This is a genomic window from Nannocystis sp. RBIL2 (genome assembly GCF_026626745.1).
In the GTDB taxonomy this organism is placed as follows: Bacteria; Myxococcota_A; Polyangia; order Nannocystales; family Nannocystaceae; genus Nannocystis.
Window position 1 is genome coordinate 1 of record NZ_JAPNJW010000002.1, and the last position, 56,744, is coordinate 56,744.

50 protein-coding genes are annotated in these 56,744 nt (G+C 71.9%); 23 read left to right on the plus strand and 27 right to left on the minus strand.

What is annotated here, in order from left to right; translation table 11 throughout:
• On the minus strand, nt 1–1,450 hold a 1,450-nt coding region (locus OV090_RS25235; protein ID WP_267707159.1), incomplete at its 3' end, for a hypothetical protein.
• Between the two features lie 185 nt (nt 1,451–1,635).
• Here OV090_RS25235 and OV090_RS25240 point away from each other — a divergent pair.
• From OV090_RS25240 to OV090_RS25260, 5 genes are all read left to right on the plus strand, one after another.
• Nucleotides 1,636–1,926 carry a hypothetical protein gene (locus tag OV090_RS25240; RefSeq protein ID WP_267707160.1) on the plus strand — a complete coding sequence of 97 codons (291 nt, stop codon included), beginning with the start codon at nt 1,636–1,638 and terminating at the stop codon, nt 1,924–1,926.
• Nucleotides 1,841–3,265: a hypothetical protein gene (locus OV090_RS25245; RefSeq protein WP_267707161.1), complete on the plus strand. Its 1,425-nt coding sequence runs from the start codon at nt 1,841–1,843 to the stop codon at nt 3,263–3,265. The genes OV090_RS25240 and OV090_RS25245 overlap by 86 nt, the downstream gene beginning before the upstream one ends.
• 1,004 nt (nt 3,266–4,269) lie before the next feature.
• Nucleotides 4,270–5,049 carry a VOC family protein gene (locus OV090_RS25250; protein ID WP_267707162.1) on the plus strand — a complete coding sequence of 260 codons (780 nt, stop codon included), beginning with the start codon at nt 4,270–4,272 and terminating at the stop codon, nt 5,047–5,049.
• A gap of 301 nt (nt 5,050–5,350) precedes the next feature.
• Complete coding sequence (locus OV090_RS25255; RefSeq protein WP_267707163.1) at nt 5,351–6,181, plus strand: ankyrin repeat domain-containing protein; 831 nt, start codon at nt 5,351–5,353, stop codon at nt 6,179–6,181.
• A gap of 368 nt (nt 6,182–6,549) precedes the next feature.
• Nucleotides 6,550–6,879, plus strand: coding sequence for a thrombospondin type 3 repeat-containing protein (locus tag OV090_RS25260; RefSeq protein ID WP_267707164.1), 330 nt, complete (start codon nt 6,550–6,552; stop codon nt 6,877–6,879).
• A 215-nt stretch (nt 6,880–7,094) separates the two neighbouring features.
• On the opposite strand, the gene OV090_RS25265 is transcribed toward OV090_RS25260, so the two are convergent.
• On the minus strand, nt 7,095–7,361 hold the full coding sequence (locus tag OV090_RS25265) for a hypothetical protein (RefSeq protein ID WP_267707165.1): 267 nt from the start codon (nt 7,359–7,361) through the stop codon (nt 7,095–7,097).
• 183 nt (nt 7,362–7,544) lie between these two features.
• Complete coding sequence (locus OV090_RS25270; protein WP_267707166.1) at nt 7,545–8,204, minus strand: hypothetical protein; 660 nt, start codon at nt 8,202–8,204, stop codon at nt 7,545–7,547.
• Between the two features lie 656 nt (nt 8,205–8,860).
• Here OV090_RS25270 and OV090_RS25275 point away from each other — a divergent pair.
• The 3 genes from OV090_RS25275 to OV090_RS25285 all read left to right on the plus strand — a co-directional run bounded on the left by OV090_RS25275 (nt 8,861) and on the right by OV090_RS25285 (nt 12,059).
• Nucleotides 8,861–9,961, plus strand: coding sequence for an MYXO-CTERM sorting domain-containing protein (locus OV090_RS25275; protein ID WP_267707167.1), 1,101 nt, complete (start codon nt 8,861–8,863; stop codon nt 9,959–9,961).
• Between the two features lie 447 nt (nt 9,962–10,408).
• On the plus strand, nt 10,409–10,795 hold the full coding sequence (locus tag OV090_RS25280; RefSeq protein ID WP_267707168.1) for a YciI family protein: 387 nt from the start codon (nt 10,409–10,411) through the stop codon (nt 10,793–10,795).
• Between the two features lies 1 nt (nt 10,796).
• Nucleotides 10,797–12,059, plus strand: a complete 1,263-nt coding sequence (locus tag OV090_RS25285) for a DUF6596 domain-containing protein (RefSeq protein ID WP_267707169.1) — start codon at nt 10,797–10,799, stop codon at nt 12,057–12,059.
• Between the two features lie 202 nt (nt 12,060–12,261).
• On the opposite strand, the gene OV090_RS50890 is transcribed toward OV090_RS25285, so the two are convergent.
• The 6 genes from OV090_RS50890 to OV090_RS25315 all read right to left on the minus strand — a co-directional run bounded on the left by OV090_RS50890 (nt 12,262) and on the right by OV090_RS25315 (nt 19,233).
• On the minus strand, nt 12,262–13,098 hold the full coding sequence (locus OV090_RS50890; protein WP_267707170.1) for an STAS domain-containing protein: 837 nt from the start codon (nt 13,096–13,098) through the stop codon (nt 12,262–12,264).
• Between the two features lie 164 nt (nt 13,099–13,262).
• Entirely contained in the window at nt 13,263–15,362 is a 2,100-nt protein-coding gene (locus tag OV090_RS25295) for a hypothetical protein (RefSeq protein WP_267707171.1), read from the minus strand.
• 601 nt (nt 15,363–15,963) lie between these two features.
• Nucleotides 15,964–17,490 (minus strand): hypothetical protein, encoded by a 1,527-nt coding sequence (locus OV090_RS25300; RefSeq protein WP_267707172.1) that lies wholly within the window; start codon nt 17,488–17,490, stop codon nt 15,964–15,966.
• Nucleotides 17,491–17,718: 228 nt separating this feature from the next.
• Nucleotides 17,719–18,519, minus strand: a complete 801-nt coding sequence (locus OV090_RS25305) for an alpha/beta hydrolase (protein ID WP_267707173.1) — start codon at nt 18,517–18,519, stop codon at nt 17,719–17,721.
• Nucleotides 18,520–18,601: 82 nt separating this feature from the next.
• A complete protein-coding gene (locus OV090_RS25310; protein WP_267707174.1) occupies nt 18,602–18,925 on the minus strand; it encodes a hypothetical protein in 324 nt (107 codons plus the stop codon).
• Nucleotides 18,892–19,233 carry an ATP-binding cassette domain-containing protein gene (locus OV090_RS25315; RefSeq protein WP_267707175.1) on the minus strand — a complete coding sequence of 114 codons (342 nt, stop codon included), beginning with the start codon at nt 19,231–19,233 and terminating at the stop codon, nt 18,892–18,894. The genes OV090_RS25310 and OV090_RS25315 overlap by 34 nt, the downstream gene beginning before the upstream one ends.
• A gap of 805 nt (nt 19,234–20,038) precedes the next feature.
• Here OV090_RS25315 and OV090_RS25320 point away from each other — a divergent pair.
• Nucleotides 20,039–20,224 (plus strand): hypothetical protein, encoded by a 186-nt coding sequence (locus OV090_RS25320; protein WP_267707176.1) that lies wholly within the window; start codon nt 20,039–20,041, stop codon nt 20,222–20,224.
• A 22-nt stretch (nt 20,225–20,246) separates the two neighbouring features.
• Here the strand turns inward: OV090_RS25320 and OV090_RS25325 are convergent, their stop codons facing one another.
• Nucleotides 20,247–22,562: a fused MFS/spermidine synthase gene (locus OV090_RS25325; RefSeq protein ID WP_267707177.1), complete on the minus strand. Its 2,316-nt coding sequence runs from the start codon at nt 22,560–22,562 to the stop codon at nt 20,247–20,249.
• Between the two features lie 195 nt (nt 22,563–22,757).
• Between OV090_RS25325 and OV090_RS25330 the strand changes: the two genes are divergently transcribed.
• The 4 genes from OV090_RS25330 (at nt 22,758) to OV090_RS25345 (ending at nt 26,455) form a co-directional block, all read left to right on the plus strand.
• Nucleotides 22,758–23,963: a hypothetical protein gene (locus OV090_RS25330; RefSeq protein WP_267707178.1), complete on the plus strand. Its 1,206-nt coding sequence runs from the start codon at nt 22,758–22,760 to the stop codon at nt 23,961–23,963.
• Between the two features lie 246 nt (nt 23,964–24,209).
• On the plus strand, nt 24,210–24,836 hold the full coding sequence (locus OV090_RS25335) for a phospholipase D family protein (protein WP_267707179.1): 627 nt from the start codon (nt 24,210–24,212) through the stop codon (nt 24,834–24,836).
• 114 nt (nt 24,837–24,950) lie between these two features.
• Entirely contained in the window at nt 24,951–25,817 is an 867-nt protein-coding gene (locus tag OV090_RS25340) for a HEAT repeat domain-containing protein (RefSeq protein WP_267707180.1), read from the plus strand.
• 29 nt (nt 25,818–25,846) lie between these two features.
• Nucleotides 25,847–26,455 (plus strand): DUF6151 family protein, encoded by a 609-nt coding sequence (locus OV090_RS25345; protein ID WP_267707181.1) that lies wholly within the window; start codon nt 25,847–25,849, stop codon nt 26,453–26,455.
• A gap of 93 nt (nt 26,456–26,548) precedes the next feature.
• Here OV090_RS25345 and OV090_RS25350 read toward each other — a convergent pair whose 3' ends face one another.
• The 3 genes from OV090_RS25350 to OV090_RS25360 all read right to left on the minus strand — a co-directional run bounded on the left by OV090_RS25350 (nt 26,549) and on the right by OV090_RS25360 (nt 31,818).
• Complete coding sequence (locus OV090_RS25350; RefSeq protein WP_267707182.1) at nt 26,549–27,346, minus strand: hypothetical protein; 798 nt, start codon at nt 27,344–27,346, stop codon at nt 26,549–26,551.
• Nucleotides 27,330–29,876 carry a serine/threonine-protein kinase gene (locus OV090_RS25355; RefSeq protein WP_267707183.1) on the minus strand — a complete coding sequence of 849 codons (2,547 nt, stop codon included), beginning with the start codon at nt 29,874–29,876 and terminating at the stop codon, nt 27,330–27,332. Before OV090_RS25355 ends, OV090_RS25350 begins: the two co-directional genes overlap by 17 nt.
• A 241-nt stretch (nt 29,877–30,117) precedes the next feature.
• Nucleotides 30,118–31,818: a C45 family peptidase gene (locus OV090_RS25360; RefSeq protein ID WP_267707184.1), complete on the minus strand. Its 1,701-nt coding sequence runs from the start codon at nt 31,816–31,818 to the stop codon at nt 30,118–30,120.
• 58 nt (nt 31,819–31,876) lie between these two features.
• On the opposite strand from OV090_RS25360, the gene OV090_RS25365 reads away from it, so the two are divergent.
• Nucleotides 31,877–32,563: a glutaredoxin domain-containing protein gene (locus OV090_RS25365; protein WP_267707185.1), complete on the plus strand. Its 687-nt coding sequence runs from the start codon at nt 31,877–31,879 to the stop codon at nt 32,561–32,563.
• A 249-nt stretch (nt 32,564–32,812) separates the two neighbouring features.
• On the plus strand, nt 32,813–34,381 hold the full coding sequence (locus OV090_RS25370; protein WP_267707186.1) for a peptidoglycan recognition family protein: 1,569 nt from the start codon (nt 32,813–32,815) through the stop codon (nt 34,379–34,381).
• Nucleotides 34,382–34,610: 229 nt separating this feature from the next.
• Here OV090_RS25370 and OV090_RS25375 read toward each other — a convergent pair whose 3' ends face one another.
• The 4 genes from OV090_RS25375 to OV090_RS25390 all read right to left on the minus strand — a co-directional run bounded on the left by OV090_RS25375 (nt 34,611) and on the right by OV090_RS25390 (nt 40,385).
• Entirely contained in the window at nt 34,611–35,891 is a 1,281-nt protein-coding gene (locus tag OV090_RS25375; protein WP_267707187.1) for a cytochrome c biogenesis protein CcdA, read from the minus strand.
• A 122-nt stretch (nt 35,892–36,013) separates the two neighbouring features.
• On the minus strand, nt 36,014–37,900 hold the full coding sequence (locus tag OV090_RS25380; protein ID WP_267707188.1) for a hypothetical protein: 1,887 nt from the start codon (nt 37,898–37,900) through the stop codon (nt 36,014–36,016).
• A 70-nt stretch (nt 37,901–37,970) separates the two neighbouring features.
• Complete coding sequence (locus tag OV090_RS25385; protein WP_267707189.1) at nt 37,971–38,597, minus strand: ABC transporter substrate-binding protein; 627 nt, start codon at nt 38,595–38,597, stop codon at nt 37,971–37,973.
• Nucleotides 38,598–38,666: 69 nt separating this feature from the next.
• Nucleotides 38,667–40,385: a TolC family protein gene (locus OV090_RS25390; protein WP_267707190.1), complete on the minus strand. Its 1,719-nt coding sequence runs from the start codon at nt 40,383–40,385 to the stop codon at nt 38,667–38,669.
• Between the two features lie 122 nt (nt 40,386–40,507).
• Here OV090_RS25390 and OV090_RS25395 point away from each other — a divergent pair, with 122 nt between their 5' ends.
• Nucleotides 40,508–41,416 carry a hypothetical protein gene (locus OV090_RS25395; protein WP_267707191.1) on the plus strand — a complete coding sequence of 303 codons (909 nt, stop codon included), beginning with the start codon at nt 40,508–40,510 and terminating at the stop codon, nt 41,414–41,416.
• Nucleotides 41,417–41,561: 145 nt separating this feature from the next.
• Here OV090_RS25395 and OV090_RS25400 read toward each other — a convergent pair whose 3' ends face one another.
• The 3 genes from OV090_RS25400 to OV090_RS25410 all read right to left on the minus strand — a co-directional run bounded on the left by OV090_RS25400 (nt 41,562) and on the right by OV090_RS25410 (nt 44,339).
• Nucleotides 41,562–41,753, minus strand: coding sequence for a toxin-antitoxin system HicB family antitoxin (locus OV090_RS25400; RefSeq protein ID WP_267707192.1), 192 nt, complete (start codon nt 41,751–41,753; stop codon nt 41,562–41,564).
• A gap of 6 nt (nt 41,754–41,759) precedes the next feature.
• On the minus strand, nt 41,760–42,632 hold the full coding sequence (locus OV090_RS25405) for an SPFH domain-containing protein (protein ID WP_267707193.1): 873 nt from the start codon (nt 42,630–42,632) through the stop codon (nt 41,760–41,762).
• Nucleotides 42,633–42,980: 348 nt separating this feature from the next.
• Complete coding sequence (locus OV090_RS25410; protein ID WP_267707194.1) at nt 42,981–44,339, minus strand: ATP-binding protein; 1,359 nt, start codon at nt 44,337–44,339, stop codon at nt 42,981–42,983.
• Nucleotides 44,340–44,699: 360 nt separating this feature from the next.
• Between OV090_RS25410 and trpB the strand changes: the two genes are divergently transcribed.
• The gene (gene trpB, locus OV090_RS25415) at nt 44,700–46,061 is read left to right on the plus strand and encodes a tryptophan synthase subunit beta (RefSeq protein ID WP_267707195.1); all 1,362 of its coding nucleotides are present in this window, start codon (nt 44,700–44,702) and stop codon (nt 46,059–46,061) included.
• A complete protein-coding gene (trpA, locus tag OV090_RS25420) occupies nt 46,058–46,855 on the plus strand; it encodes a tryptophan synthase subunit alpha (RefSeq protein WP_267707196.1) in 798 nt (265 codons plus the stop codon). Before trpB ends, trpA begins: the two co-directional genes overlap by 4 nt.
• Before the next feature lie 92 nt (nt 46,856–46,947).
• Here trpA and OV090_RS25425 read toward each other — a convergent pair whose 3' ends face one another.
• Nucleotides 46,948–47,547: a hypothetical protein gene (locus tag OV090_RS25425; RefSeq protein WP_267707197.1), complete on the minus strand. Its 600-nt coding sequence runs from the start codon at nt 47,545–47,547 to the stop codon at nt 46,948–46,950.
• 12 nt (nt 47,548–47,559) lie between these two features.
• A complete protein-coding gene (rlmJ, locus tag OV090_RS25430; RefSeq protein WP_267707198.1) occupies nt 47,560–48,432 on the minus strand; it encodes a 23S rRNA (adenine(2030)-N(6))-methyltransferase RlmJ in 873 nt (290 codons plus the stop codon).
• A 116-nt stretch (nt 48,433–48,548) separates the two neighbouring features.
• On the opposite strand from rlmJ, the gene OV090_RS25435 reads away from it, so the two are divergent.
• The 3 genes from OV090_RS25435 to OV090_RS50895 are packed head-to-tail and all read left to right on the plus strand — an operon-like array spanning nt 48,549 to nt 50,806.
• Nucleotides 48,549–49,484, plus strand: coding sequence for a YihY/virulence factor BrkB family protein (locus tag OV090_RS25435; RefSeq protein ID WP_267707199.1), 936 nt, complete (start codon nt 48,549–48,551; stop codon nt 49,482–49,484).
• 37 nt (nt 49,485–49,521) lie between these two features.
• On the plus strand, nt 49,522–49,971 hold the full coding sequence (locus OV090_RS25440; RefSeq protein WP_267707200.1) for a hypothetical protein: 450 nt from the start codon (nt 49,522–49,524) through the stop codon (nt 49,969–49,971).
• Nucleotides 49,964–50,806 carry an HTTM domain-containing protein gene (locus tag OV090_RS50895; RefSeq protein ID WP_267707201.1) on the plus strand — a complete coding sequence of 281 codons (843 nt, stop codon included), beginning with the start codon at nt 49,964–49,966 and terminating at the stop codon, nt 50,804–50,806. The genes OV090_RS25440 and OV090_RS50895 overlap by 8 nt, the downstream gene beginning before the upstream one ends.
• 53 nt (nt 50,807–50,859) lie before the next feature.
• Here the strand turns inward: OV090_RS50895 and OV090_RS25450 are convergent, their stop codons facing one another.
• Genes OV090_RS25450 through OV090_RS25460 form a run of 3 tightly spaced genes read right to left on the minus strand, consistent with a single transcriptional unit; the run spans nt 50,860 to nt 52,605 of the window.
• A complete protein-coding gene (locus tag OV090_RS25450) occupies nt 50,860–51,276 on the minus strand; it encodes a hypothetical protein (RefSeq protein ID WP_267707202.1) in 417 nt (138 codons plus the stop codon).
• Entirely contained in the window at nt 51,254–51,802 is a 549-nt protein-coding gene (locus OV090_RS25455; protein ID WP_267707203.1) for a sigma-70 family RNA polymerase sigma factor, read from the minus strand. Before OV090_RS25455 ends, OV090_RS25450 begins: the two co-directional genes overlap by 23 nt.
• A complete protein-coding gene (locus tag OV090_RS25460; RefSeq protein ID WP_267707204.1) occupies nt 51,799–52,605 on the minus strand; it encodes a hypothetical protein in 807 nt (268 codons plus the stop codon). Before OV090_RS25460 ends, OV090_RS25455 begins: the two co-directional genes overlap by 4 nt.
• Nucleotides 52,606–52,775: 170 nt before the next feature.
• Here OV090_RS25460 and OV090_RS25465 point away from each other — a divergent pair, with 170 nt between their 5' ends.
• Nucleotides 52,776–53,288, plus strand: coding sequence for an NUDIX hydrolase (locus tag OV090_RS25465; protein ID WP_267707205.1), 513 nt, complete (start codon nt 52,776–52,778; stop codon nt 53,286–53,288).
• 165 nt (nt 53,289–53,453) lie between these two features.
• Here the strand turns inward: OV090_RS25465 and OV090_RS25470 are convergent, their stop codons facing one another.
• Nucleotides 53,454–54,782: a hemolysin family protein gene (locus OV090_RS25470; RefSeq protein WP_267707206.1), complete on the minus strand. Its 1,329-nt coding sequence runs from the start codon at nt 54,780–54,782 to the stop codon at nt 53,454–53,456.
• A gap of 236 nt (nt 54,783–55,018) precedes the next feature.
• Here OV090_RS25470 and OV090_RS25475 point away from each other — a divergent pair, with 236 nt between their 5' ends.
• Entirely contained in the window at nt 55,019–55,837 is an 819-nt protein-coding gene (locus OV090_RS25475; RefSeq protein ID WP_267707207.1) for a ribulose phosphate epimerase, read from the plus strand.
• Here OV090_RS25475 and OV090_RS25480 read toward each other — a convergent pair.
• A complete protein-coding gene (locus tag OV090_RS25480) occupies nt 55,827–56,672 on the minus strand; it encodes an arylamine N-acetyltransferase (protein ID WP_267707208.1) in 846 nt (281 codons plus the stop codon). The two genes, OV090_RS25475 and OV090_RS25480, sit on opposite strands and share 11 nt — an antisense overlap.
• Between the last annotated feature and the right edge of the window lie 72 nt (nt 56,673–56,744).

Below are 56,744 nucleotides of genomic sequence, written 5' to 3' on the forward strand. Positions count from 1 at the left end.
CGTCGAGGTGGACGTGGGCGCCGTCGCCGTCGCCGCGCAGCTCGATGACCTGGTCGGCGCGGTGCTGGGTGAGGAGCGCGGTGAGGTCGACGCCGAGCTTGTGGAGGTTGGCGAGGTGGCGGTTCTCCTCGTCGTGGCGGGCGCGCTCGTCGGCGAGGGCGCGCTCCTGGTCGAGGCGCCGCTGGGCCCGCTGGAAGTCGCTGCGGGCGCTGTCGGCCTCGAGCTCGGCGGCCCGCCGCGACTTCTGCAGCGCGAGGGCGTGGGCCTGCTCGGCGGCGCCGTCGGCCCGCTGACGCTCGCCGCGGACGAGCTGGCGCTCGAGCTTGAAGTCCTCGAGCTCCTGGGCCTGCTGTTGCGTGGCGCGCTCGAGCTGCAGGCGGGTGCGCGACTCGATCGCCTGGTCGAGCATCTGCTGCAGGGAGGGCGGGGCGTCGAAGCCGCGGTAGACGACCTTGCCGATCCGGTAGCCGCACTGGGCGGCGCGCGCGGTCAGCTGGCGGTAGGTGGCGAGGTCGCCGAGCTGGTCGGTGTGGAGCTTGAACGAGGCGAGGTCGTTGCGGCCGAGGAAGTCGACGACGTCGCTGGTGGCGGCGTTGACGAAGTCGCCGATCGGGTCGTGGGTGGTGGCGAGCATGAGCTCGATGTCGACGAGCTCGAAGAAGATCATGAGCCGCACCGTGATGACGGCGTCGTCGGCGGTCCGCACGTCCTCGACGTCGTGGTACATCTGGTCGGGCATCAGCCACAGCTTCTGGAACACCAGGGCGTTCGGCACCTTGCGATAGCCGGCGCCGGTCGAGCCGTGCCACGAGAAGGTGTGCAGCCATTCGCCTGGCTGGGCGACGAACACTGCCGGGCCCTGCAGGACGCGGCGCGTGACCTCGCCGCTGTCGGTGCGGGCGTAGATGACGACGGCCTCCTTGGCGGCGAGCTGTAGGCCCTCCTCGCGGGTGATGGAGAGGTGCTTGCGCGGATCGAGCCAGACGTGAGCCGGGCCGACGAGGTGCTCCTGGCGGCCGTCGCGGTAGCGCACGACCAGGAACTCGCCGGGGTGGGCGACGTAGTGGTCCATGCGCCGGAAGGTGCGGCCGAAGGTCGAGACGCGCTTGGGCCCGACGAGCTCCTCCATCGTGCCGTCCTTGTGGATCATCAGGACGTGCTCGCCGTCTTCGATGGTGTACGAGAACATGCCGGGTCTCCTGGTCGGACGGGTGTGATCGCGGCCGTCGTCGGCGGGCCGCGCGGGACGGACGAGCCGGGCGTCCATCAGTCGCTGGTGCAGCGGCTCGGCGGCCGAAGCGTCGTCGGCGAGGCTCTGGGTCGGCAGGACGGACTGCGCGGCGCTGCTCATGCGCATGCGCATGCCGGCCAGGTTCGGGGGCGGCGCAGCGGCCTCCTGCAGCGCTCCGGCCTGCTTGTTGTAGACGTAGCGCTTGGGCTCGTTGTCCACGGCGCGGCGGACGATAGCATCGATGCCCGGGCTGCTGACGGCCGAAATCGCGCGATTCGCAGTCGCCGGCGACAACGCATGCCACGCGGGTGCACGGGTCGGTTGCACGCGCGCGCGGCCGCGGGACGGCGCGAGGTCGCCACGCGAAAGCGGTGGACGCGAGGGCGGCCGCGAGCCAGTCTGACGTGAACTCCGTCGTCGATGACCGCCGCAGCCTCACGCATCGCATCCTGCTTGTCGTCGGCCTCGCGCGGGTTGATGCGGTGCGCGGGGGTGGTGGCGCTCACGAGCTGCTTCTACAACCCGTCGGGATCGATGCAGACGGATGGCGAGGCGACGACGGCGAGCGCGACGACGACGGGAGCGTCGTTGTCCGGCGAGGTGACGACCGTGGAGCCGACGAGCGTGGCGCCGACGAGCGCGGGGCCGACGAGCAGCGAGCCGACGAGCACGGCGACGACCACCTCCACGAGTGATACGACGAGCACGAGCGACACTGAGCCGCCGGGTCACTGGCCGGAGGACCCGAATTCATGCGACCCGCGCCATCCGGACGATCCGGCGTGCGGGGAGCTGTACTGCGTGGCGGTCGATACGTGCAACTGGTGCACCGCGTTCGCGGGAGACACCACGTGCAGCGACGTCGATACGGCGACTCCGGTGTGCGATCCGGAGTCGGGCAAGTGCGTGGAGTGTACGGCGGAGGAGGCGTCGGCCTGCGCGGGCGAGACGCCCGTGTGTGACTCCGAGAGCGGGACTTGCGTGGGCTGCAGCGAGCACGCGCAGTGCCCGAACACTGCGTGCGACATCGAGACCGGGGCGTGTTTCCCCGACGAGCCAGGCGCGATCGTCTTCGTCGAGAACAAGCCGGGCGGCTGCGGGGTCGCGCCCGCGGGCACGGAGGAGGATCCGTTCTGCAGCCTGGCCGAGGCGGCAGAGGTGCTGCAAGAGAGCCAGCCGACGACGATCAAGGTGAAGCCCGGGATCCCGCAGATGACGCCGCTGGCGCTGCCGATCGGCGACTTCGTGGTGGCAGTGCGGGCGGCGGGCGAGCAGGTGCCCGAGCTCGAGGGCAGCGCGAACGCGGCGCCGATGATCGACGTGAACAGCGAAAATCGCGTGTACCTGTGGCGGCTCAAATTCCATCGCTCGGGCGCCGATTCGCTGATCCGCTGCGCGCCGCAGCTGCAGGGGCTGCCGGGCACGCTGCATGTGCACGATGTCCGGCTGTTCGGCGACGGGAGCGCAGCAATGGGCTTGCAGTCGGACGATTGCGCGGTCCGGGTCGCGCGGTCCCGGGTGTGGCTGTGCAGCGGCGGCGGGATCAAGGCGACGAGCGGGTCGCTGCGGATCGAGAGCAGCTCGTTCGTGGACAACGGGGCGCCGACTGCGACGTTCGGGGCGCTCAGCCTCGCCAGCCTCCAGGAGGTGGTGATCCGTTATTCGTCGTTCGTCGATCACGCGCCGACGATCACGTCGTCGACGCTCCATTGCGGGGGGCCGCCGCCGCCCGGGGGGGTTCAGCTGCGCAATTCGGTGGTCCTGAACCTGGATCCGCTGGAGTCACCCGACTGCCTCGGCTGGCTCGAGGCGACGACGAGCGTGATCGTGGAGGCGTCGTCCGGCAACGAGCTGGCGATCCACAAGGAGGCGGCGCTGGACCCACTGGAGGACGGCGTCTATCCGTCCAAGGTCGCCGGCGACTTGGCCGGCCTGGCGATGTGGGGCGAGGGCGATCCACGGCTCGATGTCGACCTGACGCCGATCCCGGTCGAGGCGCCGAGCTACGCGGGCTGCGACCAACCGCAGGGCTGAGGCGAGCGCGGCACGCTCGTGTCGGCGGCCGGCAAATCAATTGCGGCAGGGTGCGTGACTCCGGTCATCCGCCGTCCGTGACGGAGATTTCGAAATGCGGGGAAGGCCGCAATTGATCGGGAGGCGGCGGTCACCTGTCTCGTGAACCCTCTCGGTAGAGAGGCCGGAGCGAGCCGTGGATTATCGTTGCGAGCGCGTCTTCTTGGTCGGTCCGTGTATCCGTATCGAAGGCCATGACGAGGTGCCGGAAGCCGAGGCTGCGCCGAACATCGCCCCCGGGACAGTACGGGCGATCCCCAGGGAGCGATGACGAAAAGGTTTTGAAGCGAACGCGAATCCGCCGGTGGTCGGCGGTGGGGCGATTGAGCGAGCGTTGCCCGACACTCGCACGTCCCACGTGTGGCGCGGTCCAGGACCGTCTTGCCCGAGACGGTCCTGGGCCGCGGCGCCCGTTTGTCGGTCTTCTATAATTTGTTGGAAAGGCGAATGCCATGCCCGTGCACCGTGGCCGACCTGGGTCGCGGCGCACGCTGGCGAATCGTGGTAGTCGGCGGGTACTCGGTCGCGATCAATGGCGGCATGCCGCCGAATCTGCGAAAGTGCGGGGCGCATCTGCGTCGGCGGATGACTGCCAGCGCGGCGAGGGGTGGGGCCGCCGAGGCACCTGGGCGCGATCGCGCCGAGATGCTCGTGGGTCCTCGGATGTGGAGTAGTATTCGTCGCGGCAGCGCTTGCGGGGGAGGCCGTACGGTGGTCTTGCGCCCGGCATTGGGGCCAATTGGGGGAATGAACGGCGTTCTGGCGATCGGCGGCCGGGCTGGTCGGGAGGGAGCGGGCGATTTTGGTCGGGGGGATCTCGGAGCTGGCGAGGCGCGAATTTGTCTTGACGAATCACGCTTGCTTTTTGCAAGTTTAAGAGGCCGGGCGCGACGAGCACAAGCGCGCGCCAGTTCCCGGCAGCCCTCGCGGCTTCGTGGCGCGCTCGATCCCCAGGAGTGACGACCATGACCCCCCGAACCGAATACAGCGATGGGGCCCCTTGCTGGGCCGATCTGATCACCCCCGACCGTGACGGCGCGGCGCGCTTTTATGGTGGGTTGTTCGACTGGACCTTCGATCCGCCCCATCCGGGCTTCAACGGTTATGCGATGGTCCGCCGCAATGGCCAGAGCGTGGCCGGGGTGATGCAGATCGCGCCGGGCAGCGGGATGCAAGTGGGGTGGAACATGCACTTCAGCGCGGCGGACGTCGCGGCGACGGTGCGCAAGATCGCCGCGGCCGGGGGCAGGATCGCGTTCGAGCCCCATCCGGTGGCGTCACTCGGCGTGATGATGTTCGCGACCGATCCGACCGGGGCGTTCTTCGGGGTGTGGCAGCCGGGCGAGCACCGCGGCGCCGAATGGGCCTACCGGCCGGGCGGCATGTGCTGGCATGAGCTGTACACCCGCGACGGCGCGCGGGCGGACGCGTTCTACCGCGCGGTCTTCGAGTACGCGCAGACGACGATCGCCAACGACAAGCAGGTCGACTACTCCCGCTACAGCCGCGACGGGCGGCCGCTGTGCGGGAGGTTGCAGATGACGGGGGCGTGGGGCGAGGTGCCGTCGCACTGGTTGACGTACTTCGCGGTCGAGGACATCGAGACGTCGCTGGCCAGGGTGCGCGCGCTCGACGGGCGGACGATCCACGGGCCGTACGCGACGCCGCTCGGGCCGAGCGCGCTGGTCGGCGATCCATACGGCGCGATGTTCGGGCTGACGCAGGTGACGGGCTCGTACGTGTGAGGCGCGGGCGCGGCGACGGCGGTTCCGATTCGCTCGGGGTCGTCGTCGGCGAGACCGGCGACGGGCTCGAATCGCGGGTGCAGCTCGACCTGGCCGTGGCGTGCAGGCCACAAGGCGCGTCCGTGCAGCGGGCTCCGGAGCCGCGAGCGCGGTCCTGGTTTTCGCGGTTATGGCGGGTCCTGGGCTCTCGAACGACGTTCGGCGAGCGAGGCGGGGCGCGGCGGCGCTTGAACTTTCGCCGATCGATTCCATAGACCCTGCGAACGGACGTCGACGATTGCGCGTCCGGGAGGGCTCGCCGATGCAGGACGCGGACAGCACCCAGACAGACAGATTCCGCGAGGCGGTGGGGGCGATCGACGGCGGGGATCTCGATCGGCTCGCGGCGCTGCTCGACGCCGATCCGGGGCTGGTCGCGGTGCGCTGTCGCGTGGGCGAATGCTACGAGACGGGGTATTTCGCGGGGGCGACGCTGCTGCACCACGTGGCGGGCAACCCCGATCGCGGGCCGCTGCCGGACAACATCGCCGCGTGTACGTGGCTGCTGCTCGATCGCGGCAGCGCGGCGTGGGCGGCCCAGGCGACGCTCGAGCTGGTGCTGACCAGCCGGCGCGCGTCCGAGTCCGGCGCGGCGCCGGCGTTGATCGATCTGCTGCTCGCGGGCGGGGCCCGGCTCGACCTCGCCGATCCCGACCTGCTGTCGAAGCCGCTGCTGAACGTCGCGCCGGCGACCGCGGAAGAGCTGGTGGGCCGGGGCGCGCGGATCGATGTGCGGCATGCGGCGGCGCTCGGGCGCATCGATACGCTGACTCGGCTGCTCAGCCCGGAGATCGACCGGGAGGTGCTGGCGGAGGCGCTGGCCTATGCGTGCATCCGCGAGCAATTCCTGGCGGCGGCGCTGCTGCTCGGCTGCGGGGCAGAAGGAGACCGACTGGTGCGCCCGGGCGGGCAGCCGCCGCGTACGCCGCTGCACGAGGCGGCCTGGCGCGGGCACGTGGGGGTGGTCGAACGTTTGCTGGCCCACGGGGCCGATCCGGAGGTGCGAGACGGGCGCTGGGGCGGGACGGCGGCCGACTGGGCGGAGCACGGCGGCCACCCGGAGCTGGCCCGTCGGCTGAGGCGGGCTTCGTGAAGGCCGATCACCGAGCTGGTTTGCAGCGGCAGGTCGGAGCGCGGCTCGAAGAGCGGAGATGTAGAGAAGGACATGTTCTGTTGAACATGGTCGATTGAATATGTTTTTTGGAGCATGTCCTTGAGACCATGGGGTCGCGGCATGCAGCTGCGGTGGTGACGAGAGGGTGATGGGCCAGGGGACGCTCGCGGCGAGGGGCCGGCGGCGGGTCGCGTGGACGCGGGGTCTGCGGGAGGGCCCGGGTCGGAGCGGGATCGGTCGGCTCGGCCGCGTCGACGGCTCCTCCGGGAGTGTCCGAGGGCGGCGCGGGCCGATCGGGGGCGCATGCGCTCGCGCGCTCGCGTGGCGAGTGCTAACCTCGCATCCTCATGGCTCGCGCCGTCAGTCTCCTGTTGCCCGTCCTGCTTCTCGGATGCGCCCAGTCGGGTGCCACGCAGGCGCCGCCGGTGTCGCTCGACGCGACGAGCGGGCCGGTGTCGCGGCCGAAGCCGGTCACTGCGCCGAGCGACCGCGACGGGGATCGTGTGCCGGATGCCGCCGACGCCTGTCCGGATCAGGCCGGCGGGCCGCGCGACGGCTGCCCGGTGGTCGACCGCGACGGGGACGGGATCTCCGACCGCTTCGACAAGTGCCCCGACGTGCCCGAAGTCCGCGACGGCCGGGCCGACGGCGACGGCTGCCCGGCGCAGAGCCAGTGAGTCGCGGCCGGTCGCGGCGAGCGGCGAGCGCGGGCGGGTTGCTCGGCAGGGTGTGTGGCTGTCTTGAAGGACAGGCCGTATTTGCGATCGCCCGCACCCGGCGGAGACCGACGCGCGCGAGGCCGCCGGCAGTGATTCAGAGCGAGTGACGAACCGCTGGCCCGAGGGCCAGCTCCGGCGCACAGCGCCCGGCGGCCGGCTCGCGCGCGACGAGGTCAGTCGGCGCGGTCGGAGTCGGCGGCCGCGCTGTCGCAGGAGGGGTTGTCGTCGACGTCCCACTCGCCGTCGTCGGCGCTCTGCTCGCAAGTCCGCGACCCGTCGCAGCCGCCGCCGCACGGGAAGCCGTCCGGCTCGTCATGCAGCTCGCCGGCTTCGAGCCAGCGACGGGTCGGGCCGTCATCCGACGGGTGCTCGGCCAGACAACAACCACCCGCGAGCGCGGCGCTCGCCAGGATCCACGTCGACCATCCTTCGCGCTGCATTCACACGTCTCCCTACGTCCTCCCAGGATGCAGGGCCCGTCGAGCTCCACCAGTCAAGTCGGTATCAATTCACCCCGCGAGCGCGGTGGTCGCGGCGCCGGCTCGCGGCGCCGGTGGCGGCCCGATGGTGCGTGATGTCCTGAGCGACATGTCCGAAGGGTCGGGCGGCGGACCGCGGGACTCTCACGCAGCGAGGCGAGGGGCGGCCATCGAGGGCATGAGGGCGGTGAAGATCTGGGCGAAGGCGGCGAACACCCGGTCGACCAGGGCGACGGCCTCGGCGCGCTCGGCCTCGTCGAAGCGGATGGCGTTGAGCTCGCGGTCGACGTGCTCGTCGTGGAGCTCGTGGTCGTCCTCGACGGCGAGGTGGCGGCCGTCGAAGTACTGCAGGCGACCGACGAAGCCCGAGGCGCGGACGTGGGCGGCGAAGCGGGTGAAGCCGACGGAGGCGGCGGCCTCGAGGGCGTCGACGAGGACGACGCGCAGGCGATCGTCGGACAGGCGGAAGACCTCGGCGGCGATCGCCAGGGCGCCCGCGCGGGCGTCGGCGAACTCCGGCGCGAACAGCTCGTCGAGGGTGACGGGGGCGCCGAAGATCTCGAGCAGGTCGGCGTGAAACCACTGCTCGTGGCGAAAGACAGGCCGCGGGCGAAGGCGAGGGCGTGCCGTAGCTCGCTCGTCGGCCGCAGGAGGGCGAAGAAAGGGTGGCGCGCGAACTGGTCGGCGCGGTGCTTCAGGTGCGAGCGGACGTGTTGCATGGGAGGACTCAGGGAAAGCAGTGGGACGGAGCTTGATCGTCGTCGGGCCTTCGAGGTTGCTGCGCCGGCGCGGCGAGGGGATCACAGGGAAATGCGTGGCGCATGCGATGCGGCCGCGCAACCCGTGGAGCGCCGGAGGCGACATCTGGCGGGAGGTGGCACGCCGCGCCCGTCGTGTGCGGCAAGGGGCGACGTCTGCGGCTCAGGGTCGCTTGTGCGGGCCGCGAGCAGACTGCGACGAAGCCGAGACGGAGCTGCCTCGAGGAGCGCTGGAGTCGGGCTCCGCGGGTTGGCTGTGTCCCGAAGGACATGTCGGTGGGAGTCAGGACTTCGTGCTCGGTCTCGCGGTGACGGGGCTTTCGAGGAGCGCCCGGAGGAGGGCCCGTGCGGTTCGGCAGGGCGGCGTGAGAGCGTGCGCCCTGCGAAGAGTGTCCCGAAGGCCATGTCGGGGAAGTCGTGACTTCGGACCTCGCGGTGGCGCGGCCTTCGCCGTGTGGCTCGCCAGGGGGAGCGCGAGCATGCATATGTCCGAAGCGACATGTGATAGGAAAATAGAGCGGCTTACGATCGACCGGGCGCGGCGTACCGGCATGAGGTGGCTGTCCTGGGCGGTGCGGGGATGCGCGGCGTGAGCGTCGGGGCCGGACACGGGCGCCATGCCTCATGCGCCGTGGGCGAGGCGAAGTCGCCGGGAATCGCAGGGGAACCGGGTCGGCACGGAAGATGGAAGAAGAGGGACGCATGGTTGCAATCCACGCCCTTACCCGTATCGCCGAGGGCGCCGTGCTGGCCGGCACGTGCGCCCTCGCTTTTTTTGTGCCCCGCATCGCCGACGCCTGTGGCGCGTCGCTGCCCGAGCTGCGCGAGAGCGTGCCGGCCGACGGCGATACGTATCCCGCCAACGCGGCGCTGCTGTTCTGGGGCGAGGCCATCTCGGTCGACAAGGTGACGGTGACGGTCGACGGTGAGCCGGCGGCGCTGGTGGCGTTCGACGGGGGGCTGGCCCCGCTGATGGTGCAGGTCGAGCCGGAGCCGCTGCCGGGCCAGAAGGTGGTGGTGGCGGGCGAGTTCTGCGCCGAGGGGGACAATTGCGCGGCGTCGATCACCTTCACCGCCGGCGAGCCCGACTTCGTCGCGCCGGCGCCGATCGTCGAGGCGTCGTTCTTCGCGGTGTTCGAGCACGCGCCGTTCTCGTACTCGAACGGCTGCACGCAGTTCGAGGCCGCGCAGGCGATGTACGTCCACCTCGAGCAGGCGGCGCCGGCGGCCGGCGAGGCGCTGGTGCTGTTTCAGGTGACGTGGAAGCCGGGCGAGGAGGTCGACGCGAACTCGATCCGCCTGACCGCACGCGGGGTAACTCCGACGACGATCGAATCGGTCGCTCTGCCTGCCGAGCATTTCGGCAGCGCGGACGTGCGGACCGATGTGTGCCTCGAGGTGGTGGCCCGCGACGCGGCCGGCAACGAGGCGCCCCCGTTCGAGCTGTGCCCGCCGTGCTTCATGCGCAGCGACGACACGCCGCTGCCCTCGGCGTCGACCGCACCGCCCGAGCCGGTGTGGACCGAGGCCGACGCGGTGCCGGGCAGCGCCTGCGCCCTGGCGACGGAGACGTCCGGCGAGGAGTCGACGAGCGGCGAGGAGCCGACGGGCGGCGAGGCGCCGACGAGCGGGGCGACCGGCGAGACCGGCGAGACCGGCCCGCAGGAGGAGACCAGCGACAGCGCGACCGGCGGCGAAGACGGGCCCGAGAAGGGCTGCGCGTGCGACAGCGACGGCGCGGGCGGGCCAGGCTCGCTGCTGCTGCTGGCGCTCGGGCTGGTCGGCGTGCGCCGACGCCGGTGACGGGGCAGGGGCGCGCGTGGCGGGCACGGGCGTCCGTGGCGCATGCGTGATGGCACATGTCCGTCGGGGCATGTGCGAATGGCCAGGATGCGGAGCCGGCGGCCTTTCATGAATGGCTTAAAGGACATGCTCGATTGCGCATGTCTGAAAGGGCATGTTCGAATGGCCAGGCTTAGTGAGCTGGCGGCTCGCAGGTCGTGAACGACCGAAGGGGCATGTTCGCGAGCGCATGTCCGTCGGTGCGGAGGGCCCGGCGGGAGCCGGCGATGGTTTCCGGGGCTGACGTGTGGGAATGGGCCCGCAGGCGGCGCGGGCGGCTGCCTGGCACCGGCCCGCGGGAATTTTTTCGGTTATCGTCGTGGCGATGTCGAGAACCCTTCGTCGGCTTCGACGGATCGGTGCAGGCGCACCGAACCGCGGGGCGCCCCAACCGAGAGGGAACCGCCCATGAAGTACATGATGATGATGAACACGCCGGCCGGGCCGTATCAGGTCGAGGGCTGGACGCAACAGGACTTCCGCGCGCACATCGCGTTCATGAAGGACTTCGCCGTCCGGCTGCGCGAGTCGGGCGAGCTGGTGGCCGCCGAGGGGCTCGCCGGGCCCGACCAGGCCAAGCTGGTGCGCGCCGGCAAGGACGGCCAGCCGATCACCGACGGGGTGTTCCCGGAGTCCAAGGAGTTCCTGGCGGGCTACTGGATCGTCGACGTCGACAGCCCCGAGCGCGCCTATCAGCTGGCGGCGCAGGCTTCCGCGGCGCCGGGGCCCGGCGGGGCGCCGCTCAACCTGGCGATCGAGGTGCGGCAGGTGATGTCCGCGCCGTCCCTCGACTGACGTGACGGCGTCGCAGTCGGAAGTCCGCCCCGAGCGACTGCTGCGCGACCTGGCGCCGCAGGTGCTCGGCGCGGTCGTCCGGCGCCACCGCGACTTCGCGGCCGCGGAGGACGCGGTGCAGGAGGCGCTGATCGCAGCGGCGCGCCAGTGGCCGCAGGAGGGCGTGCCGGCCAACCCGCGCGGCTGGCTGATCCACGTGGCGTCGCGGCGGTTGACCGACCAGGTGCGCAGCGAGTCGGCCCGCCGCCGGCGCGAGGAGCTGGTGGTCAGTCTGGTGCCGCCGGAGCTGCAGCTGGCGCTGGCGGCCGACGAGGAGGCGGGCGAGCAGGACGACACCCTGATCCTGCTGTTCATGTGCTGTCATCCGGCGCTGACGAGCTCGTCGGCGATCGCGTTGACGCTGCGCGCCGTGGGCGGGTTGACGACCGGCGAGATCGCGCGAGCGTTCCTGGTGCCCGAGGCGACGATGGGCCAGCGGATCAGCCGGGCCAAGCAGAGCATCAAGACGTCGGGGGTGCCGTTCCGCCTGCCGACGGCGGAGGAGCGGGCGCAGCGGCTGACGGCGGCGCTGCATGTGCTGTACTTGATCTTCAACGAGGGCTACACGAGCAGCTCGGGGCCGGCGCTGCAGCGCGGCGATCTGGCCGACGAGGCGATCCGCATGACGCGGCTGGTGCACGCGCAGCTGCCCGAAGACGGCGAGGTGGCGGGGCTGCTGGCGCTGATGCTGCTGACCGACGCCCGCCGGGCGGCCCGCAGCGGGCCCGCCGGCGAGCTGATCCCGCTCGACGAGCAGGACCGCAGCCTGTGGGATCGGGCGGCCATCGCCGAGGGGGTGGCGCTGATCTCGGCGACCTTGCCCCGGGGACAGGTCGGCCCGTACCAGCTGCAGGCGGCGATCTCGGCGCTGCACGACGAGGCGCCGCGGGCCGAGGACACCGACTGGCCGCAGATCCTGGCGCTGTACGGGGTGCTGCAGCAGCTGGCCGACAACCCGATGGTGCGCCTCAACCACGCGATCGCTACGGCGATGGTCCACGGGCCGGCTGCCGGTCTGGGGCTGCTGGCGGGCCTCGACGGCGACGCGCGGCTGACCGGCAATCACCGCCTCGAGGCGGTGCGCGCCCACCTGCTCGAGCGCGCCGGGGAGGTGGAGGCGGCGATCGCCGGCTACCGCCGCGCGGCCGGGCGCACTGCGAGCACGCCGGAGCGGGACTATCTGCTGGGCCGCGCGGCCCGGCTGGGCGAACGCCGCGGGGCGTGAGCAGAGCACGAGCGGGTAAAGAACGTCACGTGATTCGCTCGCCTCGAGGCGATGTATGGTGAATGTCCCTGGGGACATGTGATTGTATTCGTGAACTGCCACGAAGCGCGGGCGGGCAGATGTCGCGGGGCGCGGAGGTCATGGCTGTCCGAAGAGACAGTCATGGCGCCGCTGCATTACATGTCCCGAAGGACGGGCGCCATCACGCGTCGACGATCTGCTTGCCGAGCAGCGCCAGGGCGTGGGCGAGGCCGTCGGCGAGGTCGCCGAGGACGGGGATATTTTGGTCGATGGGGATGCCGAGCGCCGCGAGGGCCAGGGCGACCTCCGGCCGCATGCCGACCAGCAGCGCGCGCGCGCCGAGCAGGCCGACGGCCCGGGAGGCGCCGATGAGGGGGCCGGCCATCCCGATGTCCATCTGCGGGACGCCGGACAGGTCGAACAGGACGACGCGCGAGCGGTGACGCACCACTGCGGCCAGGACGGCGGTGGTCACGGCCTCGACGCGCTCGCGATCGAAGTAGCCGATCAGCGGGCACACGAGGACACCGGGGTGGAGCGGCAGCACCTGGGTCGAGAGCGCCAGGATCTCGGCGGCCTGGGTGCGGATCAGCTCCTCGCGGGCGACGAGGTAGGCGTCGGCGAGCGCGGCCACGCCGGCGTAGGCGATCTTGCCGCGCATGCGCTCCCAGAACAGCATCGGGTCGGGGTCGGCGGCGAAGTCGGCGGCGAACGCCTCGGACACGACCTCGAAGCCGAAGTGCATGCCGGCGGTGATCTCGGTGACCGAGACGCCCATCGAGGCCCGCTGGACGCCGAGCGCGGAGAGGATGGCGGGGTAGGCCTGCGGGACGTCGCGCTCGAGGTCGGCGGCGACGGCCTCGAACACGCGCTTCACCGAGGCCTGCATCGCCGCGAGCGGGAAGGCGCGGTAAAACGGCAGGTCGGCGGCCCGGACCCGCTCGCACGACTCGAGCACGAGCGCGTCGAGCCGCCGGCGGTAGTACTCGATCGCGCGCTCGGCTGCCGTCGGCTCCACGGCCTCCAGGATGCCTCACCCGAGGGAAGACCGTAAACAAGCCGCGAACGCGGCGCGACGCGGCCGCCGGCCAGGGGCCGCCGGAGGTGACATCACCCCGACGCGCGAGTTTGCACGGTCCGTCGGGGCGGACGCTGTCGACATTCGCGAATGTCGGGTCCCAATCAATGGGCGGCCTGGTGGGCGCCGAAGTTGCTGGGCCCGGCGAGCACGCGGCCGTCGAGATCGACGAAGTGACCGCCGGGCAGATCGGCGAGGGTGAGGCCGAGGTCCTCGAGCGCGGCCCCCCCGCCGGCGAGCGCGGGCGACTCGCCGCAGGTCGGCGCGAGGGCCTCGTCGAGGCACAGGGCGGCCGGGTCATTGGTCGTGAGGTTGGGCTCCAGGGTCCAGCTGGCAGTGTCGGCGTCGCCGGCAGCGAACTCCCACGATTGCTCGGCGCTGCCGACCAGCAGGTTGCTGGCGTAGTGCATCTCGCTGAGCTTGGCCCCGGCGGCGCAGTTGCCGGGGGCGCTGTTCATGTTGATCCGCAGGCCCACTGCGTTGGGGGCGCCGACGCTGTTGGCGAACAGCCAGTAGCGCGGGGCGTCGGCCTGGCCGGCGTGGAGGTAGAAGCCGGCGTCGCTGTGGACGAACACGTTGCCGTACATCTTGGTGTCGCCGCCGGTGCAGCCGACCTGGAGGTCGACGCCGACGCCGCCGATGAAGCGGTTGTTGTAGAGGGCGCCGCTGTTGCCCGGGTTCCATTGCAAGGAGGAGCGCTGGTTGGGCTCGTTCGCGCCGCCCGAGCCGGTGACGACGTTGTCGTGGACCTCGAGGCCGCTGCGGCACGAGCCGAATTGCATGCCGTCCCAGCCGGCGTTCTCGACCCGGTTGCGGTAGACCTTGGCTTCCTCGATCGGGTAGGGCGCCGGCTGCTGCTCGATGCTGTCGGTGTAGTACCCGACGTAGAAGCCCTCGGCGAGGACGTCGTGGACGTAGTTGTGGTGGAGCCGCAGGCCCTCGAAGGTCCAGTTGCTGGCGTTGAACTCGTCGCTGCCGCCGTTCCAGACGCGAAAGCCGCTGTCGGGGCCGTCGGCGATCTCGACGCCGAAGATCTCGATGGCGGTCGAGCCGGTGTTGGTATTGCTGCCCTGCGAGTAATTGCGGACGAACACCGCCTGGCCGCCGGTGCCGGTGTTGGTCAGGGTGAAGCCGTACTCGACGTCGTCGGCGCCCTTGCCGTCGATGATGACGTGCTGACAATTGATGAGGTGCATCAGCCAGCTGACGTCGTCGTTGCGGACGGCCCCCTCGTTGATGATGTGGATCGGCGCCTCGGCGGTGCCCTGGAAGTTGAAGAAGGCGAAGTCGCTGTTGGCCTGGCCGGAGATCCGCACGAGGTCGCCGGGCTGGACCTTGACGCCGGCGATCTCGCCGTTCTGGAAGTAGGAGGCCTCGCTGATGTCGGCGGTGTGGACGGTGCGGCCGGCGTCGCTGCGCGGGGGGACGCAGGTGACGAGGCGCCGCTCGAAGAAGGTGCTCTGGACCTGGCCGTCGGTGACCGTGGCGCGCACGTCGTAGTCGCGGCGGCCGTCGGGGCAGGTGAAGACGTACTCGGCGGTGTCGGCGGTGGCGATCTCGCTGCCGTCGTCAGCGGCGAGCACGACCCACTGCACGCCGGTCAGGGTGATGTCGCTTTCGATCTTGAGGGTGGTCTCGCTGTCGCTCGGCTCGGCGTCGTCGGCGGGGACGCGCACGATCTCGCGGCTGGCGCTGATGCTGGCCGGCAGGAGGCCCTCGGGCAGCAGCTCGAAGGTGGCGGTGCAGCTCGCGGTGGTCTCGAGGACGAGCTCGATCTGGGGCTCGGTGCCGCTGCAGTCGCCCGACCAACCGGCGAAGCGGTTGCCGGCCGCTGCCTCGGCGCCGAGCGAGAAGGTGCCTGCGGGCACGTCGTAGGCGCATGCGGCCTCGGTGCAGGTCTCGCCGAGCGGTTCGACGACCACGCGGCCGTCGCCGACGATGTTGATGACGAGGTTGCCGTCGCCGCCCTCGGTGGTCGGTCCGACGCTGGTCTCGGTCGGGTCGCCCATGGTCGGCACCAGGGTGGCCTCGCTGGTCACGGTCGGCCCGCTGGGGTCGCTCATGGTGGCGGTGCCGTCGGTGCCTTCGGTGCCGTCAGTGGCGGTGCCGTCGGTGGCGGTGCCTTCGGTGGTGGTGCCGTCAGAGGCCGGACACGCGGCATTCAGGAGGAGAGTCGCAAGCGCAGGCGCGTAGATAAGCCGCATCGGCCGATTGTACCCGCGGGGCACGGCTGCGCGGACGTCGACGCTGGATTTGTGGTTGGGGGCGGGCGCAGACATACCGGCCTCCGCGGATCGGGTCGTATTGGTCGGGGCCGGCCCGGTTCCGCACGTACGGGCATGGAGACGCGTGTTCGCGGCGTCCGTCGGCTCCGGGGACGGGGCGCGAAGCTCCGAGCGGCGGAGCGCGGCCCGGGCCCGCCGGAGGGGGTGTCCTTGCGGACAGATCGGCGCGGATCGACGGCCCGCGGCCCGCGAGGGCGGGGCGACGAGCGCTCGCGGGCAGGAGCTCCGCGACCGAGCGGGTCGGGCGGCGCTCGCTCGCAGCTGCGGGCGTGTGACGAGCAGACTATGATGATATGTCCTTCAGGACATGCGACTGTCGTCGCATTCACGGACCGCGCATCTTGGCGTCCTTGGCCCGGGTGTCGACCTGGCGGCCGAGGTTCACGTTCCGGCGCTTGCGCAGGCGGCCTCGTCGGCCACGGCCTGCGAGGTCGTCGCGCGCGGAGCGACGCGAGCTCGGACAGGATCCGCGCGTCGTCGTCGGAGAAGACGACGCGCGGCGCGTGGCCGGCCTGGAGGCTCAGAACGCCATCGGCAGGTCCCACGATTGCAGCGGCAGGTCGCTCAGGTACTTGACCGGCGTGTACCACAGCTTGCCGCTCGGGCTGACTGCGACGCGGCCGACGCCGGGCATGGTCTGGAACGGCTCGACCTCGCCGGTGAACGGGGCGATCCGGACCACCTCGAGGTTGGCGAGGCCGGCGTAGACGTGGCCGGTGAAGGCGTCGTGGGCCAGGCTGGTGACGTCGGACATGAGGTCGACGACGAACTCGGCCTGCTGGGTCTGGGCGTTGAAGCGGTAGAGCGTGCCGCCGTCGAGCGCGACCAGCATGTGCACGGGGCTGATGGGGGCGCTGGCGGTGACGCGGGCGTCGAAGGTGAAGACCACGCCCTGGGTGGCGGCGTCGAGGTCGGCGTCGTTGTACTCGCCGTTCATCGTGCTGTTGCCGACGTACAGCACGCGGTCCTCGCCCCACGCGAGGCCATGCGGGCCGGCGTCGGCGGCGTTGCTGCCGAACGGGCCGTCACCCTGGGTGACCTGGGCGACGATGACGATCGGGAGCGGGCTCATCATGTTGGCCTCGTCGAGCCGGGCGACGCCCTGCGGCGGGTCGGCCTGGCAGCCGCACGCCTGGCAGCAGGTGTAGGTGATGGCGACCTCGCCGAGGCCCTCGACCGGGGTCGGCGGGCTCGGCTCGGCGGCGACCGGCAGGGCCTCGGTGAGCTGCGGGATCGTCAGCCGACGCAGCACCTTGACCTCGCCCATGTTGAGGTTGGCGACGCCTGTCCATTGGGTCAGCTCGCCGTCGGGCTTGAGGCGCCGCACGTAGTCGGGGCCGCTGCGCAGCGTCACCATCCAGGCGTTGCAGTCGTCGGCGAAGTCGATGCCGCCGATCTCGGTCGAGAACGGGCCGTTGAGCAGCTCGGCGGTCGGCTCCTGGCACTCGACCACGCGCTCGCAGCCGCACAGGGTGCCCCAGCAGTGGCCGTCGTCGGTGCAGGCGACGTCGGAGCAGGGCGCGACCGGGACGCAGGCGCCGACGCCGTCGCAGGTGCTACCTGGCCCGCAGGACAGGTCGGCGCAGGCGGTCTCGGTGCCGGCGAGGGTGCAGGGATCTGCGGCTGCGTGGCACTCGCCGCTGATGACGTCGCACACCTGTCCCTGAGGACAGGCGTCCTGGCCCTGGCCCTGGCACGAGGTGACGCACTCGCCGTCGACGCACTGTTGATTGGGTTGATCGCAGGCGCCGCAGCCGGGCGCGGTGGTGCTCGAGGTCTGGGCCGGCTCGGTGGTGCCGGTGGTGCCGGTGGTGGTGGTGGGCTCGGAGGCGGTGGTGCCGGTGGTCGGGACGGCGGTGTCGCTGTCGCTGCCGGTGCCGGTGTCGGGCTCGCCGGTGGTCCCCGGCGTGGCGCCGGTGGTCATGGTCGTGGTGGCGGTGGCCGGCGCAGTGGTGACCTCGGTGGCGGTGGCGCGGCCGTCGTCGCCGCAGGCGCCGAGCACGAGGCAGGCCGCCGCGAGCTGCGGCAGCGGAGTCGCAAACTTCATCTAAAATCCCTCCGAACCCGGGCATGGTAGCCGCGGGCGCCGACCTCGAGGCAAGCGCGCGAGTGAGGCGAGGGCGGTGCGCGGATCGCCGCGCACGGGCGCGCGGATGCGCGAGCGATCGGGACATCCGGTGATGCGGAGGACGCCCACGTCGTAGGCGGGGCTCGGCCGGCCAGCGGGCGCGCGTGGTGACGAGGCGGGGGCGCCCGCAGGCGGAGACCGTCGCGGTCAGGACATCGACTCGATCAGGCGGAGGAACGCGCGGTGATGCGTGAGCGGCAGCATGTGTCCGGCGCCGGGGACGGTGATCGGCTCGGTCTGCGGGAGGGTGGTGGCGAGCCGCTCGGCGACTGCGCGCGGGGCCGCGGGGCCGTCGTCGCCGGTGACGAGGCGGATCGGACAGGTGATTCGGGCCAGGTCGGCGGCGGCGAAGGGGGCGCCGAAGACCGCGGGGCCGCCGATGAAGTGGCGCTCGCGGGCGCCGGCGACGATGGCGAGCCGATCGGCCTCGGGCAAGAAGTCCCACAGCTCGGGGTCGCTCCAGAAGTCGAGGAAGCGGCGGGTGGCGGCTGCAGGATCGCCGGCCAGGACGAGGGCGCGGCACTCGGCCTCGACGGCCTGCACGGGCGCGAGCGCGGGGTCATCGGCCGCCAGGAGGCCGAAGGCGACCGGCTCGACGAGCACGAGGTCACGCACCCGCGCGGGGGCGGTCGCGGCCAGGCTCAGGGCCAGGACTGCGCCGTAGGAGTGGCCGACGACGCGGGCGGGGCCGCCGAGGACGTCGAGGAGGGCGAGCAGGACCGCGACCTGGCGCTCGAGCAAGGTCTCGGGGGTCATGTCCTCGGGGCAAGGCGTGTGGCCGTGGCCGTAGAGGTCGGGCGCGGCGACGGACCAGCGCGGGGCGAGGGCGGCGAGGGCCCGCTCCCACTGCACGCCGCTGCTGGCGCCGGCGTGCAGCAAGAGCAGGGCGGGGCCGCTGCCGGCGTGGCGGTAGGAGGTGACGGCGCGGTCGGCGTGGAGGTGCGGCACGGGCGGGCTCGGAGATGAACGATGGGACAGGTTCGAGAAGACAGGTCCGATGGGGCATGTGCGGACGGACAGGTCGCTCGGGTCAGGCGGTGACGGGGCGGCCGAGCTCGAGCACGCGGGCGCCGCCGAGGGCGGCGATGTCCTCGGGGTCGTGGGCGGACAGGACCAGGCCGACGCCGCGGGCGCGGGCGGCCACGAGGGCGGCGATCAGGGCCCCGCGGGCCTCGCGGTCGAGGCCGGCGAACGGCTCGTCGAGGACGTAGAGGGCGCCGTCGCCGAGGGTGAGCGCGGCGGCGACGAGGCGCTTGCGCATGCCGAGGCTGTAGGTGGTGGCGAGGTGGTCGATGGCCGGGCCGAGGTCGGCGAGGGCGATCACGCGCTCGCGGCCGAGCGGCTCGCGGAACACGCTGCGTAGAACTCGACGAGCTCGCGGCCGGTGAGGCCCTGCGGGACCTCGACCTCCTGCGGGAGGTAGCGCAGGGCGGCGCGCGCGGCCAGCGGGGCGCCGCGCAGGTCGTGACCGCCGAGGACGACGCGGCCCGCGTCGGGGATCACGCCGCCGGTGAGGCAGCCGATCAGGGTCGACTTGCCGGCGCCGTTGGGGCCGACGAGCACGAGGACCTCGCCGGCGTCGAGGTCGAGGTCGAGCTGGTCGAACAGACAGGTCGTGCCGTAGCGCTTGGTCAGGCCGCGGGCGACGAGGGGGGCGGTCATGCGCGGCAGTGTAGCGCCGCGGACGGCGCCGTGGGGACCGACGACGGCGGGGCGAGCGCGACGGCGGGCGAACGCGGGCGGTCCGGGGGACTTCGCTGCGGAGCGGCCGACGGCGCTGCGGCGGGGTGCGCGAGGCCGCGTGCCGTCGCGGCGAATGACGGCAGGAGCGGGCCGCCGCGGGTCATGGCAATGATCACTGCGCGGTCACTGTAATCGGGGGCACAGGTGTCGGTGCGTCTCGACAATGTGCATACGATGGCGGTCTGGCGCGCCCAGGCGGGGCCTTCGTCGCAGGCGGTGGGCCGGGTGTGGCGCGGCGCAACGTTCGGGCGATTGCCCGGGGCGGGCCTCACCGCATACTTCCGACGGCGCCCCGCGCGGATCGCTGAGCGGCCGTAGCGCGGGGGTCGGGAGGTGATCCAGGTTGCTCGATCGTATCGGCACAGTCGCGACGAGCCGATGCGGGTCCGGTCGAGGATGGCCGCGGACGACAATGCGGCGCAGCAGCGACGCGCCGGGTCCGAGCCGACGTCCCGGGCATGAAGCCGCGGGCGTCGGCGAGGCGCCGGCCGGCGAGAGGCCGCGGCCGGGCTGCTGCGAGTCGCCGCGCTGTGGGCCGCAGCAAGATCCACGATTGCCTCGCTCCTCCGTGGCCCCACAATTGGCGCGACGGTGCGGCACGTGGGCGTGTCGCGGGCCGCCGGAAACGAGGAATGCGATGTTATGGAATCAGATCGGAAGTCTCGTCGGGAGCCTGGCGTTAGCGATCCCTTTTGTACAGCCCTGTAATCCAGACACCGGGCCGGTGATCGACCCCGAGGGGCTGCCCGTCGGCGAGCAGCCCTGTTGCGAGGTGTCGCAGGCGCCCGCGTGCGACGATCCGGACGTCGTCGAGTGCGTGTGCGAGCGCGACGCGTATTGCTGCGAGACAGAGTGGGACTCGACCTGCGTCAGCCAGGCCGACGAATTCTGCGACGCGGAGTGCGCGTAGGCCCTTCTCTCCGAATCGTGGCTCAGCCCTGGACCCACTTGAGGACGGCGAACAGGTTGCTGTAATCGTCGGTCCACATGCGGAGGTCGGTCGAGACGCCGCTGGTGTCGCCCTGGCGGGTCTTGACCAGCGGGTCGTCGAGGAACGCCTGATTGCGGGTGAGCAGGCCCCAGTCGGCCGCGTAGACGCCGCGCGGGTCGTCGCTGAAGTTCTCGATCCAGACGAAGTTCCACTCGAAGTGCTGCGCCAGCTGCTTGAGCACCGGGCGGATGTCGACGTGCCGGTTGCTCATGTTGGCGGCGAGGACGCCGTCGGGCTTCAGGTGGCGGAAGTAGGTGACGAACGCCTCGCGGGTCAGCAGGTGCATCGGGATGGCGTCGCTGCTGAAGGCGTCGAGGATCAGGACGTCGTAGGCCTGATCGGGCTCGCGCTCGAGCGACAGGCGGCCGTCGCCGAGCACGACCTCGGTCCTGGCCTCGGTGCGAGCGAAGTAGGTGAAGTACTCGCGGCTGAGCGGCTCCACCTCGGGGTCGATCTCGTAGATCCGGATGTTGTCGCCCGGGCGGCCGTAGGTCAGCAGGGTGCCGGAGCCGAGGCCGAGGAGGCCGATCTTGAGCGGCTCGCCGAGCTTGCGCTTGGGGTGGCGCGTCAGCGCGGTGCCGATGCCGCTCTCCTCGGCGAAGTACGAGTTGTGCCACATCTGGCGCTCGGGGTCGCGGTACTGGAAGCCGTGGTTGATGGCGCCGTGGAACAGGATCCGCCGCGACTGCAGGGGATCGTGGGTGTAGCGATCGGAGACCCGCAGCACGCCGAAGAAGCCGCGCTCGATCGTCAGCGCCTCCTTGGTGCGGTAGCGGGCCTCGATCCCGAGGTTGACCGCGAGCAGGACGATGGCGGCGACCGGCAGCAGCCAGGCCAGGCGGGCCCGGCCGTGGTTGACGCGGGCGCCGTCGTCGACCCACCGCGCGCCGGCGGGGCTGTCCTGTAGGACATGGTCGGAAGAGCCTGACCGAACGCGCAGGCTCCACAGGAACCCGAACAGCAGCATGCACAGGAGGGCGCCGGCGAGCGGGCCGATGTAGCGGAACGAGTCGGGGCTCTCGCTCTGGATCCGCCACAGGGTGTAGGCGACGGCCGCGGTGCCGGCGAGGACGATGGCGGAGACGGGGCGGCCGCGCAGCTCGAGCCGCTGGTCGCGGCGGAAGGCGTACAGGACCAGCAGCGAGGTGGCGACGAGGCCGATGTGCAGCTCGTAATAGGCGGAGAACACCAGCGGGGCGATGGCGCCGACGAACACGCCGCCGAGCGCGCCGCCGACCGAGAGCGCGAGGTAGAAGGCGGTGAGGTGACGCGGGTGCGGGCGGAGACGGTACAGCTCGCCGTGGCAGACCATCGCGTAGATGAAGATCGCGGCGCAGTAGACCAGGGCCTGCTGCTCGATGCCGGCGTCGGCGCCCGCGAGCATGAGGCCGACCACGCCCGCGGTGGCGCCGACGAACAGCGGGTAGAACAGGACCCGCGGGTACCAGCGCTCGGAGGAGAAGCAGAGGATGAAGCTCAGCAGATAGAGCGCGAGCGGGATGACCCACAGGAACGGGACGCTGGCGACGTCGATCGCCATCTGATTGGTCATCGCCAGCAGCATGATCGAGGCGCAGGCCCCGAGCGCGACCCACACGGCCCGCAGGCCCCAGGTCGGCGCCGGGACGGCGGAGGCGTCGGTCGCGGGCCCTTCGGCGGCCTGGCCGGCCCCGGCCGCGCGCGTGGTCTGCACCGCGATCGTGCCGCACAGCAGGCAGAAGCCGGCGAAGCCGAAGAACCACAGCGAGGCCTGGGTGACCGAGCCGAGGCGCGGCTCGACGAGGAACGGGAAGGTCAAGAGGCCCAGCAGCGAGCCGATGTTCGACAGGGCGTAGAGAGGATAGGGCGAGCGCGACGGGTGCAGCCGCGAGAACCACGCCTGTACGAGCGAGCCGGTAGTCGACAGGGCGAAGTACGGCAGGCCCACGCTGACCGTCAGCACGAGCAAGATCTGCAGCAGCGGGACGCCGTCTCCTTCGGGCTTGTAACCTTCGGGCGGGAAGATGGTCGGCGCGCTGGCGAGGACCGCCGCCGCGAGCACGCCCAGGTGCACGAGGCCCTGGCGACGCGCCGGCAGGGCGATCACTGCGTGCGCGTACGCATAGCCGGCCAGCAGCAGGACCTGAAAGAACAGCATGCACGTGGTCCACACCGCAGGCGTGCCGCCGAACCAGGGGAGGATGATCTTGCCGATCAGGGGCTGGACCTGGAACAGGAGGAATGCGCTGAGGAAGATGGTGAGGGCGAAGAGCAGCACGGGCGTGGGGACGGTGACGTCGCCGCGAGGGTATCACCGGCGCCGGGGGCCCATGTCATGCGGTTCGGGTCGAAAAGGACGTGTGTCCGCAGCGGGGGCCCGCGGGCCCTCTCGGGTCCGTGCGCCAGCTAACGAAAGAGGCGGCGGCGAAGGCGGCGAGGCGGGACTGGCCTCGGATATAAGGAGGATGCTGCCATGACCCGATTTCGTCGTACCTGCACCCTTCTCGCCACTCTGTTGACCCTCTCCGCGTGCAGTGACGACGGCGGGACATCCAGCGGCGGCTCGACCGTCGGGGTGACGACTGCGCCGACCACGAATAGTACGAACGGGACGAACGGGACGACCACCACCGGTTCTTCGAATTCGGGCACGGACAGCACGTCCGAGGCCAGCGGCGGCAACAGCGAGAGCGAGAGCGAGACTGCGGCGCCGACCAGCACCGGCATGGTCGACCCGACCACCTCCGGCGGGCTCCCCAAGCTCGACGTCGGCGTCGAGGAGACGACCGACGGCGTGACGACCGACGGCGACGAGATGGGCTGTCGCAAGGTCGACTTCCTGTTCATCATCGACAACTCGGGGTCGATGAGCGACGAGCAACAATCGCTGATCGACAGCTTCCCCGGCTTCATCTCGGCGATCCAGAGCCAGCTCGACGAGGCCCAGGACTATCACATCATGGTGATCGACACCGATCCGTGGGTGTTCGGCGGCTGCAACCTGATCTGCCCGCTGTTCGGCAACACCTGCCCGGTGGCGGGCCTCGATTACACGTGCGGCACGCCGCCGCTCGAATGCGAGGACGTGCTCGGGGCCGGCGTGACCCACCCGCGCGGCCTACAGTCGTCCTCGAAGGACTGCAACTTCTCGACCGGCTTCCGCTACATGGACGTGAGCGAGCCCGACCTCACGTCGACGTTCGCCTGCGCGGCCCAGGTCGGCACCGGCTCGACCTCCGACCCGGAGCGGCCGATGGAGGCGATGGTCCAGGCGGTCGCCCCGACCGGCCCGGCGTTCGAGTGCAACACCGGCTTCCTGCGCAAAGACGCGATCCTGGTCGTCACCATCGTCACCGACGAGGACGACAACTTCGGCGACGGCTCGGCCGGCAACGCGGCCGGCTGGAAGGCGTCGCTGGTGGCCGCGAAGAAGGGCGACGAGAAGGCGCTGGTGGTGCTCGGCCTCTACGGCGACAACGACCAGCCCAACGGCATCTGCGGGCCGCTGGTCGACAGCTCCGGCGCCGAGCCGAGCCCGCGGATCCGCGAGTTCGTCGAGTCGTTCGGCGATCAGGGCATCTCGGGCAGCGTGTGCGCGCCCAGCTACGACTCGTTCTTCTCCGAGGCGGTCGGCCTGATCGCCCAGACGTGCGACGATTTCGTGCCCCCGCCGATGTGATGTGATTGGGCCGCAAGGACAGGTCCCCGGGGGCATGTCCCCGGGGGCAGGTCCTCAGGGACATGGTTTAAAAAGGGTGCGAGCCGGGCGACCGGCCGTCGCGGCGGCAGTGCGGGGGCCGGCGCCGGGCGCACAGGCCGTGGCGTCGGCGACAGGCCGGAGCCGGGCGAGTACAATCCGCCGACCGCGATGACGCGACCCGGTGACCACCTGCAGGCGCGCGAGCGCGCGGCGACGGAGTGAGGCGTGGACTTCGTCCTGCCGGAGCGGCCGATCCGCATGCGCCTCCTCGCCGGGCGCGGCCACTACGAGGCGGTGATCCCGGCGCTCCGCTCGGCGCGCACGAGCGTGTGGATCGCTACAGCGAATCTGAAAGAGCTGCTGATCGAGGACCCGCGGGCGACAGCCCGCTCGCGCAGCCGCTTCCACTCGGTGCTCGAGGTGTTCAGCGCGCTGGCCCAGCAGAAGGTGGAGCTGCGGATCTTGCACGCAGCGCCCCCTTCCGGTCCGTTCCGCCGCAGCTTCGACCGCCGCTCGCGGCTTTACAAGGGCGGGCTCGAGCTGCGCCAGTGCCCACGCGTGCACCTCAAGACGGTCATCATCGACGGCCGCCTGTGCTACCTCGGCAGCGCCAACTGGACGGGGGCAGGGCTCGGCGCCAAGGGCGAGGGCCGCCGCAACTTCGAGATCGGGATGCTCACCGAGGACGAGGACGTGATCGACCAGGTGCAGGCGATGTACGAGGCGATCTGGAGCGGCCGCATGTGCAAGGCCTGCAAGCTGCGCAACTCGGGCTGCGAGGTGCCGCTGGATCTGGCGACGCGACCCGTGGCGGGGCAACCCGTGGCGATCCGGACGCGGCGAGCTCCCTGAGCGGCGCAGAATGTTTGCCTCGTCGGGCGGCGTCCCCCTCGGACCGTGCCGCGATTGCGCCGTCGGCTTTTTGTACTAGCGACATCGCGTGCGGGCCCGGGTTGAGGGCGCGCGATGAACCGGACAACCCTGCTCCTCCTCGGCGGCCTCCTGGCCTGCTCCGGCTGTTCTCTCCTCCAGAGCCTCGTGAAGAAGAACCACGACGGCCAGATCGACGAGGCCGAGAAGGCGGGCGACTACGAGGCGCTGGCCGCGAAGTGCTCCGAGGGCAAGTCGAAGGCCTGCGACGCGCGCTATCGGGTCGGGCAAAAGCGGCTGGCGAGCAGCTCGTGCGACACGCTGCTGCCGAACCTCGACAAGTACTACGGCAACCACCAGGCGACGAAGGAGAGCGACCTGGCGCTGGTGCGCAAGTTCGCCGAGTGCGGCGAGGCGGACGAGCTGTTCGGCAAGGACCACCGGATCCGCTGGCTCGAAGACTCGATCGCCACGCTCGACAAGGAGGGCGTCGACCTGTTCGGCTCGTTCGTGACGTTCCTCGGCGCCAGCGACAAGGTCTACGCCGGCGAGAGCGGGGTGGAGCAGGCGGGCCGCATGGCCCACTGGCTGGTGGCGATCGGCGACGCGTCGCGCTGCCCGACGCTCGACGAGAAGCTGCCGAAGGTGGCGCCCGAGGCCCGCGGCGAGTTCGTGTGGTTCTACTACGAGGCCGGCTGCGGGGCGCAGGCGGTGCCCCACGCGCGCCAGGCCCTGCTCGCAGAGGAGTACGGGCACCGGATCCAGGCCTGCGACGTGCTCGGCAAGTACGGCGATCCGAGCGCGCTCGAGGCCCTGAACACGCTGGCGGAGACCGATCCGTACAAGGCGGAGCGCGAGGTCCGGACGTCGTCGGGGATGGTCGCGATCGAGGTCTATTATCCGGTGCGCGAGCGCTGTCAGGCGGCCACGGGTCAGCTGCGCCTGCGCAAGGCGGCGGGCTGAGCCTTGGCGCGCGTGCTAGAGTCGCGCGCATGAGCGAGACGCTCGAACTCAAGTGTCGCTGCGGCGCGGTGCGTGGGCTGCTTTCCGAGGCGTCCCCACGATTGGGCATCCACGCGGTCTGCTACTGCCGCGACTGTCAGGCGTTCGCGCGCTGGCTCGGCGGCGAGGGGCTGCTCGACGCGGCGGGAGGCACGGAGATCTTCCAGACCACGCCGGCGCAGATCACCCTCCAAGCCGGCCAGGAGCACCTCCGCTGCCTGCGGCTGGCGGAGAACGGGCTGCACCGCTGGTACGTCGACTGCTGCCGCACGCCGGTGGCCAACACGACGGGGAGCTCGCGGATGCCGTTCGCCGGGCTGCTGGTGCCGTTCATCGCCGTGGACGCGCCGACCCGCGAGCGGGTGCTCGGGCCGGTGGTGGCCCGCCTGTTCGGCCGCGACGCGATCGGGCCGACGCCGCCGGGCACCCCGGAGAAGATGGCAGTGACGGCCATCCCGCGGGTGCTGTGGCTGATGGGCCGCGGCCTCGTGCACCGGCGCGCCCAGCCGTCGCCGTTCTTCGCCCCGTGGGCCAAGCTGCCGCGGGTGACGCCGCACGTGCTCGCGCCGGAGGAGCGCGCGACGCTCGGGCCGGTGTGAGCGGAGCTGTCCCGGCGGACAGGTCCGGAGGTGCATGCGCGTGCGGACATGCTCGAAAGGACATGCTCGCTCGGGCATGTCCGTGCGGACATGTCAGCTGGAGCTGGTGGCGAGGACGCGGCTGAGGGACAGCTCGAGGTGGGTGTCGAACCAGGTCTCGAGCTGCTCGCGCCGGGCCGGGGACAGGTTGGGCGCGAGGGTCCGCAGCTCGGTCGAGAGGTGCTGCAGGAGGTGGAGGCGCGCCGACTCGAGCCAGCGGACGGCGGTGGCCCGGTGGACGCCGTACATCGCCGCGATCGCGGCCCCGCTGACGCTGCGGACGTAGTGGAGGCGGAGCAGGCAGCGCTCGCGGCCGCTGAGGCGGGCGGCCGCGCGCTCGAAGGCCTGCTTGCTCAGGGCCTGGCGCTCGTCGTCGGCGAGGGCGAGCTCCGGGTCGCGCGGCTCGATGGCTTCGATCGTGAGCGCGGCCTGGGTCGCGGCGGAGCGCAGGCGCACCGCCTCGCGCACGAGCACGACGCGGACGAGCCCGCCGAGGCGGCCCTGGCCGGCGTAGTGCAGGACCACCGGGACGCCGTCGCGCTGCTGCACGAACAGCCGGATCCGCACGCGCTGGCGCACCTCGAGCAGCTCGTCCGGGCCGAGCCGGTAGGTCGCCAGCGCCGGCTCGGCCGAGGCGAGGTAGCGGCGCTCGAACAGCCGCATGGCCGCGGCGCTGTCCCCGAGGCAGGCCAGGGCGAGGTAGACCTCGGCCGGATCGACGACCGCGAGGGCGCTGGTCTGCGCGTGGCGCTCGATGGCCTGCTCGAGCCGCGGCGTCAGCTCGATGCCGGGCCAGTCGCGCCGGCCGGCGGCCACGATCGCGTGGACCCGCGCGTCAGCGCTCGACTGCATGGACCTCCTCGATCTGCCCGCACTGCTCGCGGATGTCGTGGGTGCGGGGATGATCGGCGCCGAGCTCGGCGGCCATGCCGGCGATCGCGGCCTCGCAGGCGCGGCGCGAGTCCTCGGCGCGCCCGAGGCGGCGCAGGGCGAAGGCCTCGCTGAGCGAGATGATGGCGTCGAACATGCCGCCGGGGCCGGTCTCGCGGGCGCGGCGGTAGGAGGCGAGGGCGGGCTCCAACTCGTCGGCGGCGGTCTGGAGCTCGCCGAGGTTGGCCCAGCCGTTGGGCAAGGTGATGCCGAGCTCGTCGGCGGCGGCGAGGGCCTCCTCGAGGTGAGGCCGGGCGACGGCAGATTCGCCGCCGAGCCGCTCGGCCTCGGCGAGGGCGACGAGCAGGTCGATCACGCCGGCGTGGCCCGAGCCGAGGCGGTCGCGCTGCAGCTGCAGGGCCTGCTCGTAGTAAGGCAGTGCGCCGTGATAGTCGTCGCGGGTGACGAGCAGGTCGCCGTAGGCGGTGTTCAGCAAGGCGTCGAGCTTGGGCTGAGCGGCGGCCGCCTGGGCGCCCTCGTCGGTGGCCCGCAGGGCGAAGGCCTCGTCGACGTGGCGCTGGGCTTCGTCGAGCTTCAGGTCGAGGCGAGCGAGGTGGGTGCGCACGAGGCTGAGCTCGATGCGCTCGCGGGCGGTGCGGTGGATCGGCGCGACCGCCTCGGCCCACACGCGGGCCTCGTCGAAGCGGCTGTTCTGGTTGAGGGTCATGATCAGGCCGCGGGCCGCGAGCGCGGCGGCGGGCTCGTGATCCTCGCGGACGCCGATCGCATAGGCGGCGCCGAACTGCTGCATGGCCTGGTCGTAGGCGTAGGCCTGAAGGTCGACGAGGGCGAGGCGGCCGAGCACCTCGGCCTGCAGCGGGGCGTAGCCGAGCGCCTCGCTGGCCTGCAGCAGCGCCGCGAGCTCGCCGCGGGCCGCGGGATCGTCGGCCTCTTGCTTGAGCCGGGCCACCGCGAGCTCGAGGCGGAGGGCCTGCACGCGCGCGCCGAGCTCGGGGTCGTCGGGCTGTGGCAGGTTGCGCAGGGCCAGCCGCGGCGACACGCACTCGGACACTGCCTCGAGATCGCCGACCACGGCCAGGAGCGCCGGCACTGCGGCGGGCGTGGCGTCGGCGAGGCGCGCGGTGAGGGCGTCGAGGGCGGCGCGGCGGCTCTGCAGGCAGGTCCACTGGCCGCGCTGCTCGCGAGGGGCGCGCTCGACGGTCCGCGGCAGCTCGGGGCAGACTGCCTCGTAGGCGCCCGCGAGCGCGTCCGCGTAGGCGTCGAGGCCGGCGAGGGCCCGCTGCTTGGAGCTCCGCAGGTGGCCGCCGGCTTCGCCGTCGGTGGCGGTGTCGGAGGCGAGGCGGGCGGCCACGTCGGCGCGCCGCTGCGGGCCCCAGGCGTCGGCGAGCGGGGCGTCGCAGCCGGCCGGCGGGCGAGTGACGAACCACGCGGAGGTCGCGGCGCCGGCGAGCGCTGCGGTGGCGATCGCTGCGGCGATCCGGCGCAGTCGCAGCGCCTGGCAGGCGCGCAGCTCGGCGAGCAGGACCCGCATCGACGGGTGGCGCGCGGTCGGTTCGTAGGCCAGGCCGCGCGCGAGCACCCGGGCCAGCCGCGCCGGGCCGGGCAGGCGCGACAGATCGGGGCCGCGGGCCTGGGCGCGGGTCCACATCTCTGCGGAGGTGCCGGCGAACGGCCGCTGGCCGCTGAGCGCCTCGACCAGGGCGACGCAGAACGCGAACTGATCGGTCTGGGCGGTGGCCCGGCCGCCGCTGAACTGCTCCGGGGCCATGTAGGCCGGGGTGCCGAGGCGGGCCGCGGTGGCGCTGAGGCTGTGGTCGAGCAGCGAGCCGCCCGGCCCCGCGGGCGGCTGGTCGGACGCGTCCAGCGGCGCGGCGAGACCGAAGTCGGTGACGACGACGCGGCCGCGCGCGTCGACGAGGACGTTGGACGGCTTGAAGTCGCGGTGGACGAGGCCGGCCGCGTGCGCGGCGGCGAGGCCCTCGCCGGCCTGGACGAAAAGATCGACGACCTCGCGCCAGCCGAGAGGCTGCCGGCCCAGATACACGTCGAGCGGCTCGCCGTCGATCAGCTCCATGGCGATGTAGACGTCGGGCCCGGCCTCGCCGGCGTCGTGGACCGCGACGACGTTCGGGTGATCGATGCGCGCGAGGCTCTGGGCCTCGCGCAGCAGCCGGAGGCGGCGCTGCTCGGTCGGCTGCAGGTCGGCGCGCAGGACCTTGACCGCGACGGTGCGGTCGAGCACCGGGTCGTGGGCCTCGTAGACGACGCCCATGGCCCCGCTACCGCGCACGCGCTCGATGCTGTAGCGGCCGGCGGCCCCGCTCGGGCCCTGGGTCTCGGCGGGGGCCGAGAGCGCGGCGAGGACCTCGAAGCAGGCGACGCAGCCGTCGACGTGCCGCTCGAGGTCCGCGCGCGGGGCCGAGTCGAGGGCCCCGGCCGCGAAGTCGAGCAGCGCGGACTCGTCGGGGCAAGGCGAGGAGGGCGTGACCATCGGGCGGCCCGCGCCCATCTTGCATCACCGGACGCGGCCGTTCATCGGGCGGCGACCGGAGTCTGCGCACGCGGGGTGCGAAGGGGGGGCGCCAGCTGGCAAGGGACCGTGCGTCCCAACGGCGTGGGCGGTCCGCACCGAGGGCGGCGAGCCTCACATGTCCTGGAGAACATGACCTCGAGGACATGCGCTGGCGGACATGCCCGTGCCGACATGCCCCGGTGGACATGTCCTTGCGGACCTACTCGCGGAGCTCCTCGAGCAGGCCGCGGACGCGCTCCTGGTCGCGCAGGCGGCCGGGGACCAGCTCGAGGTAGCGCTCGTAGTGGCGGCGGGCGGCGGCGAGGTCGCCGAGCTCGCGCTCGATGTCGCCGAGCAAGCGGTGCAGCTCGCCGACGTCGGGGGCGAGGGCCAGGGCGACGCTGGCGGAGGCCAGGGCCTGCTCGGGGAGGCCGCGGGCGAGCAGGCCGCGGGCGTGGCCGAGGGCCTCGAGGGCCTCCTTGTAGTCGCTGTACTCCTCGCTGTGCAGCAGGCGATCGGCGGGGAAGTCGTCGAGCGGGGCGGGGCGCTCCTGGCGGCGGCCGAGAGCGTGGCGCAGGTCGATCGCGCGGAAGCGGCCGAGCGCCGAGGGGCCCTCGCCGACCCACATCACCATCGCGGTGGCGTCGACGACGACCGCGTGGGTCAGGTGGAGGTTGTCGACCGCGTTGCGGTTGCCGAGCCCGAGCTCGCTGCCGCCGAGGCCCTTGCGGTCGCGCAGGATCGCCACGGCCCGCGCCGGGTCGACCGGCGCCTCGGCGAGCAGCTCGCCGAGGCGGTCGTAGCGGTAGCCGCTCGAGGTGAAGCGGCGGATCCGGTCGTTCTGGGCGTCGCGCTCGAACGACTCGCGCAGCATGTGATTGGTGGCCCACACCAGCGCCTGGTCGTCGCCGCGGGGCTTGCGGTCGTCGCGGTCGCGCGCGAGCTCGACGACCGCGGCGCGGCGCTGGCGGCCGTCGCCGACCAGCACTGCGCCCGAGGTGCGCGCCGGCGCGGCTTGCAGGATCTCGAGCGCCTGCTCGAGGGTGTCGGCGTCCTCGAGGATCTGGCGCAGGATCAGCGGCAGCGGCACGCCCTCCTCGAGCGCGTCGTCGGTGCGCGTGGGGTCGAGGGCGACGAAGATCCCGCGGGCGTTGATGCCGGTGACGACGCCCATGAGGCCGGCCCAGCCGACCGAGGCGAACGGGTACTTGCCGTCGGGGTGGACGATGGTGACCAGGCGGTCGGGCTCGACGTCGAGGCCGAGGTCGGCGAAGAAGCTGCGGCCGATGACGAGGTTGCCGCGCTCTCCGCCGCCCTTGGGCCGGGCGGCGGCGGCGAACATGTTGCCCTCGAGCAGGACGTCGTCGAGGCGGCGGGTCAGCTCGACGAAGCTCTGGTCGAGGAACAGGCGGTGGTAGCTCGACAGCCGCTCGCCGCCGGCCTCGGGCATGGCGGCGGCCAGGGCGGCCAGCTCGCGGCGGACGCCCGGGGCGAGGCTGTGGTCGGACTCGCGGAAGTCCCAGCGCATGACCATGTCGGCGGTCCAGCGCTCGAGGCCCTCGGGGTAGCGGTTGCGCAGCAGGCGCGCGACGTCGCGGTCGAGCTCCCCCCACAGGCGGGCGGCGAGGCGGCCGTGGGCGTCGCCGATCTCCTCCGGCGGACCCTCGAGGTGGAGGAACCACAGCCGGTTCTCGCGGGTGAGCGAGGACCGGCCGTAGGCGACGCGCCGGCCGGCGCGGTCGACGGTGAGCTCGGCGGCGGGGACGCGGACCTCCTCCGGGGACAGGTCGGTGTACGAGAGATAGCCGGAGTAGAGCGCGAAGGTGAGGATCGTGAGGGTGACGACGAGGGCGACCACGGCCCGCAGCAGCGCGAGCACGCTGCGGCCCTCGGGCGGCCCTCCGGATGCGAGTCTCACCATGGCGCGGGCGCGAGCCTACCAGGCCCGGACCGCGGTGGCGGCTTATACTCGCGCCGCCATGACGAGAAGGTGCGCGAGCTTGCTCGGACTGTGGATCTTGTGCTCAGGCGGCTGCGAGCCGGAGAAGCCGCCGGCGCCGACGAGGCCGCAGGCGGCCCCGGCGACGGCCGAGGCCGGCGAGGCGGGCGCGGCGGTGCTGCCGGCCGACGCGAAAGACGCGATTTTGACGTTCGCGGGCGATCGCGGGCAGTTCAAGGACACCGGCAAGCCGGCCGACGTGCCCGAGGAGGCGCGCGGGCTGGTGCGGGTGACGCTGCTGCAGGGCCCGCAGCCGCCCGACGGGACGGTGTGGGCGGCGAACCTGAAGACGCCCGAGGCCGACGGGTCGTGGAAGCTGTCGACCGTGCCGCGCGCGCAGTTCGAGGAGCTGGCGCTGGGGCTCGGTCGCAGCAGCGCGGTCGAGCTGCCGCCGGGGCTCGAGGCGCCGGTGGTGGCCCCGCGCGAGGCGGACGTCATCGTCTACAAGACCGAGTGGTGCGGGGTCTGCAAGCAGGTGCAGTCGTACCTCGACAAGAAGGGCGTCAAGTACGTGGCCAAGGACATCGAGAAGGACTCGACCGCGGCCGGCGAGCTGCGGGCCAAGGCCAAGGAGAAGGGCGTGCAGACCGGGAGCGTGCCGGTCATCGACGTGCGCGGCGAACTGATGGTCGGGTTCAACCGCGCACGGCTCGAGCAGCTGCTCTGAGCGGCCAGCCTGTAACGCCGAGCGGCAAGTTCGGCGAAGTCTGAATCGCTCGTCGCACGATTGGCGGGCTCGCTCGTCGCACCGGCGTGCGAGTGGACCCTCTCGCGGCCTCGTCGGCCGGCCTGTGTGGGCGGCGCAGCGGCGGGCGTCCGTGCCGGGGCGCAGGGCCGCCCGGCCGGTGCAGTAGCTGGGCGCACAGGCGCGGGGCGGGCGGTTGCGTCTGGGCGAGGCCGGGGCTAGCGTCGTCTCATGACGGGTGTCTCCACGGACTGGACGCGCCGCGCGGCGCTGTGGGTCGGCGCGTTGACTCTTGGCCTGTCCGCGGGGACAGCCGCGGCGCACCCGCTGGCGGCCGTGCCGCCGGAGCAGGAGCGCGAGGACGACCACTGGCGCCCGGCCGAGCTCGAGTCGTGGGCGATCGAGCCGCCGCCGCCGCTGGGCGCCGATCCGGAGTACCCGCTGGCGGCCGCGTTCGACCCGGCCTGCTCGTGCAACTACTCGGTGAACGGCATCACGTCGTACCAGCACGTCGTCGTGCACACGATGCAGGGCAGCTACTCCGGCACCAAGTCGTGGTTCAAGAACCCGGACGCGCAGGTGTCGTGCCACTACATCATGCGCTCGGCCGACGGCGAGGTCACGCAGATGGTCCTCGACAAGGACAAGGCGTGGCACGTCGGCTCGTCGAACGCGACGTCGATCGGCATCGAGCACGAGGGCTACGTCGACGACCCGGCCAAGTGGTACACGTGGGAGACGTATGTCTCTTCGGCCAGGTTGGCGCGCTGGATCACGACGCGCCACGACATCCCGGTCGACCGCGATCACATCCTCGGCCACGTCGAGCTGCCCAACCAGAGCCACACCGACCCGGGCGGCGGCTGGAACTGGGACATGTACATGGGGCTCGTGCAGGACGTGGTGCCGCAGGGCCAGATCCAGGTCGCAGTGGTCGACCGCAGCAAGCTGTGCACCATCACCGCGACGGTGAGCACGTACCTGCAGCGCACTGCCGAGTCGACCGACCTGCTGACCGCGCCCGAACTGTGTCCGATCGCCGCCGGTACGAAAGTGACGTACCTGCACGCGTCGGCGCCGATCGGCGCGCGCCGGCGGTTGCTGATGGAGGCCGGTCAGGGGCCGTGCGCGGGGGTCAACGGGCTCGACGCGGAGGCGTTCGTCGATCCGACTCACTTCACTGCCATGTGCGCGCCGGCGGCGATGGCAGCGGTGGGCGCGACGGTCAGCCTCGACGGCGGGCCGGGGCTGGCGGTCGACGCCAACGGCTTCGTGAACCTGCCGCCCGTCGGTGCGGGGTCGCATGCGCTCGACGTGGCCGGGCCGGGGCTGTACGAGCCGGCGGCGGAGCTGGTCGACCTGGCGGTGTACCCGGGCGTGCGCGTGGCGATCGCAGTCGATCCGGTGGCCGTCGATCCGCCCGATCCGACCGGTGGCGGGGAGACCGGCGGCGGAGAGACGGGCGGGGGCGAGACCGGGGGCGCGGGCGAGACGGGCGCGGGCGAGGTCGGCGGTGAGGTCGGGGGCGAGGTCGGCGAGACCGGCTTGCCAGATCCGACCGAGGCGCCGACCTCCGGGCCTGGCAGCGGCGAGCCGACCACGGACGACGAGGGCGAGGGCGAGGCGGAGGCCGGCGGCGACGAGGCCGGCCCGCCGGTGCTCAGCGGCGCGGCTCTGCCTGACGGGTACGGGCAGTACGACGAGGACGGCTGCGCGTGCCGCTCGGGTGCGGGCGGGCGTGAGGGCTGGCTCGCGGTCGGGCTGGTGCTCCTGGGGCTCGGGCGCCGGCGGCGGCGCTGACGGGCAGGCGTGAGCCGGCGACGCTGGCATCCGAGGGATGCGACGCCCGGCGCTTCACTGGCCCAGCTCTGGACGGTGCGGCCTGACGGGCAGCCGTAGCTCCCGAGGTTCGTCGAGGCGGGACGCCGAGGCGCGGTGACGCCGGTATCGCAGGGAATGTCGCATGGGACATGCCCTTCGAGGCATGGCGCCGGGGACATGGCCCTTGGGACATGCCCCGCGGGCCAGGTCACTGGACCTGGGCGATCAGCGGGCCGAACTGGTCGGCGGGCGTGTACTTGTGGAAGTGGTGGGCCGGCTCGGGCATGGCGGTGCCGCTGCGCAGCTCGTCGAAGTGCTCGGTGAAGCGGACCTGCGACGGGAACACCAGCACGCTCGGCAGGGTCTCGCTGCTGAACGCGCGCTTGATCGTCTGCTTCTCCGGCGTCTCCTGGGTGACGTCGATCTTGATCAGCTCGAAGCGGCTCTCGAGGACCGGCTCGATCTCTTCGTGGTGGAAGGTCAGCTTCTCCATCTCGAGGCAGGGGGCGCACCAGGTGGCGCCGAAGTCGATGACGACCGGGAGGTTGCGGTCCTGGGCGCGGGTGAGCGCCTCCTCGAGCTCGGCGATGGTGTGGACCTCTTTCCACGAGCCAGACGGGACGTAGACGGTGTTGTTGATCAGCACCTGGATCCCCAGGACCGTGGCGGTGACGGCCACGCCCTTGCGGGCCTTCTCGAGCGGTTCGCCGTAGAAGCTGAGGTGGATGGCGCCGGCGAACAGGCCGATCAGGGTCAGCGCCGCGCCGAGCCACACGCCCCACGTAGGGTCGGCGAGGAAGCGGCGCAGCTCGGGGCTGAGGGGCGCGAGGAACCACAGCGACATCACCAGCAGGGCGACGCCGAACACGCTCTTGACGTACTCCATCCACCGGCCGGGGCGGAACAGGCTGGCGCCGAGGGCCACCGCGAAGAACAGGGTGCCCATGCCGAGCGCGTACGTGAACAGCAAGCTGGCGCCGTAGGCCAGGCTGTCGCCCTCGGCCGCGCCCTTGGCGATGACCGCGAGCAGCGACAGCAGCACCGGGCCGGTGCACGGGGCGGAGATGAAGCCGCTGACGAGGCCCATGAGGAAGGCGCCGACCGGGCCGGTGCCGCCGACGGCGTTGAGGCGGGTCTGCACCGAGGCCGGCAGCTGCAGCTCGAACGCGCCGAACATGCTGGCCGCGAGCGCGAGCAGCACTGCGACGATCGGCAGGACCACCACCGGCTCGCCGAGCCAGGCGCCGAACTGGCCGCCCGACAGCGCGACGACGATGCCGAGCGTGGTGTAGAGCGTGGCCATGCCGAGCACGTAGGCGCTGGCGAGGAACAGCGCCCGACCGCGAGAGACGCCCTTGGCCCCGAACACCGCGACGGTGATCGGGATCAGCGGATAGACGCAGGGCGTGAGGTCGACGAGGACGCCCTGGCCGAATGCCCAGGCGTAGGTGCTGAGGGTGGCAGCGTCGAACGCGTCGGTCGGAGACATGATGGCGACCTGAACCATACGACGCCGGGCCGCGTGGCGCCGCGTGGTGCGCTCGGGCGCGCGCCGCGACGGGCGTGCGGTCACGCGCCAACCAGAGTTGGCAGGGCGCCGCCGAGCCTCACCTAGCGGCCGCGCACGGGGCAGGGAAGCTCGCGGCCGGCGATCGCCTCGGCGTTGTTCAGCTCGTCGACGGTGGCCGGCGAGAGCGCCGCGCAGCAGCCGTAGGCGCTGTGGTCGCGGATCAGGCTGACGAGCAGGTCCTCCGGCAGGCCGTAGCAGCACGCGGGCACGACCGCCCGCGGATCGTCGCGCGGCACACAGGCGGGCATGGCGAGGCAGCTGCCGTCGTCGGGGTCGGTGCAGGCGACGCGCACGCTGGGGGTCGGGTCGGTGTAGTCGAGGACCACGTCGGTGCCGCGCAGCAGCGCAGTGCCGACCAGGCCGTCGAGCTGGAGCGCCTCGGGGCTGGTGTCGCGGCGGACGGCGGAGGCCAGCGGGTGATCGGCCGGGACGACGAGGGTCGGGAGCCACCGGTTGGGATCGACGCGGCCGTCGCTGGCCACGAACGCCTGCCCGACCACGGCCGCGCTGGTGAAGCCGGCCGAGCCGGGGGTCAGGTTGTCGGTGGCCGAGCGGCAGTTGTCGGCGGCGGTGCGCGGGACCTTCTCGCGGGCGGCCATGTTGCACTGCGAGCGGAGGGCGCGGAGGCGCACCTCGAGGCGCTGACAGGCCGTCTGGCCGGTGGTCTGAGTCAGACCGGGGACGAGGGCGAGGCTGCGGACGCGCAGCTCGATCAGCGGGCGCTCGGCGGTGCCGGCGGGTGGCCACCCGGCCGCGCGCAGCTGGCCGGTCTGTCCGATGAGACAGGCCGGCGTGTCGCGCTGGACGCCGCTCGAGAGGCCGCCGTCGCCGAAGCACGGCGGCAGGTCGAGGCTGCCGAACATGCGCTGCGCGCTGTCCTCGAACAGCACCAGGCCGGGCAAGCCGGTGGCGATCAGGACCGAGGCGTCGTGGCCGTGGTCGATGTCGTCCGCCGGCAGAGCGAATTCTTGCAGGCCGCAGCCGGCGCGCAGGTCGGTCCGCGGGACGCCGGTGGGCGAGCGGAAGCTGCCGGGCTTACCTGGCCCCGAGGCCAGCTCGCAGCTGTTGCTGTTGGCGCTGTAGACCACGGCCGCCGGCGGCGCGCCGAGGCAGGCGTCGAGCACCATGCGCGTCGACTGCAGGGCGCTCTCGGGGTGGTTGCGGTCGAACACGCCGAAGCTGGCGAGGTCGCAGTCGTCGCCGTCGGGCTGCTGACACACGTCATCGATCAGCTTGCCGAGCAAGAGGCCCGGGAACTGCAGCGGGAGGGCGGCGCTGCCCTGATCGGCGAGGGCGCTCTCGACGCCCGGAAACTCCCGGTAGAAGGTGATCTGCGGGCCGTCGTTGCCGCGCGCGTCGGTGAAGCGGACGGCCATCTGGCGCAGGACGTTGCCGCCGAGCACGCCGCCGACGAACGGCGCCGCGGTGCCGTCGCCGACCTGCCAACCCCACGAGACGTCGGCGGTGGCTGGCGGCAGGCGGATGTAGGGCGTCGAGTCGAAGCGGAAGCGGGCGATCGCCTGCTCGGCGGCGCCTTCGATCGGCGGCTCGGCCAGGGCTTCCGCGGCGGTGCGGACCTCGAAGCAGCCGCGCACCGCGGTGGGCGGGCCGTCGCCGACGAGGGTGGTGATCGGGCTGCCGCTGTCGACCACGAGCGGCAGGCAGGCGTCGGGCGGACAGCTCTCGGGCGCAGTGGTGCAGACCGAAGTGCAACCACCGGCCGCGTCCTCGCCCGGGCAACCATCGGGGCGATAGACGAGGCGCGGCAGCGGAGAGGCGTCGCCGCTGCCGAGCGGGAGCGGGCGCCCGAACTCGCCGACGATGAGGATCTCGTCGTGCGGGCAGGCGGTCAGCGCAACCACGAAGAGAGGCGCCGCCAGCGTCAGGCTGGGGCGCCTCGTTCGGGAGGTGTCGGCGGCGCGGGCCACGACCTTCAGGCTAACACAGGCGGGCCGCGGCGCTCGCACGTCGTCGCAAGGGCCGGGGCCCTCGCGCCTCTCAGTTCTTCTTGGCCAGCTCGACCAGCTTGTTCTCGAGGCGCAAGATCAGCTCGTCGACGCCCTTGTCGCGGATGATCTTGTTGAACTCGAACTTGTAGTTCTTGGCCAGGCTGACGCCGTCGGTGATGATGTCCTCGACCTTCCAGGTGTCGCCCACGGCGTGCATAACGTAGACGACCTCGACGACCTCGGGCTTGCCGTCACGCGTGAGGGCGATGTTGGTGATGACCCGGATGTCGCCGCCGACCTTGGCGTCCTCGCCGACGATGGTCAGCTCGTACTTCTTGTCGCTGCGGAGCCGCTTGAGGTAGTTCTCGCGGATCAGCTTGGTGAGCAGCGCGTCGAACTCGGCGCAGCGCGGGGCGCACTTGTTGGCGTAGCGCGCCGGGCCGCCGAGCGAGGCCTCCGCGAGGGCCTTGTAGTCGAGCAACTGGTCGACTTCCTTCGCCAGCGTTTCGGGGTCGGCCCGCTTCTTCACCAGCTCGAGGACCTTGTTGTGCCGCTCCTTGAACACTGCGGAGGGCGATGCCGGAGTGTTCGCCGCGTCAGCGGCGGGCGCGTGCCCGAAAAAGACGAAGGTGGAAAGCACGAACCCGGCGATGAGACTGCGAGCGGAAGTGGGCATTTTCGGCCTCGGAGGTGGGCGCTCGGACGGCAGCCCTGGGTGCGACATTCAGCCCGTTACGAACGAGTTTCAAGGGCTTGAAGGGACGGAAATGGTGTTCGGGGGCGCAGAGGCCGCCGCGGGGTTGGGGGACGCCCCCAGGGAGGTGCCGACCGCGCGGGAGAGGGCCGCGAGGGCGACGTTGTGAGCGTGGATGGCCTCGAATTGCTTGAAGCGCCACTCGGCCCAGCGGGTCAGGGCCTTCTCGAGCTCGGCGAAGTTGCCGCCGCCGACGGTCTGTTTGACCTGCTGGTCGACGACGAGCTGCTTGGCCTTGCGGGTCGCCTGCTCGGTCAGCTTGACCGATCGATCGGCGTGCTGCAGGTCGCGATAGGCCTTCTCGACCTCGAGCCCGAGCAAGTAGCGCGCGGCCTCTCGCTGGTGCTCTGCCTCACGCCGCTCGGCCCGCGCCTTCTTGAGCCCGAAGTAGCTGTTGTGGAAGTCGAGGTTCCAGTTCATCGCGAAGGCGAAGATGACGCGGTTGTAGTTGTACCGGTCGAAGTAATAGAGCGCCTTCATGTTGCGGTCGGCCTGGTTCATGTACGAGATCTGCACCGACACCGCGATGCCGAAGTCCGGCAAGAACTGCGAGCGCGCGAACTTCTCGCCGGCCTTGCGCAGCTCGACCAGGCCGGCCGCCATCTTCGCCTCGGGCCGCTGCTGCGCGCCGAGGTCGCGGTAGTGCGGCAGCTCGCGCAGGCCGCCGTCGATGCCGTCGGTGACGAGCGCCCGCTCGGCGATGTCGAAGCCGACCGGCGCGGCCTCGCCGGCGATCGTCCACAAGGTCGCGAGCGCGACCGCCTCGATCTTGCGGGCCTCGAGAGCGCGCTCCATCAGCGTCAGCTCGCCGAGCTCGACGCGCGGCAGATCGGCGGGATCGCGGTCGGGGTTGGACTCGTCGGGATCGGCGTCCTCGGTCTCGCCGAGGTCGACCATGATCTGCCCCTTGGCCTCCTGCACGACCTTCCACGCCTCGTCGAGGATGGAGAGGCTCTCGCGCGCGAGCAGCAGCGCGGTGTGGGCCTGGTACACGCGGAGGACGGTCTCCTGGCGGGTCCGCTCCTTGTTGAGCCGGGCCAGGGCGACGCCCGCGGCCGCCATCTCCTTGCCGCTCTTGATCTTGCCGGAGGTGAACAGCGGGATGATGAAGTCGGCGCCGAAGCGGACAGCGATGCCCGCTTCCTTGAGCTGGCGGAAGTAGCCGCTGATGGTGTCGACGTCGACGATGTCCGTGCCGTTGGCTCCCGCAGGAGAGCAGTACTGGAAGTCGATCGGGTCGCCGCCGGCCGTGGTCTCCAGCTTGACGTCCTGGCAGCGGGTGTAGACGCCGGGCGCGAGCGCGGTGGTGGTCTTGATGACCGGCACCCACGAGAACTTGGCCCGCAGCAGGGTCGACTCCATCTGCTCGATCTGCGCGTCGGCGGCCTTCACCAGCGGGTTCTGCAGGCCGTACGCGACGATCTGCTCGCGCGTCAGCTCGGGCAGGCCGGGCGGGCGCGGGCCGTAGGCGTCGGTGCGCGCGGCGGTCGGGAGGTTGAACGGCTGATCGGGCGAGGGCGGCGGCTGGCTCTTCGGACCTGTCGGTTTGGACGTGGTCGAAGAGACAGGCGCTGGCGGCGAGGCGCCGGGCGCCGGGACGGCCGGTGCGGCGGTGGGCGCCGGGGCGGCGGCGACGGGCGAGGCGACCGCCAGCGCGACGACGAGGCTCCCCAGCGCGCGAACAAACCTTGCTGCCCTCGGCTGCGGCACGGGGACTCTTTTAAAGGGCGGTCGCGGCGGCGATCAAGGGGCGCGGGCCGGACGCGGGGGTGCGTTCGCCGTGATGTGCTCGCGCTTGCGCGGGACCGGGGGGAATTGCCATGGTTTGGGCCGTGACTCCGCTCCAGTCGTCCGCGGGCCCGCAGGGCCTGACATATGTCCGCCTCGCCGCGCTGCCGCACGGGCGTCGCATTTTGCTACGCCTGTCGGGCGCCGACGTGCGCCGCTTCCTCCAGGGGATCCTGTCGGCCGACGTCGAGGCCGCCAAGCCCGGTCACGCGCTGCCGGCCGCGATCTTGACGGTGAAGGGCAAGCTCGTCACCGAGGCGATCTTGCTGGCGTGCGGCGACGGTTCGCTGCACCTGGCGCTGCCCGCGGAGACCGCGGACGAGGCGATCGCGCTGCTCGACCGCCACATCATCATGGACGACGTCGCGCTCGCCCGGGCCGAAGATGTCGAGTTTGCAATGGTGTGGCCCGAGCCGCTCGTCGCCGCCGGCGTCGAGTGCCTGGCGACGCAGTACCCGGGGCCGGGCTGGCTGGTGTTCGGCGCGCCGGCGGCAGTGGCGGCGGCGCTGGCGAGCGCCGCCGAGGCGTCGCCGGCGACGTGGGACGCGCGGCGCATCGAGGCGGCCGCGCCAGGGTGGGGCCGCGAGATCACGCCGGGCACGTTCCCGCCCGAGGTCGGGTTCGTGGCGGCGGTCAGCTACGACAAGGGCTGCTTCATGGGACAGGAGCCGCTGGCGCGCATCCACGCGCGCGGGCAGGTCAACCGGGTGCTGGTGCGAGTGCACGCCGGGACATGTCCGGAAGGACCGGTCGAGCTGGCGGCGCCCGACCGCCCGCAGGCGGGGCACGCCGCGACGTGGGCGCCCGACCCGAGCGGCGGGGCGAGCGGGCTGGCGATCGTCCACCGCAGCGCGGCGAGCCCGGGGACGGTGCTGAGCGCGGCAGGGATCGGGGCCGTCGAGGTCCGCTCGGGGCCGCTCGGGGACGATCCCGGGATCAAGGGCCGGAAGTGAGGGCTCGCCCGCGAGCCTGTCCTTCGGGGCATGTCTCGCGGGACATCGGGGAGCCGGTCACTCCCCCGGGGTCAAGGGCGGGAAGTGAGGGCTCGTCCGCGGGCCTGTCCTTCGGGGCATGTCTCGCGGGACATCGAGGAGCGGGTCACTCCTCGTCCTCGCTGGTGCGGTAGGGGTCGGTCGGGCGATCCTTGAGGCGGCCGGCGGTGCGCACGGCCTCCTTGAGGACGAACTCGATCTGCCCGTTGATGCTGCGCAGGTCGTCGGCCGCCCAGCGCTCGAGGGCGGCGTGGAGCTCCGGGTCGATCCGCAGCAAGAAGCGCTTCTTCTCGACCATGGGAGCTCACGAGTAGATGTTGCCGGTGTTGATGACCGGCTGGGCCTCGCGGTCGGCGACGAGGGCGACCAGGAGGTTGTTGACCATGGAGGCCTTGCGCTCCTCGTCGAGGCGGACGATGCCGTGCTCCTCGAGGCGACGCAGGCCCATCTCGACCATGCTGACGGCGCCCTCGACGATCTGACGGCGGGCGGCGACGACGGCCTCGGCCTGCTGGCGCCGCAGCATGGCCTGGGCGATCTCGGGGGCGTACGCGAGGTGCGAGAGGCGGCAGTCGACGACCTCGAGGCCGGCGACGTCGAGCCGGGCCTGGACCTCCTGCTGCAGGCCGGCGTTGATCTCGTCCTGGTGGCTGCGCAGGGCGACCTCGCCGTCGTGCGAGTCGTAGGGGAAGCGAGTGGCGACGGCGCGGATGGCCGTCTCGCTCTGGATGGCGACGAAGCCGCGGTAGTTCTCGACCTCGAGCAGGGCCTTGGCGCTGTCGGTGACGCGCCAGACGATCACTGCCGCGATCTCGATCGGGTTGCCGCGCGCGTCGTTGACCTTGAGCTTCTCGCTGTTGAAGTTGTGGACGCGCAAGCTGACCGGGTGCTTGGCGGCGAACGGGTTGGCGAAGTGATAGCCGGAGCCCGCGACGGTGCCGACGTAGCGGCCGAAGAAGACCAGGACCCGCGATTCGTTGGGCTGGTTGACGAAGAAACCGCCGAGGGAGAGCAGGAGGACCAGGCCGATGGCGATCGGCTGCCAGACCTGGTCGACCTGCTGGGTCCGGGCGATGTCGACGATCGTGCTGGCGCAGTAGCCGGCGAGGGCCAGCCAGGCGAGGAGAGCGATAAAACCATTGATCGAAAACGCGCGCTGCTGCTGGATCGAGGTCATTCGGGGCTCCGGGGTGATGTTGAGATGATATCACTCTGATAGTCAAGGCGCCACGGGAGTTTCAGCGCAGCACAGATGGGTCTGCCGATGCGAATCGGGCTTCTCCCGGAATCGCACGAGAGGATGGCCCGAAGGACAGGTGGCAACCGGCGAGACGCCTGGTCCGCGCGACATCGTCTGTGCCAGGGTGACTGTCCCAAAGGACAGATTGCGAGACAGCGCAGAGATGGCCCGAGGGATAGGCTTCGAGGCGACGAAGAGCTGACCCGAGGGGCAGGTGAAGGTCGCAGGGCGGATCTGGCCCGAGGGACAGGCGAGCGCGGAGGCGAGGTGCTCGCGCCGACGGGCTCACTGCGCGGCGGAGGCGGAGTCGCTCGCAGGCTCGGGTGGCGTGGGCGCGATGGCGTGGCGCTGGAGCGCGAGGTGGAGGTCCTCGGGGCGGATCGGCTTGGTCAGGTAGTCGGTCATGCCGGCGGCCAGGCAGCGATCGCGGTCGTCGGCGCGGGCGTTGGCGGTGAGGGCGATGATCGGGACGGTGCAGCCGGTCTCGCGCAGGCGGGTGGTCGCCTCATAGCCGTCCATGATCGGCATCTGACAGTCCATGAAGACGATGTCGGGGCGGTGGTCCTCGACGGCGGCGACGGCGGCCAGGCCGTTCTCGACCGGGATGACGGTGTGGCCGGCCCGCTCGAGCAGGGCGAGGACGACGGTGCGGTTGATCCGGTTGTCGTCGGCCAGCACGATCTTGAGCCGGCGCATGCCGGTCACGCTCGCACCTGGCGCTTCGGACAGGTCGTGCTCGCTGGCGACTGTGAGCGGGACCGCGGCGGTGAAGGTGGAGCCGCTGCCGGGCAGGCTCTCGACGTCGAGGCTGCCGCCCATGCCGCGGACCAGGGCGCGGCAGATCGCCAGGCCGAGTCCGGTGCCGCCGAAGCGTCGGGTGGTCGAGGCGTCGGCCTGGACGAAGCTGTCGAAGATCCGCGGCAGCTGCTCCGCGGTGATGCCGATGCCGGTGTCCTGCACGCGCAGCTCGACCGTGGCCTCGTCGTGGAGGGTCGGGCCGACGCGGATCTCGATGCGGACCTCGCCGGCGGCGGTGAACTTCACGGCGTTGCTGACGAGGTTGGTGAGGACCTGGCGGATCCGCAGCGGATCGCCGAAGAACACCCGCGCGGCGCCCTCGGGGTAGGTGAGGCGCAGGACCAGGCCCTTGTCGCGGGTGACGTAGCCGAACATGCCGATCACGTCCTCGGCGAGCTTGCGCAGGTCGAACGGCGAGCGCTCGAAGGTGAGGTGCCCGGCCTCGATCTTCGACATGTCGAGGATGTCGCCGAGCAGCGCCATGAGGCCCTCGGCGGCGCCGCGGATGGCGGTGAGGTAGGCCCGCTGCTCGTCGTTCAGGGGCGTCTCGGCGAGCAGGGCGGTGGTGCCGAGGACGCCGGCCAGCGGGGTGCGGATCTCGTGGCTGATGTTGGCGATGAAATCGCTCTTGGCCCGGCTGACGGAGTCGATCTGTTGCCGCGAGGCCTGCAGGACGATGCGCTCGGCGGTGAGGTCGTGGATGAGGCTGTCGCGGACCCGCAGGGCGTGGGCACACCACAACAGGGCGGCTCCCGCGGCGAATGCGCTGGCGGCGTGGACGAGCGGCCCGCCGCCGACGAAGAGGACGACGGCCAGGCCCAGCCCGGCGACGCCGAGCACGAGCACGAGCAACGGAACGACACCCCGGCGTGGGCTCGCGCGCTCGGGGCCCGCGGGTGCGGGCAGGGCGGAGACCCTGTCGCTCGACGCCGCCTCACGCATCGCGCCGTACGATATCCCATTCACGTGGTGGGAGCGGCGACGCCGGCAGCTCCCCGAGGTCCATCCGCGACTTGACCTGGGGTCGGATAGCCTCTTTGCGAGGCTGGGAGACCCCGAATGCAGGCGAGGGCGGTCGGCCCGCCCGCCGTGGTCGCGGGTGTGAGCTGAACTTCGGGACAGGTGAGTGCGCGACGCAGACGCGGCCGGCGTGGCGAAAGCGCCCGCGCAGGGCGCTGCACGATCGGTGCTACCATCCCCCGGCGCATGACCGCGGCACCCCACTCCGACGATGACAACCTGCCCGGCGGCCCGCCCGAACTGCTGGGTGAATTCGGCGAATTCGGCGGGCGATACGTGGCCGAGACGCTGATGCCGGCCGTCGAGGAGCTGGCTCGCGCCTGGCCGAAAGCCTGGGCCGACTACACCTTCGTCGACGAGTACCGGGCGATCCTCCGCGACTACGTCGGTCGGCCGACGCCGCTGACGGAGGCTCGCCGGCTACCGGAGGCGGTCGGCGGCGGGCGGATCTTCCTCAAGCGCGAGGACCTGAACCACACCGGGGCGCACAAGATCAACAACTGCATCGGCCAGGTGCTGCTGGCCCGCAGGCTCGGCAAGACCCGCATCATCGCCGAGACCGGGGCCGGGCAGCACGGGGTGGCGACGGCCACCGCCTGCGCGTACTTCGGGATGCCCTGCACCGTGTACATGGGCGCCGAGGACGTGTCCCGCCAGGCGCTGAACGTGGTGCGCATGCGCCTGCTCGGGGCCGAGGTCCGGCCGGTGACGAGCGGCTCGGCGACCTTGAAGGACGCGATCAACGCGGCCCTGCGCGACTGGGTCGCCAGCGTGGCCGACACGCACTACGTGATCGGCAGCGTGATGGGGCCCGACCCGTACCCGCTGATGGTCCGCGAGCTGCAGCGGGTGATCGGCGACGAGGCGCGGGCGCAGATCCTCGACCGGATCGGGCGCCTGCCCGACGCGGCAGTGGCGTGCGTCGGCGGCGGCTCGAACGCGATGGGCCTGTTCGCGGCGTTCGTGCCCGACGCGGCGGTCCAGCTGTTCGGGGTCGAGGCCACCGGCGAGGGGCTGCAGGGCCGCCACGCGGCGACCATGGCGAAGGGCCGGATCGGCGTGTTCCACGGGATGCGCAGCCTGGTCCTTCAGACAGATGACGGCCAGCTGCTCGAGGCCCACTCGATCTCGGCCGGGCTCGACTATCCGGGCATCGGCCCCGAGCACGCGCACCTGCACGCGACCGGGCGCGCGCGCTACCTCGGGATCTCCGACCGCGAGGCACTGGCCGCCACGGAGCTGCTGGCCCGCACCGAGGGCATCATCCCGGCGCTCGAGACCGCGCACGCGATCGCGGCGCTGCCGGCGGTGATCCGCGAGCTCGGGCCCGAGGCGGTGGTGATCGTCAACGTGTCGGGCCGCGGCGACAAGGACATGCACACGGTGATGACCCACCTCGATCCGGCGACGCTGACCCTGATCGAGGAGGCCGAGCGCGGGCGCAAGGCGGCCCGCGCGGCCCACCAGGCGGCGGCGGGGCACGAGGGCGAGGAGGCGCTGATCGTCGACGGTCACGAGCTCCGCGCCGAGCGCAAGGAGGGAGCATGAGCGCCGGAGTGGATCGCGTGACGGATGCGTTCGCCCGGGCGCGCGCGGAGAACCGCGCCGCGCTGGTCGGCTACCTGACCGGGTTCGACCCCGATCGCAACGGCTCGCTCGAGCGGATCTTCGCCGCCTGCGAGGGCGGGCTCGACGTGCTCGAGCTCGGGGTGCCGTTCAGCGACCCGACGGCCGACGGCCCGACGATCCAGGCGGCGATGACCCGCGCGCTGGCCAGCGGGGCGACGCTGTCGGGGGCGCTGGCGCTGGCGGCGGAGATCCGGCGCCGCTTCGAGCTGCCGATCGTGCTGTTCTCGTACGCGAACCCGCTGATCAGCTACGGGCCGGAGCGCCTGTCCCGAGAGACAGCCGAGGCCGGGGCCGACGCGCTGTTGGTGGTCGACCTGCCGCCCGAGCACGCCGAGGTGCTGCGCGGTCCGGCGAGCGCCCGCGGGCTCGGATGGGTCGGCCTCGTCGCGCCGACGACGACGCCGGCCCGCCGCGCGCGCGTGCTGGCGGGCAGCAGCGGGTTCGTCTACGCGGTCAGCCTGACTGGCGTGACCGGGGCGCCGCTCGACCCGAGCGACCCGGCCCTGCACGCCGGGCTGGCGACGCTGCGCGGCGCGAGCTCGCTGCCGATCGTGGTCGGCTTCGGCGTGCGCAAGGCCGAGGACGTGCGCGCGCTGGCCGGGCACGCCGACGGGGTGGTGGTCGGCTCGGCGCTGGTCGAGGCCGGTCAGCGCGGGCCCGCGGCGCTCGGCGAGCTGGTGAAGTCGCTGCGCGGCGGGACCCTACGGGCCTGACGGTCCGGACAGGTCCGAAGGAGCATGCTCGAGAGAGCATGCTCCTTCGCGCATGTGCGCATGGGCATGTCCCGAGGGACATGTCCCGAAGATCAGGGCTCGTCGAGGTCCTCGGTCGGGGCCGGGGCGGGCGGGGCCGCGGCGGTGCGCTCGAGGTGGACGAGCATGGCGGCGACCGACAGCATGGCCGGGGCGTCGGGGCTGATCGGCTCGGTGCCCCGCTCGCGGACCTCGAAGGCGCCGCCGTCGAAGAAGACGCTGTTGAAGCGGCTGACCAGGTCCATCAGGGTCGTCTGGGCGCCGGTGCTGTCGAGCAAGGCGGTGACCTGGGCGCGGTCGCGCGTGCTGATGTAGATGAAGTCGTCGAACATCGGATCGCCGACCTTGAGATCCTTGCGGAACACCTTGATCTGGCGATCGAGGGTGCTCTCGCGGGCGAAGCTGGCGCGGAAGGCCAGGCTGACGCGCGGGCGGGCGGTGATCGAGAAGTGATAGAAGGTGTAGAACTCGCTGCCGACGCGGTCGCGCGTCTGCCACTCGCGGGTCACGATCGTGTGGCCGCGCTCGCGTAGCGCGACCTCGGCGTGGCCGTCGGCGCAGCGCTCGCAGAAGTCGAGCTCGTAGTCGCGGCGGAGGTTGTCACTTGGGTGCGGGAGTTCGCAGAACGCACAGGGGGCGCCGTCCACGTCCATGCCGGCACGGTATCAGGGCGGGACCAGCCAGTCGACGCGGGCGTCGCCGGGAAACTCGTCCTCGGCCAGGAGCGTCGCAAGGCGGGGCAGGAGCGCGCCGAGCACGGTGTCGGTCTGCCACGGCGCGCCGGCGAGGAGCAGCCCGGAGCCGCTGAGCACGGCGGGGTCGTCAGGCCTCGTGCGCAGCTCGACGCAGAGCACGTCGCGCAGGCCGGAGCGGAGCACCGCGGCGTGCAACAGCGTGGCGGCGAGCGGGCCCTTGATCGGGTACCACAACGCGGTACAGGCCTGCGGCCAGCGCTGGCGCGCGAGCTCCACGCCGGCGAGGGCGGCGGCGAATTCGTCGGGCCGCTCGTAGGGCGGGTCGATGAGGACGAGGCCGCGGCGCGGGGTCGGCGGCAGCAAGGCGGCGAGCGCCTCGTAGCCGTCGCGCTGGTGGACCGCCACCTGCGGGTCGCGCCGCGGGCCGTGCTCGGTGCGCACGCTGAACTCGTCGCGCAGCGCGGCGGCCTCGGCCGGCTGGAGCTCGCACAGGATCATGCGATCGTCGGGTCGCAAGACCGACCGGGCCAGCCGCGGCGAGCCGGGATAGGTGGCGAGCGCGCCGCTGGTGTTGAGTTCGGCGACGCGCGCGAGGTAGTCGGCGACCTCCGGCGGCAGGTCCGCAGCGCTGCGGACGGGCCACAGCCGGGCGATGCCGCGCTGGAATTCGCGCGAACGCACGGCGCCGCCTTGGTCCAGCGCATAGCGGCCGCGGCCCGCGTGGGTGTCGACGTAACACAGCGGCGCGGGCTTGTGCTGGAGACGGCGCAGGAGCTGCAGCAAGACGACGTGCTTGAACACGTCCGGGGCCGCCCCCGCGTGGAACTCGTGGCGGTAGTTCATGCGCCGGGGCGCGGCATAGCAGGCCCGGCCCGCGGTGAAAAGACCGTGACAGCGACCGGCGGCGTGACCCGGCGCGGCCCCCGAGCGTCGTAAAACGGCGTATGGTAGCCGCGCCGATGCCCGAAGGCCGCTCCTCCGCTGCGCTCGCTGCCGCCTCTCTGCGGCTCCGGCGGCTCGGCAGCTTCCTGCTGCGGGTGCTCCGCCACCTCGGCAAGAACAAGGCGCTGCTGCTGGCCGGCGGGGTCGCCTACAACGCGCTGCTGTCGATCGTGCCGATGCTGGCGGTGGTGCTGGTGGCGCTGACCCACGTGTGGGACGTCGAGCAGCTGACCGAGATCATCAGCCACGAGCTCAACCTGCTGATCCCCAACCAGGCCGACGTGATCATCGGCGAGGTGGTGAGCCTGCTCGACAACCGCGACCTGGTCGGCGGGATCGGGCTCGGGGTGATGCTGTTCTTCAGCACGTGGGCGTTCAAGATGCTAGAGGGCGCGCTGGCGGTGATCTTCGCCCGCAGCCGCGCCCGCCGCCAGCGCAGCTTCTGGATGTCGGCGCTGCTGCCCTACATCTTCATCGTCGCCATCGCCGGCGGCCTGCTGGTGCTGACGATCCTGGTCGCGCTGCTCGAGCGCCTGGCCGAGGCCGAGGTGGTGCTGTTCGGCTATCAGCTGTCCCTCGGGTCAGGCCCGGCGTTCGTCCTGAAGCTGAGCGGCATCGTCACGCTGATCTTCATGTTCACCGCGGCCTACCGCGTCATGCCGATCACCGAGGTGTCGTGGCGCCGCGCCCTGACCGGCGGGGTGGCGGCGGCGCTGCTGTGGGACGTGCTGCGCCGGGCGCTGATGGTCTACTTCTCCAAGATCTCGCTGGTGAACGTGGTCTACGGGTCGCTGGCCACGGTCATCATCGCCCTTTTGACCCTCGAGATCGGCACGCTCATCATCCTGCTCGGCGCGCAGATCATCTCCGAGCTGCAGCACAGCGAGGAGGCCGGGCTGCCGTGGTACGAGGCGGCGCCCGAGAGCGAGACCATCGGGGTCAAGCAGGGCTGAGCGCTGGACCTGCCCGTGAGGGCATGGGCTTGGGGACATGTCCGAACAACCACACAGGCTGGCGGTCGTGGTCGTCGCGGTGTGGCTGGCCGCCCAGGCGATCGCGCTGGTCCGCGGGCTGCTGCCGCTGCCGCCGCCGCTGGGGGCCCACCTGCCGTGGCGGATGTTCAGCGACCCGTCACCGTTCGAGCGCACGCTGACCGCGGAGGGCCGGACAGCCGACGGGACCTGGGTGCCGATCCCGCTGGGGCGCTACTTCCAGCACACGCGCGGGGCCACGGGCGAGCGCGCGTACGAGTACAGCACGATCGTGTTCGAGTCGGGGCACCTGCGCGAGCGGCAGGCGTTCGCGGCGTGGCTGGCGGCGCGCATGGCCGAGGACGGGCAGCCGATCGACAAGGTGCGGCTCGTCCGGGGCTGGCGTGACGTCCGCGACGGCTCGACGGGGGCGGCGACGATCGGGCAGTACAGGGTGGACGGTGGCTGAGGCGGCCGAACTTCCGGTGTTCACCCGGCAGGTCCGGGAGCGGCGCGGTCCGGGGCTGCTGGCGCGGTTCTTCTTCGCCGCGGAGGGGACGGCGCGGACGCAGCAGTTCGCGCGCGGCCTGGCCTTGTGGACAGGTGCTTACGCGTTGACGCAGTGGCCGCACCGCGAGGAGCTGTACAGCCGGCCGGTGCTGCGCGAGGGCTGGCTCGATGCGTGGCTGGACGGCTGGGTGCCGCCGCCGGCGCTGGTGACGGGGCTGCTGGTGGTGCTGCTGGTGGCGGCGGCGACGGTGGCCGCCGGGCGCGGAGGTCGGGCAGGGCGAGTGACGACTGCGGCGCTGTTCGGGCTGCTGGTGGGGCTCGAGGCGAGCACGCCCCGGGCCTACGCGGAGCTGGCGGCGCTGCAGTGGTTGTTCGTGGCCCTGGCGCCGACCGGGCCGCGAGGGCCGCGCTGGACGGCGCGCCTGCTGATGCTGCAGCTGTCGGCGGTGTACGTGTTCGCGGCGCTATCGAAGCTGGTCGAAGGGACAGCCTGGTGGAGCGGCGAGGCGGTGGTGCTGGTGTTCCGCTCGTCGCACCAGGGCCAGCACCTGCTGTCGGCGTGGCTGTCGCTGACGCCGGGGCCGCTGGCGCTGGCGCTGGCGTGGTCGACGATCGCGCTCGAGCTGGCGATCGGGTTCGGGCTGTGGTTCGCCCGCACTCGTCGCGTGGCCGCGCTGGCGCTGGTGCTGCTGCACGCGGGGATCGCCGCGTCGATGCGGGTGTCGCTGCTGTTCCACGCGCTGATGCTGCTGCACCTGCTGCTGTTCATCGGCCGCCGCGGGGACGAGGACTGAGGGCGGATGCGCTCGAGGACATGTTCTCGGCGACATGTTGTTTCATGCATGTGTCATGGGACATGTCCTTTGGCGTCGAGCATGTAGAGGACGACGTCCTGGCGAGGCAGGGCGACGCGGCGGGAGGCGAGGGCGCCGGCGAGCTCGGGGGCGAGCTGCAGCGGTTCGGGCGGCGGCGCGACGCGGCCGAGGCCGATCCAGGCCGGGTGGAGGTCGGTGCGGCCGGCGACGAGGTCGACGGGCGCGGCCGCGGGCGCAGGTGTCGGCGGGGCTGGTGAAGGCGGCACGGCGGGGCGGAGCGACAGGGCGAGGACGGCGGCCGCGGTTGCCAGACCGGCGCCCGCGAGCCACCAGGGCCAGCGCAGAGGGGTAGGCGCGTCCCGGCGAGCCCGCAGGCGCGCGAGGCCGCCGGGGGGCGGATCGAGGACGACGAACATGTCCTTCAGGTCATCTTCGGACGGCGGCTTCACTGCGGGGCTCCTGGGCTTGAAGGTGACGACGGACGCGCTCGGCGGCGGCGTGGCGGCGCGAGCCGACGGTGCCGACGGGGATCCCGAGCGCCGCGGCGATGTCGGCGTACGGAAGCTCGGAGAGCTCGCAGAGGACGAGCACGCGGCGCAGCTTCTCGGGCAAGGCGTCGACCGCGGCGCGCACTGCGGCGGCTCGCTCGGCGCCGAGGACTGCGAGGTCGGGCTGGGCTTCGGAGGTGGCGGGCGAGTCGTCGTCGAAGGCGACGAAGCGACGCAGCGCCCGCCAGCGTCGACGGCTGGCGGCGAGGTTGACGGCGATCCGGTAGACGAAGGCGCCGGCGGTGTCGGGCCGCACGCGCGCGCGCGCCTGCCACAGCCGCGTGAAGGTCTCCTGGACGAGCTCGGCGGACTCGTCGCGGTCCCACAGCCAGCGATACATGACGTTGAACAGGGGCCGCTCCAGCTGCACGAAGAGCCGCTCGACGTCGCCGACCGTGAGGCCGGGCGTGGGGGCCGGATCGGTCACACGCCCCCGGTCCGGAGCTGGCCGCGGACGATGTAGAACAGGGTCTTCGGGCCAGGTTGGGCCTTCGTGTCGCTCGCCTCGAGGCCGGCCTGACCGACGACGAGGAGCTGGCCGAGATCGAGGTGGACGCGCGACTTGAGCTGGTTGCAGTCGTCGGCGCAGCGGGCGAGGTGGCCGCGATCCTTGGCCTGCTGCGCGACGGTGATGTCGAGGTCGGCGACGAGGCGGCCGCTGACCTCGGAGACGGTCTGGCGCGCATGCATGCGAGCGCCGTCGGCCTCGGCGCGGTCGTCGACGAGGGAGGAGAGGTGCATCGACTCGTGCAAGCGGAAGCGCATCGGGCCCTGGGAGGCGACGATCGCTTGCAGCGCGGGGGCGATGTCGGGGACGGTGTCGACGCCCTCGGCGGCTTGGGCGGGCTCGCCGACGACGATCCAGTAGTCCAGCTCCGCAGTGCGCACGGGCGGGGCCTTGCTCGGATCGAGGCCGGCGATCAGGGCCGCGACGCCGTCCTGGATCCCCGGCGGGGCGACGACGACGAGGCGGCCGTCGGGCAAGCGCTCGACGGTGCCGAGCGGGGGGAGGTCCTTGCCGCTCGAGAGGGCGCTGGCGAGGGCTTGCTCGATCGAGCGCGCCTGCTCGGGCGGGACGGCGTAGGTGCGGAGGAGCGGCTCGTCGCTGGTGGCGGGCTCGGCGACGACTGTCGGGGCCGGCGGGGCCGCGGGCACGGGAGCGGCCGGCGGGGTCTGGCAGGCGAGCAGGAGGGGGAAGGCGAGGAGGAGGCGGTGGATCGGGCGGGGCATGGGGCTCCGGGGTGCGGTCGATCGGGCTCTACGCGCGGCGCCGGCGAGCCTTCGAAAATTTTTTCACGGCCGGAACGATTGCCGCGCCAGTGGCGCTTTGTGTCTCTTGGGACATGTCCATGGAGGCATGCGGGGGACGGTCGCGGCGTGGTCGTGGTATCACCGGGGCGATGCGCGAGCGAGACCGCCTGGAGGTGTTCGACGCCGGGTTCTTTCGCGTCGAGCGGGTGAACCTCGAGGGCCGCGCGTCGCCGGTGACTCTGCTGCGGATGCCGGACTGGGTGATGGCGGTGGCGATCGACGCGGCGGGGCAGTTCGTGCTGGTCCGCCAGTATCGCTTCGGGATCGCGGCGGACACGGTGGAGCCCGCCGGGGGGCTGGTCGACGCGGGCGAGCCGCCGGAGCGCGCGGCGCTGCGAGAGCTGCGCGAAGAGACAGGTTACGCGGGGACCACGGCGGAGCCGCTGGGTTTCACGCACCCCAACCCGGTCCTGCAGGACAACCGCTGCCACTTCTTCCTGGTGCGCGGGGTCGTGCGCGTGGGTGCGCCGCACCCGGACGCGGAGGAGGTGGTGACGCCGGTGGTCATGGGGCGCGAGGAGATCGAGGCGACGCTGCGCGAGGGTCGGTTCGCCCACGCGCTGGCCGAGCTGGCGTTGCGCCGGGCGCTGGCGGTGCTGTGAGTCCGTATGTCCTTCGGGACATGTCGTGAAGAGACGACCGAGATGTCCTTGGGGACATGTCGAGTGTGCGGGGCGACGTCGTCGCGGCCGCGCGAGGTTCTCGCCTCGGGCGGCCGCGAGTCGGAGTCGCCTTCTGGGCCCGCGGGGGCGCCCCGGGGGCCGGCCTCAGGCGGGCGTTTCGACCGTCGGAGGCTGCTTGCGGTAGGCGCGGATCTTGATGACCCGGCGCTCGTCGGCCTCGGCGACGTGGAAGGTCCAGCCCTCGGCTTCGACCTCCTCGCCGACCTGCGGGATGTACTGGAACTTGTGGAACAGGAAGCCCGAGAGCGTCTCGTAGTTGCCCTGGATCTCGTCGTCCAGATCGACCGCCAGGGTCTTCTCGACCTCGGACACGTTGATCATGGCGTCGAAGAGGAAGGTGCCGTCGCCGACGTCGCGGACCTGCTTCTCTTCCTCGGGCTCGTCGTTCTCGTCGTAGATCTCGCCGACGACCTCCTCGAGCGCGTCCTCGAGGGTGACGACGCCGGCGGTGCCGCCGAACTCGTCGACGACGATGGCCATGTGGGTCTTCTTCTTCTGGAACAGCGAGAACAGGTCGATGACCTTCATGTTCTCGGGGGCGAACACGGCCGGGCGAGCGACGCTGCCGAGGGTGACCTCGTCGAGGCGGTCGAGGTACTTGAGCACGTCGCCGACGTAGGCGATGCCGACGATCTTGTCGTTGGTGTCGCGGTAGATCGGGACGCGCGAGTACTGGTGCTCCTCGTTGATCGTCATGAAGCGGCGCAGCGAGAGGTTCTCCTCGAGCGCGATCATGTCGACGCGCGGGGTCATGATCGCGCGCACCGGCGTGTCCGACAGGTCGAACACGTTGTTGAGGAGCTCCTTCTCCTGCTCCTCGAGCACGCCCTCCTGGCGCGAGGCCGAGACGATCATCCGGATCTCCTCTTCGGAGTGGGCCGAGTGATGCCCCGGCACGGGCCGCAGGCCGAACATGCGCACGACGCCGTTGCCGGTGACGTTGAGCACCCAGATGACCGGGCGGAACAGCGTGGTGAAGGCGATCATCGGCACGGAGATCGCCAGCGAGACCTGCTCGGCCCGCTGCAGCGCCAGCGACTTGGGCGCCAGCTCGCCGAACACGATGTGCAGCGCGGTCGACAGGCCGAAGGCGAGCGCGAACGAGATGGTCTTCACGTTGTCGGCGTGAACGCCCCACTCGAGCAGGCTCGGCGCGACGAGGTGCTCGATCGCGGGCTCGGCGATGAAGCCGATCAAGAGGCTCGCCATCGTGATGCCGAGCTGGGTGGCGGCGATGTAGAGGTCGAGGTCTTGCAGCACCTTGTGGGTCAGGCGCGCGAGCGTATTGCCTTCGTTGGCGAGCTGCTCGATCCGGGTGCGACGCACGCTGACGAGCGCGAACTCGGCCGCGACGAAGAATCCGTTCATCAAGACGAGGAAGAACAGCGAGACGAGTCGCAGGAGGTCGCTCATCGACTGTCGCTGCTCCTCGGCCCGTCCAATCGGCCGTGGGCCTTACTGGGGGGGTCGCCCATAGGGTCCGCAGAGTGTAGCAAGCTTTGTCCGCGACGCGCGCCGCTGGGCACGCCTGCGGCGGAGATCGCGCAAGAGCGACTGTGAGGCCGCAGAAGCGGCCCCAGAGGCGCTGCGCGGCCATGCGCGCGTGGTAGGCTGGCCTGATGACCAGGTTCGGACCGTCGGGGTTTGTCGTGCTTCTCACACTCGCGGGCTGCGTGACGGGCGAGCAAGGCGAGGAGTCCGAGAGCGAGGGCCCCGGCGGCTCCGACGCGTCGGCGACGACGGACGATGCGCAGACCTCGTCGTCGGCGCCGACGACCAGCGGCAGCACCGGCGAGGTCTCCGGCGAGTGCAGCGTGTGGGCGCAAGACTGTCCCGCCGGCGCGAAGTGCGTGCCGTTCGACTCGACGGGTACGGGGGTCGTCGACGGCACGCGCTGCGTCGAGATCACCAGCCCGGCCGGCAAGGCAGGCGATCCTTGCTCGGCCGAGGGCGGGATCGTCGGCCTCGACGACTGCGACGCCGGTCTGCTGTGCTGGTTGCTCGACGCCGACGGCCTCGGCACCTGCACGCCGATGTGCAGCGGTACGCCGGCCTCGCCGACGTGCGAGGGCGGGCTGGTGTGCGACGTGTCGACGGGCGGGCTCTTGCCGCTGTGCCTGACGACCTGCAACCCGCTGGCGCCGACCTGCCCGATCGGACAGATCTGCATCCCGAGCATGTCGATCGGCTTCGTCTGCGACGGCGACGTCAGCGGCGACGCCGGCTTCTATGGCGACCCGTGCGAGTTCCTCAACGTGTGCGACCCGGGCCTGCTGTGCGCGGCCGCCACGAACGTGCCGGGCTGCGACGCGCCGGGCTGCTGCACCGAGTTCTGCGACCTGTCGCTGGCGCAGTCGATGCCCGGCATGTGCTCGGGCGCGCCGGACCAGGAGTGCCTGCCGTTCTTCGACCAGGGGACGGCGCCGCCCGGGCTCGAAGACGTCGGCCTGTGCGGGATCAAGCAGTAGCGCCGTCGAAGATGTCGACGCCGCGGGCCCGCAGGGCGTCGACGGCCTCGCGCACCGGCATGCGCGGCAGCTGCAGCGCCTCGTGGACGATCGCCTCGAGCTCGTCGATGTCGCGGATCGGGGTGACCGTGGTGATGTTGTGGTGGGTGGTGACGAGTCGGTTGTTGTCGATCTCGAGCACGCGGCTGGCGAAGAAGCGGATGATATTGAGCCGCCGCATCAGCGGGGCGTCGGCCGCGTGGGTGCGCTCGATGGCGGCGCCGAAGCCGTCGGGGGTGACCGGCGGCGGCTTGGCGACGTAGCTGTGGACGCGGGTGTTCTTGCGCAGGGTGACGACCTCGACGGCTTCGCGGTGCGAGGCGTGGCGATCGAGGGTGTAGCTGACGTCGCCGTGGGGGATGTGCAGCGGCAGCGAGTCGAGCGGGATCGGGTGGTAGAACGGTGCGCCGTGGCCGACGTCGACCAGGTGCAGCTGATCCTCGAAGCTCACCCGGCACACTGCGTGCGCCCGCGGGACGCCGCCGGCGTCGGCGGCCAGGAGCTCGACGTCGTAGTCGAGGAACTGCAGCAGCGCGGCGAAGTGGACGTTGAGCGCGTGGCAGGTGCCGCCGAGGTCCTGGTCGCCGATGCCGCGCAAGAACTCCTCGATCGGCGGGATCGCGTTCTTCGGCGCGTCGGCTGGGAGCAGCAGCTTGGACACGTTCTCGAACGGGATCTTGATGAGGTGGCTGCTGACGAGCTCGTGGAGCCCGGGGTCGCCCACCCACCCGAGGAGCCCGAGGTAGCGGCGGAACAGGTCGTCAGGACGGCTGGTCGTCATGGCAGCACGGGGCATGGTAGCAGCATCTCGGGCCCGCGGGCACGTCGCGTCGGGGCGGCCCTTTGCTAAACTCACCCCCCTCGCACG

What these genes read in the sequence shown, in the direction of transcription:
- OV090_RS25375 (WP_267707187.1), bottom strand. Translation starts at nt 35,891, where the DNA reads ATGTCTCCGACCGACGCGTTCGACGCTGCCACCCTCAGCACCTACGCC.
- trpB (WP_267707195.1), top strand. Translation starts at nt 44,700, where the DNA reads ATGACCGCGGCACCCCACTCCGACGATGACAACCTGCCCGGCGGCCCG.
- OV090_RS25265 (WP_267707165.1), bottom strand. Translation starts at nt 7,361, where the DNA reads ATGCAGCGCGAAGGATGGTCGACGTGGATCCTGGCGAGCGCCGCGCTC.
- OV090_RS25360 (WP_267707184.1), bottom strand. Translation starts at nt 31,818, where the DNA reads ATGGTGAGACTCGCATCCGGAGGGCCGCCCGAGGGCCGCAGCGTGCTC.
- OV090_RS25405 (WP_267707193.1), bottom strand. Translation starts at nt 42,632, where the DNA reads ATGACCTCGATCCAGCAGCAGCGCGCGTTTTCGATCAATGGTTTTATC.
- OV090_RS25315 (WP_267707175.1), bottom strand. Translation starts at nt 19,233, where the DNA reads ATGACCGCCCCCCTCGTCGCCCGCGGCCTGACCAAGCGCTACGGCACG.
- trpA (WP_267707196.1), top strand. Translation starts at nt 46,058, where the DNA reads ATGAGCGCCGGAGTGGATCGCGTGACGGATGCGTTCGCCCGGGCGCGC.
- OV090_RS25370 (WP_267707186.1), top strand. Translation starts at nt 32,813, where the DNA reads ATGACGGGTGTCTCCACGGACTGGACGCGCCGCGCGGCGCTGTGGGTC.
- OV090_RS25330 (WP_267707178.1), top strand. Translation starts at nt 22,758, where the DNA reads ATGACCCGATTTCGTCGTACCTGCACCCTTCTCGCCACTCTGTTGACC.
- OV090_RS25260 (WP_267707164.1), top strand. Translation starts at nt 6,550, where the DNA reads ATGGCTCGCGCCGTCAGTCTCCTGTTGCCCGTCCTGCTTCTCGGATGC.
- rlmJ (WP_267707198.1), bottom strand. Translation starts at nt 48,432, where the DNA reads ATGAACTACCGCCACGAGTTCCACGCGGGGGCGGCCCCGGACGTGTTC.
- OV090_RS25250 (WP_267707162.1), top strand. Translation starts at nt 4,270, where the DNA reads ATGACCCCCCGAACCGAATACAGCGATGGGGCCCCTTGCTGGGCCGAT.
- OV090_RS25465 (WP_267707205.1), top strand. Translation starts at nt 52,776, where the DNA reads ATGCGCGAGCGAGACCGCCTGGAGGTGTTCGACGCCGGGTTCTTTCGC.
- OV090_RS25255 (WP_267707163.1), top strand. Translation starts at nt 5,351, where the DNA reads ATGCAGGACGCGGACAGCACCCAGACAGACAGATTCCGCGAGGCGGTG.
- OV090_RS25385 (WP_267707189.1), bottom strand. Translation starts at nt 38,597, where the DNA reads ATGCCCACTTCCGCTCGCAGTCTCATCGCCGGGTTCGTGCTTTCCACC.
- OV090_RS25425 (WP_267707197.1), bottom strand. Translation starts at nt 47,547, where the DNA reads ATGGACGTGGACGGCGCCCCCTGTGCGTTCTGCGAACTCCCGCACCCA.
- OV090_RS25400 (WP_267707192.1), bottom strand. Translation starts at nt 41,753, where the DNA reads ATGGTCGAGAAGAAGCGCTTCTTGCTGCGGATCGACCCGGAGCTCCAC.
- OV090_RS25355 (WP_267707183.1), bottom strand. Translation starts at nt 29,876, where the DNA reads ATGGTCACGCCCTCCTCGCCTTGCCCCGACGAGTCCGCGCTGCTCGAC.
- OV090_RS25470 (WP_267707206.1), bottom strand. Translation starts at nt 54,782, where the DNA reads ATGAGCGACCTCCTGCGACTCGTCTCGCTGTTCTTCCTCGTCTTGATG.
- OV090_RS25480 (WP_267707208.1), bottom strand. Translation starts at nt 56,672, where the DNA reads ATGCCCCGTGCTGCCATGACGACCAGCCGTCCTGACGACCTGTTCCGC.
- OV090_RS25340 (WP_267707180.1), top strand. Translation starts at nt 24,951, where the DNA reads ATGAACCGGACAACCCTGCTCCTCCTCGGCGGCCTCCTGGCCTGCTCC.
- OV090_RS25440 (WP_267707200.1), top strand. Translation starts at nt 49,522, where the DNA reads ATGTCCGAACAACCACACAGGCTGGCGGTCGTGGTCGTCGCGGTGTGG.
- OV090_RS25435 (WP_267707199.1), top strand. Translation starts at nt 48,549, where the DNA reads ATGCCCGAAGGCCGCTCCTCCGCTGCGCTCGCTGCCGCCTCTCTGCGG.
- OV090_RS25275 (WP_267707167.1), top strand. Translation starts at nt 8,861, where the DNA reads ATGGTTGCAATCCACGCCCTTACCCGTATCGCCGAGGGCGCCGTGCTG.
- OV090_RS25280 (WP_267707168.1), top strand. Translation starts at nt 10,409, where the DNA reads ATGAAGTACATGATGATGATGAACACGCCGGCCGGGCCGTATCAGGTC.
- OV090_RS25350 (WP_267707182.1), bottom strand. Translation starts at nt 27,346, where the DNA reads ATGCAGTCGAGCGCTGACGCGCGGGTCCACGCGATCGTGGCCGCCGGC.
- OV090_RS25460 (WP_267707204.1), bottom strand. Translation starts at nt 52,605, where the DNA reads ATGCCCCGCCCGATCCACCGCCTCCTCCTCGCCTTCCCCCTCCTGCTC.
- OV090_RS25295 (WP_267707171.1), bottom strand. Translation starts at nt 15,362, where the DNA reads ATGCGGCTTATCTACGCGCCTGCGCTTGCGACTCTCCTCCTGAATGCC.
- OV090_RS25300 (WP_267707172.1), bottom strand. Translation starts at nt 17,490, where the DNA reads ATGAAGTTTGCGACTCCGCTGCCGCAGCTCGCGGCGGCCTGCCTCGTG.
- OV090_RS25365 (WP_267707185.1), top strand. Translation starts at nt 31,877, where the DNA reads ATGACGAGAAGGTGCGCGAGCTTGCTCGGACTGTGGATCTTGTGCTCA.
- OV090_RS25345 (WP_267707181.1), top strand. Translation starts at nt 25,847, where the DNA reads ATGAGCGAGACGCTCGAACTCAAGTGTCGCTGCGGCGCGGTGCGTGGG.